The sequence below is a fragment of the Mesorhizobium sp. M0293 genome (assembly GCF_040321735.1).
In the GTDB taxonomy this organism is placed as follows: Bacteria; Pseudomonadota; Alphaproteobacteria; order Rhizobiales; family Rhizobiaceae; genus Mesorhizobium.
Window position 1 is genome coordinate 1 of the sequence record NZ_JAMYSA010000020.1, and the last position, 56,337, is coordinate 56,337.

A 56,337-nucleotide genomic window follows, 5' to 3' on the forward strand; every position below is an offset into this window, starting at 1 on the left:
CCGGGCGGCGTGACGCCTTGTCCGGCGCTGACGAGTTCATTCGCCGCCCATTCGGCCAGCAACGCATACTCGACACCGGACGAACCGACGACAAAAGAACCGCCGGGCTTGCGAACGCGCCACAGCTCCTTGCCGGCCAGAGCCTGCGTCTCCAGATTGTCGACATCGACAAGCACGATTGCGGTGCCGTCTCCGGCCAGGCGGTCGAATGCCGCCGACCGTGACGCGGACTGCAGCGTCGCAAGGTCGACCAGCCCGGAGTTCAGCGCCGTCTGTCGCGACAGATGGATCAGCAGATCGGACTCATCCATCGGCGTGGTCGGGTGGCGGCTCATCACAGGGTGGCGGTCGATGCGGAAATATTGATCGCGATAGGCGGCGAACAGATGGCCGAAGGCGGTGTAGCGCTTGAGCTGCGGCGCGCCGACCAGCAGCGGCACGCTGTCCTGTGCGAACACCGAGCGGCCGAGCTCGATGGCCCGGCCGATGCTGCCGATCGTCGGGCTGGAATCGAAGGTCGAGCAGACCTTGTAGTGGCAGATTGCGGCTTTCAACGTCTTCAGCCAGCCGAAGGCTTCGCGCAGATGCGTGTCCATCCACTGCGGCGTCTCGCTGCGGCTGGTGCCGGCCAGGCCGATCGCCCGGCACTGCGCAAATCGCGCAAGCAAGGCCTCGTCCGGCTGGCGCATGAACAGCACGGTCGGCACGCCGCCGAGCTCAAGCGCCTCCATGACATCGGTCGAGCCGGTCAGGTCGTCGCCATAATAGCTGAGAAGCAGGTCTTGCATGGCTTCAGGCCGCCTTGCCGTCGCCGAATTTTTCGATCGACCGCGCCAGTTCAGGGTGGTTCAAGGCGAAGTCGGCAAGCGCAATGCCGTCAACCGCCGCTTGCCAGGCTTGCTGCACGGCACGCACGCCGGCGCCAGGCCCGTCCGGATGGCTGATGATGCCACCGCCGCAGAGATAGAGAAGATCGACTGTCCGCCCGGTCCGTGCATATGTCTCGGGCGCCTGGCCGCCCCACTGGCCGGAGCCCGCCACCGGCAAGGCGCGGTCCTCGGGTGAAAAGATCGGTGTCGTCACCGCCTTGAACGACTCGACGAAAGAGTCATCCGGTTCCCAGTATTTCGAGGCGATGCCGTTGATCTGGAACTGGTCGACGCCGAGCAGCCGCCAGAACTGCTGCCAGACCTTGAAGTCCATGCCGAGGCCCGGGTGACGGGTGAGGATGTCCCAGCCATTGCGATGGGCGTGCAACACCAGGCTGGAGCGTTTTCTCAGGAACGACATGCCACCGAGCCCGATCGAATTGATGTTGACCACAGCGCAATTGCCGCCGGCCTTCGCCACCAGATCATGGTTGCGCATCATCTCGTCCGGGTCGGCATGCGAGATGCCGAAGGCATACATAACCTTCTTGCCGGTCTTTTGCTCATGGTCGAGGATGAGCGGCATGATTGCCTTCACCCGTTCCGACAGGGGCGAATAGGCCGGGCTCATCAGCTTTTCATCGTCCTTGATGAAATCGACGCCGGCGGCGATCAGTTCCGCCACCATTGCCGCCGTCTCGGGCGGCCGCAGCCCGAGCGCCGGCTTGACGATCGTGCCGATGATCGGGCGGTCCGTCACACCGGTCAGCCGGCGGCTGCCGGCGACACCGAACTGTGGACCGGGATGCGCGCCGCGAAAATCCTCCGGTAGTTTCATGTCGACGACGCGGATCCCGGTGAGACCCTTGATCGAATAGGTGCCGCCGATGGCGATCGTCATGAGCGCCGAAAGGTCGGTGCCGATGGCATCGAACGGAAAGGCGATATCGATATCCGCACGCTTGAACGGCCCGTTGCCGTCATCGGGAAGCGACGGCCGCTCGACATCGGGCAGGGGCCGTATCGCCAGCACGCGCGCCGCCACGCGGGCCTTCAGCTCCTCGGTCTCGCCGGGCAGCGCGACGAAGGTCCCGGTCGATTGGTCGCTGGCGATCTTGGCGGCCAGCGCTTCGATGCTGCCAGGCGTTTCGATGCGATAGGTGAGGGTGATCATGGTCTGCTGTCTCAGGCCGAGCGTTCGAAAAAGGTTCACCGGTGCTCGAAATCTGGTATAATGAGTACATAAGTATTGCAAGACATATCGGGCTGGGAGTTTTAGGCGGATCGACAGACGGCAATTTCCGGGAACTATGCCGGCAGTGTTAGATAGGGCCGGGTCAAGGGAGTGATTCGCGACGATGAACCGTTCGGAACCGATTGTCCGGCGCAAGCTTTCCGACGAGGTCTTCTTGCGGCTGAAGCGCCTGATCACCAGCGGCGAGCTGATGCCGGGCGACGACATGCCGTCGGAGCGCGAACTGATGGAGCGCTTCGAGGTCGGCAGGCCGGCGATCCGCGAGGCGATGCAGGCGTTGAGCAATATGGGCCTTGTCGCGATCTCGCATGGCGAGCGCGCCAAGGTGCTGCAGCTCACCGCCAAGTCGATCATCAAGCAGGTCGATGGCGCCGCCAAGATCATCCTGTCGTCATCGAAGGACACGCTTGAGCATTTGAAGACCGCGCGCATCTTCTTCGAGCGCGGCATGGTCAGGGAAGCCGCCGAAAAGGCCACCGCCGAGGATGTGCAGCGGCTGCGGGCCACCGTTGCCGAACAGCGCGGCTTTCGCGGTGATTCCGAAGCCTTCATTTCCGCTGACATGAAGTTCCATACCCAGATCGCCGCGATTTCCGGCAACCCGATCTATGTCGCCGTCAGCGAGGCGATGCTGGGCTGGTTGAAGGAATATCACACCGAAATGCTGATCTGGACCGGCAAGGAAAACTTCACGCTGACCGAGCACGAAGAGATCATTGGCCGCATCGAGAAGAAGGATGCCGACGGCGCCGAGAAGGCGATGATCAAGCATCTGGAGCGCTCGCGCGCGCTCTATGTGATGAATTCCGAAAAGTAACTTCAGCCGAGCCGGGTAACCGTATAAGGCGTCATCACGAGATGGCCTCGCCCGAGCGCCGAAAGATCGACCTGCACGTCGTCTGCCGTCAGATTCGCCAGCCATGCGACAATCTCGCCCGAGGCAGAACGACCGGCCAGCGCCAGCACCTTGGTCTCATCGCTCGTCCTTGCCGCCACCTGCGCAAGGCCGGCCATTTCGCAAAGCCCCTTGATAGCCCTGAAGATCGGGCGGGGTGATCCTTCCGCGACGGGTTCTCCGGATGACGCCAAGACGCCGAACGGGCCGGTGAAGCTGGAAAGAGTCAGCATCTCCAGTCCAGCCGGCGCGACGCGTGCGGCATAGCCGATCGTCCATGCTGCTGCGAACAGGCCGGCATGGCGCGGGTCGCTGTCGGCCATGGCGATGCGCTGTCCCCCGGGATTGGGCTTGGTCGCGCCGCCATAGGGGTTCTGGCGCATGGCAATCGTCGACGGTCCGATCCGGTATGGCTTCGCCCCGAAGATCGACCGCACCGATTGGGTGATGAAAGGCAGCGCCTCCAGCGATTGCATGATGCTGAGATCGTCGGCGGCATGCACGATCGGGCAGGTGCAATGGGTGACGAAATCGAGCTGGTCCGCCGGCACGCGCTTGCGGTTGAGCTCGGTGAAATAACTGAACATGCCGCCGCCGAGGCGAATATCGGGAAAGGCGCGTCGCGCCGCCGCATAGACCTCCTCGAGCGGTGGGCATTCAGGCCATGCGCTGCCCGGCGGCGTCGACTGCCGGTCGACCGAAGGCGACACGGCAATGGCCGAGAGGTTTAGCTCGGCCTGGCGCACCAGGGCGGCGACGCCTGACAGCTCGGCGTCGAGATCGCCTGTGAAGGCAACGACGCATTCGAGGGTTGTGTGCGCCGGATGGGCGGCGGCTAGCCTTGCAAAGGACCGCAAGGCATCGAGCCCGTGGCCGCGCGTCGGATCGTAGTGAAACAGCAACTGTTGCGGGCCGAGTGTCGACAGCGCGGAGAGGTTCGCCAACGTCGTCTCGACATCCTCGGGATAGATGACCACGCCGACATCGGGCAGTCTCGGCCCGGCTTCGCCGAGTTCAACGCGGACCGGTTCGCGGGCCATGGCGGCAGCCGGCGTTTTGCTTTCACCAGTGATGCGCAGGCTGATCGTCTGGCGCAGGGGTTGGCCGACAGGCAGCACATAGGGCCATGGCCGCGCAAGCGGCCGTACATAGGTCTTGTAGGAGGCGTCCGACCAGTTGCGCTGGTCTTCCATCTCGAAAGTATCGCCCTCCATCCGGCACTCGGCAGTGACGCCGGGCCGCACCTCATGAGTGATCGCTCGCAAATCTTTGAAAGGCTGCCAGGGGTCGATCAGCTCGGGAAGTTTCGTCGCGACGATGCTGCCGCCGGTATGCTCGACCGTGATCGGGCTGCCGGCGAGGCCGGCGATCGGGTGCAGGATGCAGAAGCCGCAGCGGTTGGTTTCGAAATCGCTTTCGGGGAGGGCGCTCACGTCGAAGATCAACTCGCCTTGAGCGGAGCCTTTGATCGTGGCACGGAAGCCGAGCCGGCTTTCGTCCGGCCCGGTGCAGCTTGCCGAATAGCTGACCGAGAAAGTGTCCGCGCCCTGGTCGATGACAAGGTCCGTCAACGTCGGCTCGTAAGTGCCCCAGTCGCGATCGCGCACGATATAGGCGATGGCGCGCAGCACTTCGGTGCCGCCATGGCGAATGGTGCGCAGATTGCCGTTGACGAAGTCCGCGCTGAGCGCGCCGGCGTTGAGCCTGACCGGCTCGGCCTCGACCGCTCGCGTGCCGTAGAGGAAGAAGGCGTCGGCGGTCATTTCAGCAAGGTGTCGAGCTGCACCGGTTGCCGGCTCGCGGCACCGGCATAGGCGGCCTCGACCAGCGCAAACGTTTTGAGATTGTCGGCGCCCGAGGTCGCCGGCTCGGTTCCCTTGGCCAGGCAGTCGACCCAGTGCTGCTGAATGGCGACGACGCTTTCCTGGATGTTGTGCCAGGGCCGCGATGCCCACGGCAGCAGCGGCGGCGAAACGTCGGTGACTGCCGTGCCGCTCTTGCCGGTGACGGTGAGCCGGTATCCCTGCGCCTGCCGGATCGTGCCGTCGCTGCCGTCGATCTCGATCAGCGTCTCGGGAAACGGCTCGGTGGCGAGCTTCGTCGCGTAGCTGCAATCGACCACCGAGGTCGCACCGCTATTGTGGTCCATCAGCATGGTCGCCACATCCTCGCCCGCGATCTCGGGGTTGATGCGGATGGTTCGTGTCGTGATGGTCGTGACGTCGCCGAGCAGGAAACGGGCGATGTCGAGGATATGGATGCCGAGGTCCTCGATGATGAAGCGTTTTCCCGTCGCCAGATAGGGCTGGCCGGAAAACACGTCGTAGGCGGAACGGAAGGAAATGCGCCCGAAGAAAGGTCTGCCGATCTCGCCACTGTCGAGCACGGCCCGCACCGCCTGGAGCGGCGACTGCCAGCGAAAATTCTCATGCACCATCAGCGGCACGCCGGCTTCCGCGCAGGCCCTGACCATCGCCTTGGCGTCGGCGAGCGTCGGCGCGAACGGCTTTTGGCAGATCACCGGAACGCGATGGGCGGCCGCCATCTCGACCAGCGGCCGATGGCTGGGCGCGGTGGTGGCGATATCGACGAAGTCGAGGCTTTCGCCGGCAAAAAGTTCCGCGGCGTCGGCATAGCGCTTCGCAATGCCGAACTGGTCGCCGACGATCTTGAGCCGTTCCGGATCGCGGTCGCAGATGGCGACGATCGAGGCGCCAACTATGTCGCGCCAGGCATGCATCTGGTTGACGGCAAAGAAGCCGCAGCCGATCAGCGCTCCCCGCAACTCCGCCATGATCAGCCCGCCTTCGCCATCTGCATCAGCGTTACCCGGCTCTGCAGCCGGCGCTGTGCCTGGTCGACGACGACGGCGACGATGATGACGAGGCCCTTGATCACCATTTGCCAGAACGAACTCACACCCATCATCACCAATCCGTCCGAAAGGATGCCGATGACGAAGGCGCCGACGATGGTGCCGCCGATCGTGCCGCGACCACCCGACATCGAGGTGCCGCCGAGCACCGCCGCTGCGATGGCGTTGAGCTCGAAACTTTCGCCTGTCGCCGGATGCGAGGCCATCAGCTCGGACGAGATGATCAGGCCGACGATCGCCGCGCAGAAACCCGAGAACATGTAGACGAACATCTTCACCATGTTGACACGGACGCCCGAAATCCGCGACGCCCGTTCATTGCCGCCGACGGCGAAGATGTGGCGGCCGAGCGGCGTGTATTTGGCGAGATAGGCGGCTCCCAGTGCAACGACGATCAGGATCCAGATCGCCACCGGCAGGCCGAGCAGCCGGCCGGCACCGAGGAAACCGAAGCCGGTGGTGCCGAGTTCCGGCTTGCCGACGAGGTTGGGGAAGGTGCGGCCATCCGACGACAAGAGCGCCAGGCCGCGTGCGACGTAGAGCACACCGAGCGTGGCGATGAACGGCGCGACGTTCAGCCTGGTGATCAGCAAGCCGTTGACCGCCCCGATCAATATACCGACCGCAAGCGTGATCAGCGCGATCTCGAAGACGTTGAAATAGATGGTGTAGCCGATCTGCAGGTCGATGCCGTTGAGCACGAGATAGCCGGCCACCATGCCGCACAGGCCGACGATCGAGCCGACCGAAAGGTCGATGCCGCCGGTGATGATGACGAAGGTCATGCCCATCGCCAGGAACGCGTTCAGCGCCACGTGCTTCGACATCAGGATCAGATTGGCGGTCGACAGGAAATTCGGCGCCGCGATCGAGAAGAAGATCAGGACGGCGATCAGCGCGATGAAGGTCCTGAGCTTCATCAATGTCAACAGCACCGAGCCGCTGGAAGCGGAGGGAGCGGCCGCCTTGGCTGGGATGTCAGTCATGCGCGGTGCTCTCCATCTGTCGAACCGGTCCGTGGCCAAGCGCCGAGGCAGCGACGAGTACCGCCTCCGTTGCCTCTGCGCGATCGAATATGCCGGTCAGTTTTCCGTTGCTCATCACCGCGATGCGGTCGGACAACGCCATGACCTCGTCGAGATCGGAGGTCGCAAAAAGAATCCCCAAGCCGTCGCGGGACAGTTTGCGCATGGTGCGGAACACATCCGCCTTGGCGCCGACATCGATGCCCCGGCTGGGCTCGTCCATCAACAGCACCTTGGGTCCGGTGAGCAGCGCCTTGCCGATCACCACCTTCTGCTGGTTGCCGCCCGACAGTGACGAAACCTCCTGCACCGGGTCGGCGACCTTGATCGCCAGTTCCCGCACCATCTGTGTCACCGCCTGCTTTTCGTCGGCGCCACGGATATGGAACAGGCGGGCAAATCGCGACAGGCTGGCCAGCGTCAGATTGCTGGCGACCGAGAGGATCGACACCAGCCCTTCGCGCTGGCGGTCCTCGGGGATCAGCGCCAGCCCGCGCCGGATGCGTCGCGTCGTGTCGCGCTCCCTGACCTGTTTGCCGCCAATGAAGATCTCGCCCGTCGAATGACTATGGCGGCCCATGATGCAGTCGAACAATTCGCTGCGCCCGGCGCCCATCAGGCCGTATATGCCGAGGATCTCGCCTGCACGCAGCGACAACGAGACATGGTCGACGGCAAGCCCGCCGGTGGCGAGCGGCAGGCAAATGTCCTCGGCGCGGAAGATTTCTTCGCCGGGAACATGACCGTCGGCCTTGGCGAAGTCCTTGGCGTCGGAGCCGATCATCTGCCGCACGATCCATCGCGTGTCGACGTTCTTCATCTCCTCCTGGCCGGTGATGTGCCCATCGCGCAGCACGGTGATGTAGTCGCCGATGCGGATCAGCTCTTCCAGCCGGTGCGAGATGTAGACGATGGCCACGCCGCGCGCCTTGAGGTCGGCGATCACCTTGAACAGGATCTCGACCTCCGCAGCACTCAGCGCCGAGGTCGGCTCGTCCATGATCAGGATGCGCGCGTCGAGCGAGACCGCCTTGGCGATCTCGACCAGCTGCTGCTGGCCGATGCGCAGATCCTCGACCAGCATGTCGGGCCGTATGCCGGCCTGCAGGCGTTTTAGAAATTCCGCCGCGCGGCGCTCCTGTTCCTTGCGGTCGATCTTGCAGAACCGGTTGGTGATTTCACGGGTGGCGAAAATGTTCTCGGCGACGCTCATATTGCCGAACAGGTTCAGCTCCTGGAACACCATGCCGATGCCACGGTTCACCGCATCGCCGGACGACGAGAAGGACACCTCTTCGCCCTGCAGCAATATGCGGCCGGCAGTCGGCCGTTCGACACCGGCGATGATCTTCATCAGCGTCGACTTGCCGGCGCCGTTTTCGCCGACCAGCACGTTGACCGCACCCTTGCGCACCTCGAAATTGGCGCGCTTGACCGCAACGGTTCCGGAATAAACCTTGGAGACGTCCTCCAGTTTCAGGATGATTTCGCGCTCCGCGGCCGCGCTCATGGCTTCGACCCGATTTCTGCCTCCGCCGGCGTCACCAGCGGCAGGTCCTGGCCGTTGCCCAGCGTATAGGCGCCCAGCACCTTGGCGGTGCGGCCTTCCAGCGCTTCGCGCGGCAGCTTGGACAGCACCGTCTTGTCGGCGTAGCTGTTGAACGCCTTGCCGAACTGGGCGAAGTCGATCTGGTTGGTGAAGTCGTTGAACTGGATGAAGTCCAGGCTGTCGCGCAGTGCGGTACCGCGCACCGCTGGTCCGATCTGCACTCGCGCATCGGCCTTGCCGTCGCCGTCGACATCGATGTCGACCGTCGCCGCGCGCGACTGCGTATTCGCCGCGACGATCTTGCCTTCCAGGCGAACCGCGAAAGTCCACGGCGCGTTCGCCTGCTTGTTCGGATTGCCGTATTTGGCGCCGGCCGCTGCGGCATCGGTTGTCGCCAGAGTGTGAACCTCCGCAAACGGTCCGGCTTTCTGCTGGAGATAAGGCACGACCTTTGCCGCCCATATCTCTTCGACCGTCTTGTCCGGATTGAAGGCGGGAGCATTGCCGCCGTCTGCCGATTTTGTCGGCAAGATCTTGCAGGCGGTCAGGCTGATGCCGACCATCAAGGCAAGGATCGGCCAGTTCGGCTTGTTGTTCAGCATGGCGGCCTGTTGTTCAGCATCGTGGTCGGCCCACGGAAAATGGCGGCGAGGGGCGAACCAAGATTCGCCCCTCGCTATTCAAATCACGCTGCCTCAGTTGGTCAGCGCGAAGGTTTCCAGCTTGGCGGCATTGTCGCCATTGACCAGAACGCAGTCCATCAGCTGCTTTTCCTTGGCCGGCGACTTCTTGTTCTTGATGAAGTCGTTGGCTTGCTCGACCGCCATCTGCGCCTGCGCGAAGGCGGGCTGCAGCACGGTTGCCTTGATGCCGCCGGAGGTGATGGAGTCACGCACGTCGTTCGATCCGTCGAAGCCGACGACGATGACATCCTTGCGGTTCGCCGCGGCAAGTGCCGCATAGGCGCCCATCGCCATCGTATCGTTGCCGGAGATGACACCCTTGATGTCGGGGTTGGCCTGCAGGATCGATTCCATCTTGGAATAGGCTTCCGTCTGGCTCCAGTTGGCCGACTGCTGGGCAACCATCTTCAAGTCCGGATAGTCGTCGATGACGTCGTGATAACCCTTGGAGCGGATGCCGGCATTGGTGTCGGATTCCTTGCCGACCAGCTCGACGAAGTTGCCCTTCTCGCCCATCAGCTTGACGAATTCCTGCGCGCCGAGTTGGGCGCCCTGGTAGTTGTTGGAAACGATCTGCGCCACGGCGACGCCGGTGGCGTTGATCTCGCGGTCGATCAGGAAGGACGGAATGCCTGCGTCCTTGGCCTTCTGCACGGCGGCGACGGTGGCGTCGGCGCCGGCATTGTCGAGGATGATCGCCTTGGCGCCGCGGCCGATCGCAGTGTCGATCAGCTCGGACTGCTTGTTGGCATCGTCGTCATGGACGAGCACCAGCGCCTCATAGCCGAGTTCCTTGGCCTTGGCTTCGGCACCGACGGCTTCCGCCTTGAAGAACGGATTGTCGTGCGAAGGCGTGATGATGGCGATGAGATCCGCCGCGTAGGCAGGAACTGCGGTGCCAAGCGCCAGCATGCCGGCGAAAGCCGCAAGCGTCATTCTGCGTGTGAGTTTCATGAAGTCCTCCCGTTTGAAAAATTACCTTGGTCAACCAAGGCCTCTATCGGCATCCGAATTCGTCAGGCAGCGCGGGCGGCGGATCGCTTTCGGGCTAAAGAGCCGTTTGCCGGCTCCCCTCAGCGGATCGTTGCTCCCCAGCCATCCTCCACTCGCCCAGGCTTCGTACTCCCTGCGAAACCTTGTCGATCCAAGCCATGAACAGCTAAGCCAACTGGTATGATGAGTCAATCACTAATTCAGGTGATATGTGCCTGAAAGGTAGCTTGCGCGCGCGTACCTTCTCCCTAACCGACGAGAAGATGGACCTGCGTCTCAGGTGATGCGCTGAATGCTGGCGGCGATCTCTTCCGGCTCGAACACGCGCTTCCAGTCGTCACGCATCAGAACCGGCTTGCCGAATTCGATCGCCTTGTTGCAGGCGTCCGAGAACACGCCCTTGGTCTCGCCGAAAATGACAGCGCCCAGTACGTTCATATGGCCGAGCAGGAAGTCGAGCGCGGCCTGCTTGTCGACGCCGCGTGCCACGACCTCGTCGACGGCTTCCTTCATGATAACCAGCAGCGAGGCGCACACCGTCTCCGAGAGGCCAGGCTCCAGCAACGCCATCTGTTCGACGGTGACGCGGTGCGAGCGCATGACCGGCGCCCAGATGATTTTTGCGATTGCCTCGCCCTTGGCATAGTCCTCTTCCGGTCCCTGCATCAGGGCACTGACCATATGCTGCTTGGCTTTGACGCCGCCGAAATAGTCCTTCTTGGCCGCCATGTCGGTCTCGTCATTGAAGATCGGCGGATGGCAGGGGTGGGTGACGAAATAGGTGAGGTCCGGCCGGTTCGGCAGATGGCCGGCGAAGGGTGCCGCCGCGTCGAGCACCACCACCATCGTGCCCGGTGCCAGCTTGCTCTCGATGCTGGTAGCCACCTTGCCGATATGCGTGTCCGGAACGGCCAGGATCACGACATCGGCGCCCTTGAGCGCCTCGTCGGCGCTGACCGCATCGAAACCCAGTCCGGTCTTCAGTCGCTCGCGGCCGGCCTCGCTGACCTCGACATGGCGTATCGTGTAGGGCGATCCGCGGAAATTGGTCGACAGGCGGTAGCCCATTTTTCCGCCGGCACCGAACAGCGCAATCGTTGTCATCTGGTCATTACTCCTGATCTCAGCCGACGGTGTCGCCCGTCGTTAACTTATCAACTGGTATAATCACACTACCAGATTTTGGCAATCCGATAATGGCGAATGCGGTGCAGGTCATGACTGCCGCTTTCCCGCCGGCACTGCCGCGTCGCCGTCGCTGCCTGTCGGCTCGGCCGGCGCTCGCCGCGTCATCGCCTGTCGTCCGGCAAGCGCAAGCACGAAGATGACGACGATGCCCTGCACGATGTCCTGGGCGCCCGGAGGCAGGCCGATGATCTGCATGGTGGTCACGATCAGAATAAGAAGAATGCTGGCGAACAGGGTGCCGACGGCGGTTGCCGAGCCGCCGAAGATCAGCGTTCCGCCGAGCACCACCGCGGCGATCGACTGCAAGAGGTAGGGCTGGCCCATTTCGAGGAAGGCGCCGCCAATATAGGCGCCGAGCAGCAGCCCGTTGAGGGACGCCAGCACCGACGAGATGATGAAGGCCGATGCGATCACCGGGCCGGTCCTGATGGCGGCGAGCCGCGCGGCGGTGCGGTTCTGGCCGACCGCCGACAACAGCTGGCCGAACACCGTATAGCGAAGCACGAAGGAGGTTGCCGCTACGCCTAATATTGCGATGATCGCCATGATCGGCACGCCGGAAATGCGGCCCGATGCCAAGTATTTCAGTGCCGGGCTGACACTGAAACCCGAGATCGCCCGGTTCGACAGCAGCGTCGCGGTGGCCAGCACATAGCCGGTAGCCAGCGTGGCGATGATGGCCGGGATGCCGAGCCCCACGACAAGCAGCGAATTGAGTGCGCCGACGGCAAGGCCGAGCAGGATCGCGGCGGCAACGCCGATGGCGAGATTGGCATCCTGGCCCTTGATGGTGAGCAGCGCGACGAAGGCGCTGAGCGTGATCACCGAGGCGACCGAGAGGTCGATGTTGCCGCGCCCAGTCGTCACCACGAACATCTGGCCGATGCCGACGATCGTCAGGAAGGACGCCGACAAGATAATGCCCGACAGGCTGGACAGGCTGAAGCGGTTGGTGACGATCGACAGCACAAGCCACAGAAGCAGCACGCCGATCGCCGCCCAGATCCAGCGGTTTCTCTGCGACCAGAGGCTGAAGGCGGTCAGAGCGCTCATTGTTCGCTCCTGCGGTCGGCGGTCAGGCTGCGAAGCGTCAAAAGGGCGATCAGGATCAGGCCTTGCGTCGCGGCGTTGAAATCGCTGCTGACGTTCAGCGTGCCGAGCAGTGCGCCGATCAAAGACAGCGTCACCGCCCCGGCAACGGCGCCGACCGGCGAGATGATGCCACCCAGCAGCGAGCAGCCGCCCATCACCACGGCGGCGACGCTGAGCAGCGTGAACGAATTGCCGGAGTTGATGTCGCTCGCCGTGTTGATCGCCGTCAGCGACAGGCCGGCCGCACCCGCAAACAACCCGGCGATAAGATAGCGCACCAGCGCATAGCGCGTCGGCGACCATCCCGAACGGATCATCGCCGTCGGGTTGTTGCCAAAGCCGCGCAGCACCACGCCAAGCGGCAGCCGGTCGATGACGAAGACGGTCAGCGCGACGGCCGCGATGAGAATGATGGAGGTGGGCACGAAGCCGAGCGACCAGCCGAAGAGCGCCGACAGCCATTCCGGACTGGCGCCGCCGGGCGTCGGCTGCAGCGCATAGCCCAGTCCAACCCAGATGAAGGAGGCGCCGAGCGTAACGACGATGGCCGGGATCTTGCGTGCCTGGATCACCCCGCCAAGCCCGGCATAGGCGGCGAGCGCCGCCGCCAGCGCCAGCGCGCCGAGCCATGGCTGGTCGTAGAGCAGCGTGGCGCTGAGCACGCTGACGAGGCCGGCAAAGGCGCCGACGCCGAGGTCGATCTCGCTGCCGCCCACGATAAACATCTGTGCCGCCGTAACCAGCGCCAGCGACAGCGCCGGCATCAGCAGCAGATCGAGGCCGAAGATCGAGGCGACGGCGGGATTGGCCGAGATCATCACGGCCAGTACGGCGGCAAGGCCGATGAAGGGCGCCGCATCCACCAGCCTGCGGCCAAGCTTCGTCGCCGGCGCATCTTTGTGTCGGAGAGCGGCGAGCCCGTCCGCCGGCTGGGTGAAGGACGCGCCGACAACAGCCGATTCCGTGATCGCGTCGCCGGTAAGTTCCCTGACGACGCGTCCGCCGGCAAAGACCAGCACGCGATCGCAGGCCAGCAGTTCGGCATCCTCGGTCGTATGCCAGACCAGTACGCGCCCGCTGCGCGCGATCTCGTTGCACAGCCGGTAGAAATCCTGCTTGGTGGCGATGTCGACGCCGCGCGTCGGGTCGTCAAGCAGGATGATCGGGGTATCGGCGACCAGCGCCCGGGCGACAAGCGCCTTTTGCTGATTGCCGCCGCTGAGCTCGGTGATGTTGGACTGGAAGCGGCTGTCGTCCAACCGCAGCTTGCCGGCGGCACCAGCGGCCATGTCGCGATTGGCGCGATCGGAAACCAGACCCAGCGCCGGGCGGCGGGCCAGTGCGCCGATACTGATGTTCGAGAGCACGCTCCACAGCGGGAACACGCCTTCCTTCTGCCGGTCTCCGGCGATGAAGCTGGCCTGCGCATGTCTTGTGACCGCCGAGCTTTGCTTGCGGCCGGGGCTGAAGATCCTATGCAACAGGTCCTTCTGGCCGCTGCCTTCGAGGCCGGCCAGCCCGACGATCTCGCCACGCACGATATCGATGTCGCGGCCGAGTTCTGATGTCAGCGGGCCGGAGAGCCGCACCAGCACGTCCTGGGCGGAGGCGATGGAGACGACGTGCTGATGGATCGGATTGGCATCGCCGCCCATCAACTGCACCAGCCTGCCGATCGAGGCGTCCGCGACCTGGCCCTGCCATGCCGTGCGGCCGTTGCGCAGCACCACGATCTCGGTGGCGATGTCGATGATCTCCTGCAGCTTGTGGCTGATGAAGATGAAGGCAAGGCCGGCCTTTGCCCGCTCGCGAATGAAGGCGCGCAGCTGTTTCGAGCGGTCGAGATCGAGCGACGAGGTCGGTTCGTCAAGCACGATCAGCCTGACGCCGGGCGTGGCCGCGGCACGCGCGATCTCCACCATCTGCCGTTCGGCGATGGAGAGGTGGCCGACCTCGGCGTCGGCATCGATGCCGTTGCCTGGAAAGACGGCGTCGAGCGCCGCTCGAGCCCGAGCCCTGTAAACCGTTCTCCACCCCGGTCGAGTCGCCGCATCCTGAGGTGTCTCCAGAAAGAAGTTTTCGGCGACTGACAGGTTGGCGCAGAGCGAAAGCTCCTGATGCACCATGCGGATGCCGCGCCGCTGCGCTTCGGCGGTGCCGTAGCCGGCGAAATTCACCTGTTCGTCGGCGAAGGAAATCGAGCCCAGTGTCGGCCACATCGCGCCGCACAGGATACGCATCAGTGTCGATTTGCCGGCGCCGTTGCCGCCGACCAGCCCGATCACGTCGCCGGCAGCGACGCAGAGGTCGATGCCTGCGTTGGCGAGCGTCGGTCCAAAGCTCTTGGTGATCCCGGTGAGCGAAACGACACTTTGCTGTATCGGAGCGGCAAGCGCCTTGGCGGCGGCGCTGTCCTGATCGGCAACAGCAGACTGGGACATTCGTCCTCCATTTCTTCGGCCGTGAGGATCGGGCGCGGCCGTTCGGCAGCGCCCGGTCGATAGGCCGCGTTACTTGCTCAGCAGGTTCTGCTTGACCCAGTCCAGCGAATAGCTGGGGCTGATGATCTGGCCGCCCGGCAGCTTGGCGTATTCCTTGAGGTTGCCGGCATCGACCGTCGCCACCGGCATGATCATCAGCTTGGGCGCTTGGGCGCCCTTCAGCAGCGACAGGCCGAGCCAGAAGGCAGCACCGCCGATGCCCGGCGTGGTGTTCATGGACACCGTCTGGTAGCCGTTCTTGGCGTTCTCCTCGGCCCACCATTTGACGAAGTCGGTGCCGCCGCCACCCTCGATGATCGGCATCTTGCCGGCGTAGTCGCCACCATACTGGACGAAGGCCTGCGCGATGCCGACATCGTCGCTGCCGCCCTGGCCGAGCACGGCGTCGACATGCGGCAGGCTGGGCAGCACATTGGCGATCGCCGCCTGCGCCACCGAGGCGGTCGCCTGGCCATAGACGGTCGCGACCACCTTGATGTCGGGATACTTCGCCAGCACCGACTGCTGCGCGTTGAACATGTCGTTGTCGGGCGCCGAGCCCTTCACGCCGCGCACCTGCAGGACGTTGCCCTTGCGGCCGAGCATCTTGAAGACAGCCTCGGCCTGGGTTGCCTTGTAGCCCTTGAAGTCGAAATTGAGCTGGTAGTTGCAGGGCGCCGAGGCCACCGAATCGAAAGAGATGACGATGATGCCGGCTTTGCAGGCTTTCTCGATGATGCCATTGACCGCTGTTTCCGAGGCGGCGTCGACGGCGAGCACGTCGACCTTCTTCAGGATCAGTTCGGCGATCTGGCTGTTTTGCTGCGCCACCGAACCATCGCCGTTCATGACGATATAGTCGGCGATCTGACCGGCGGCCTTGGCTTCCTTGGCAGAGGCTTCGAACGCTTCCACCATCTGGTGCCGCCAGGTGTTCCCGTAATAGGCGTTGGCGAGCGCGATGACCGGCGCATCCGCAGATGCCATTGCCGGCACCACGGCAACACCCACCATTGCGGCGCTGGCGAGCGCCGCCACAGTTACAAATCTCATGGTATTTCCTCCCAAAAACACGATCGGCTTGGCTTGCCACACAAGCACAGCGCAACCTCCCAGAGACACGCTATGTCAGGTACATATTATACCAGCATACCAAATAGGCAAGCGTCAGCAATGACGCCGCCGCGCATTTGTCCTGAAGAGATGTGATCGGTCGTCGGAGACCGGGGCCGAAAGCTACTTCAGAAGATCGACCAGCACGTCGAATGCCGCGTCGATATCGGCGCGGACTGCGGCCCTGACCGCCTCGGCATCCCGGTTGCGCAATGCCGCGAACATCTGCTGGTGGTGCTCGTTGGCGGCAGCCTGTTCGCCATCACCGGTCTTGGCATCAAGGGCGTCGCGGAGCCGCGCTTCGGCGGCTGACGCGAAAGATTGGAGCGAACTCTAGAAGCTGGTTGATCAGCGCAACGGGCTGATGGTCGAGCGTGAAGACGGGCGAGCCTAGTCCGGTTTCGCCAGGCCCGAATTGAACTTGCGGCGGGCGTTTTCCAGGTGCTCGCGCATTGCCCGCCCGGCCGCTTCCGGGTCGTGCCGCTCGATGGCCTCGAACACGGCTTTATGGCCGGCAAAGCTCCTGCGGTTTTCCACTTCGGTGTTGGCCATGTGGATGCGCTGGTTGATTAGCCATTCCACCAGCGCTTCGTGCGCGGCGAGGAAGATCGGGTTGCCGGGAATCGCGGTCAGCACCCGGTGAAACGCGACATCGGTGACAGCGAAGGCGCGGGCCCGCGGGATGGCGCGTTCGTTCTCGGCAAGTGCCGCCGCAAGGGTCTCGACCTGTTCGCGCGTTGCCACCTCGGCGGCATGGCGCGCGATCGAGACTTCGAGAAACAGCCGCAACTGCTCGAAATGACCGATGCCGTCGGGCTGGTCCATCAACAGATGCGCCGTGCCCGTCAGTTGCTCCAGCATGTTCTTTGACGTCGGCCGCGTCACCTTCGGCCGCTCGCCGCTGCTGATGCGCACCAACCCCATTTTCTCCAGCGCAAACAGCGCCTCGCGTACCGAGGGGCGCCCGACATCGAACATCGACATCAGGTCGCGCTCGGACGGCAGCGAGGCGCCGACCGGATAGACCTCGTCGCGGATCATCTCCTCCAGGCGGAGGCGGACTTCATCGGACAATTTTTTTCGAACCGGCATATTGTGCATGGTCTACCTTTTAAGCTATTAGACCAGTCGCCGCAAGCGAGGACTTGCGGAACCGAAGGGTTGGAGGAGACCGCCGCCGGCCAATGGCGCGGCGGTCGGCCCGACACGTGAGGGTCTGACGCGGGAGCAGGCCAGGAGCAGGGGGCATCGCCCCGATTTCGACCGGCGGAAAGCAATGGGAGGAGAATTCCATGAGACGATTTCTGATGAGTCTTGTACCGGCGCTGGCACTGATGTTTGCCGCAGTGATTGCCAAAGCCGAGGGCGCCGGCACGTTCCGTTCCGCCATGCGCACCGGCTGCATCGAGATGGGAACGCTGCACACCACCTGCGGCCACCGCCTCGATGAGACCGTGCTGCAGGGACTGGTCCACATCAAATGGACGGGCGATGGCGTGCAGCCGATGCTGGCCGAAAGCTGGAAGACGCCGGATGGCGGCAAGACCTATGTCTTCAGCCTGCGCCACGCCGTCAAATGGCATGACGGAACGCCCTTCACAGCCAAGGACGTGGTGTTCAGCCTCAACCTCTACGCCAACCCGAAAGTCAACTCGCCATGGGCGCAGAAGCTCTCGGCCGTGGCCGGGTACAAGGCGTTCCAAGATGGCTCGGCCTCCTCGCTTGCCGGGGTCAAGGCGCTTGACGACACGACCGTCCAGGTCGAACTCGACAGCGCCAAGCCGCTTTGGGTGGAGTTGCAGCTTATCGCCATCAGCATCTTCCCGGAACACATACTGGGCAAGGTCGCGCCGCAGGACGTCAAGGGCAACGCCTTCTGGATCAACCGCGTCGGCACTGGACCGTTCATCTGGAAGAAATACGAGAGCGACCAGTATGTCGAGGTCGACCGCAACCCCGACTATTTCCTGGGCGCGCCGAAACTCGAGCGCATCATCTACCAGATCTACAAGGACGTGCCGCCGATCATCGCCGCACTCGAGACGCAGGAGGTCGACGCCATGTCTTATGAGGGCGGCGGCGTGCCGATCTCCGAACTCGCCCGGCTGCAGAAGCTCGACTATCTGACGGTGCTGCCGAAATTCTCCGCCGGCCTGCCGACCTATCTGCAGTTCAACCTGGAGAACAAGCGCTTCGCCGACGTGCGGGTGCGCCAGGCGATGCTCTACGCCATCGACCGCAAGGCCATCATCGATACGGTCAAGCAGGGCGCTGGCGAACTGTCGAACACACTCTTTCCGCAAGACTGGGCGCGCGCTAAGAATCTCGAGCCCTACGACTACAATCCCGACAAGTCCAAGCAATTGCTCACCGAAGCGGGCTGGGACGGCAGCCAGCCGGTCGATTTCATCTACTACTATTCCGACCAGATGAATGTCGACACCGTCACCGCCATCCAGAGCTATCTGGCCGCCGTCGGCGTCAACATCCAGCCGCGCCTGCTCGATCCGGCGGCAATCAACCAGACCTATGCCGACGGCAGCTTCCAGATGGGCTTTTTCGCCAATGGCATGGGGCTCGATCCCTCGCTCGGCTCGCCGGTCGTCGTCTGCGGCGCAAAGCCACTCAGCATGGGCTATTGCAATCCCAAGGTCGATGAACTGTTCAACAAGGGGCTGGAATCGGCCGACCGCACGGTGCGTGCCGAGAGCTATCAGGAGGCGTCACGCATCCTCAACCAGGAGCTGCCTAAGGCCTGGCTGTGGAACGAGGTGCGGCCGCTGGCTTTCAACAACCGCATCGTTGGCCTGGCGCAGCACTTCAAGGAGCAGCCGCTCGTGATCTTCAACCACCCGGTCTACAACGAAGTCGAGAAGTGGGAAGTGGCCAAATAGGCCGCTGCGTAGACATCCTCATCGGTTTGTCATGAGGCTCTGGAAACCTCGTGACCCACCGCCTCAACAGCCGCCTTCAGCGATAGGAGAAGCCGGTGCTCAGCTATCTCTTGCGCAAGCTGCTGCTCAGCATCCCGGTGCTGTTCGGCGTCACCGTCATCGTCTTCGTGATCGCGCATGCCATGCCGGGCGATGCCGTGCTGGCGATGATCACGGCGGAGGCGCCGTCGAGCGAGGCGCTGATCGCGATGCGGCGCGGCGAGCTCGGCCTCGACCAGCCGCTCTACATCCAATACCTCAACTGGATCGGCCAGATCCTGCACGGCAATCTCGGCCGCTCCTTCGTCAATGGCCGCAGCGTCGGCGAGATCATCGCCGAGCGCCTGCCGATGACGCTGGAACTGATGGGGGTGGCACTGCTCGTCGCCTTCATCATCGGCACGACGCTGGGTGTGATCTCGGCGCTCAGGCAATACAAGTTGACCGATTATTCGCTGACGCTGGGCGGCTTTGTCGGCGTGTCGATCCCAGATTTCTTCATGGGGCTGCTGCTCGTCTACGTCTTTGCACTGGAATTGCGCTGGTTGCCGTCGTCCGGCATTTCCACTGCCGGTGACAGCTTCTCGTTCGTCGACAATCTCAGGCACCTGATCCTGCCTGCCGTAGCGCTCGCTTTGTTTCGCGCCGCGATCTTCATGCGCTACGCCCGCGCCGGCATGCTCGAAGTGCTAAACCAGGACTATATGCGCACCGCCAAGGCCAAGGGCCTGCGGCCAAGCACGATCACGCTGCGCCACGGCCTGCGCAACGCTTTGATCCCGCTGGTCACCGTCTTCGGCCTCACTTTGCCGACGCTGTTCGGCGGCTCGGTGGTGATCGAGACGATCTTCCAGTGGCCGGGCATCGGCCTGATGTTCATCGACGCGGTGGTCAACAGGGATAGCCCTGTGATCATGGGCTATGTGCTGATCACCGCCATCATCGTCATGCTGGCTAACCTTGCGACCGACCTTGCCTACAGCGTGCTCGACCCCAGGGTGAGCTATGACTGACGTCACCGCCGCCGACATGACGATTGCCGCCGGCGCCTCGCGCGGCCTGTGGGGAGAGGCGGCGCGCCGCTTCCTCAACCACCGTCTGGCGACGCTTGGACTGATCATGCTCGCCACCATCGTGCTCGCTTGCGTGCTGGCGCCGCTGATCGCGCATTACGGCCCCAACGACATCGACCTGCGCGGCCGCAACCAGCCGCCCGGCGGCATGCATTGGCTCGGTACCGACGGCACCGGCCGCGACATCTTTGCCCGCATACTCTATGGCGGCCGCATCTCGCTGACGGTCGGCTTCGTCGCCGTCGCGATCTCGGCGGCAATAGGCATCTTCATCGGCTGCGTTGCCGGCTATTTCGGCGGCAAGGTCGATCTCTTGCTGATGAGCCTGATCGACATGGTGCTGACCTTTCCCCGCCTGGTCATCATCATCGCTTTCGTCGCCGTGGTTGGCCCCAGCATCTTCAACACCATGGTGGTTATCGGCCTGCTCAGCTGGCCGTCCATCGCCCGGCTGACGCGCGGCGAGATCCTGGCGCTGCGCAACCAGGAATTCATCCTCGCCGCGCGCTCGCTCGGCACCCCGCCGTCGGTCATCATCCTCGAACACATATTGCCCAACGTGCTGAGTCCGATCCTGGTGGCGATCACGCTCGACGTCGCCACCGTCATCCTGCTCGAGGCCTCGCTGTCCTTCCTCGGCCTCGGCGCGCAGGCGCCGGCGGCCAGTTGGGGCAACATGCTGCGTGATGCCCGTACGCTGTCGATCCTGGAAAGCCAGCCCTGGATGTGGATCCCGCCCGGCGCGATGATCGCGATGGCCGTGCTCAGCATCAACTTCGTCGGCGACGGCCTGCGTGACGCGCTCGACCCGCAGCACATCATGGGCGGGGGCGCCAAATGACAGGCACCGACACACTTGCCGTTGGCAGGGCAGCAAAGGGGATCGGGCAGCAAGCTGTGCTTTCCGTGCAAGGGCTAAGCGTCGAATTCGGCCCCAAAGGCAGCTCCGTCTATGCCGTCAACGACGTCTCCTTCGATCTTGCCGAAGGCGAGTCGCTGGCCATCGTCGGCGAAAGCGGCTCCGGCAAGTCGGTCACCGTGCAGACGTTGATGGGCCTGATCCGCAAGCCTCCCGGCCGGGTCACCTCCGGCCGTGCGTTGTTTCGAGGCCGCGATCTCCTGGCCATATCAGACAGTGAATTGCGCCAGATCCGCGGCCGCGACATCGCCATGATCTTCCAGGATCCGATGTCGTCGCTGAACCCGGTGCTGACCATCGGCCTGCAGCTGACCGAGGCGCTGCGAGAGCACCAGGGCCTGAGTCAGCCGCAGGCCGAGCGCCAGGCGCTCGACATGCTAGCGCTGGTCGGCATCGCCAACGCGCCGCAGCGCATGCGTGCCTTTCCACACCAGTTCTCCGGCGGGCAATTGCAGCGCATCGGCATCGCCATGGCGCTGGTCTGCAAGCCGTCGATCCTGATCGCCGACGAGCCGACGACGGCCCTCGACGTCACCATCCAGGCGCAGATCGTCGAGCTGGTCGCCCGCCTGCAAAAACAGCTCGGCATGGCGATCATCTGGATCAGCCATGATCTCAGCCTGGTCGCGGGTTTCGTCGACCGCGTCGCGGTGATGTATGCGGGCTCGATCGTCGAATGCGCGCCGGTCGATGAACTGTTTTCGGCGACGACGCATCCCTACACGATCGGCCTATTGAACTCGATTCCATCGCTGACGGCGGCAAACACAAGGTTGGTGCCGATCAAGGGCGCGCCGCCCAACGTCACCCTGCCGCCGACCTTCTGCGCCTTCGCACCGCGCTGCGATTATGCCGAGGCGCGCTGCCGCGAGCAGAAACCGCCACTGGAAATGGTCGGCGCCGGCCACACCACCGCATGCTGGCGCTGGCGACAGGTAGAGCGATTACCACGTGCGCTGACGGCCGCATCTGGCGCGGCTCCGGCAGCGGCGGCGTCCAAGCAGGAACCACTGCTTGTCGTCTCCGACCTCAAGCTGCATTTCCCCATCCGCCGCGGCGTGCTCAGGCGGCAGGTCGGCGCGGTGCATGCGGTCGATGGCGTCAGCTTCGAGGTGCTGCGCGGCGAGACACTGGCGCTGGTCGGTGAAAGCGGCTGCGGCAAGTCGACGACCGGCCGTGCCGTGCTTGGCCTGGAGCGTCCGAGCGCCGGCAGTGTCGTCTTCGAAGGCAGGGACTATGCAGGCGCGACAGGCGAGCAGCTCAAGCAGCGCCGCCGCGACATGCAGATAGTTTTCCAGAACCCGTTCGGCTCGCTCAATCCGCGCATGACCGTCGGGCGCATCATCGGCGAGGGGCTGCGCGCCCAGAAGATCGGCACCCGCGCGACGCGCGACACCCGCGTCAGTGAATTGCTGGCGCTGGTCGGCCTGCGGGAAGCGCTGCGCGACCGCTACCCGTTCGAGCTCTCCGGTGGCCAGCGCCAGCGTGTCGGCATTGCCCGCGCTCTGGCGGCCAATCCAAAATTCATTATTGCCGACGAGCCGATCTCGGCGCTCGACGTCTCCATCCAGGCGCAGATCGTCAATCTGTTGGACGACCTCAAGGCGCGCCTCGGGCTGACTTATCTGTTCATCGGCCATGATTTGTCGATGATCCGCTATCTCAGCGACCGCGTTGCGGTGATGTATCTGGGCCGGATCGTCGAGATCGGCACCACGGCGATGGTGTTCGGCAGCCCGCTGCATCCCTATACACGCGCGCTGCTGTCGGCGATCCCGGTGCCCGACCCCAAGGCCGGCGGAACACGCAAGCGCATCGTGCTGGGCGGTGCGGTGCCCGATCCATCGAAGCCGCCGCCCGGTTGCCATTTTTATCCGCGCTGTCCCCTGGCGAGCGACATCTGCACGCGGGTGACGCCGGAGGTGCGCGATTTCGGCTTGCCCATCTCTGGCCAGCATCTTGTCGCCTGCCACCGTGCCGGCGATGGACCATGATCCCGAAAAGTGGAATCCGGTTTTCGGAAAAGACCATGGTCAAACAAAAAACCTCCATCCCGATCTGTCCGGGATGGAACCCAATGAAATCTCTGAATCTACTGAGGATCCCCAAATGACCAAGAAACTGGCGGGCATGTATGCCGCCTTGATGACCGGACTGAGCGATGCCGGCGAGTTCGATCCGCAGCGCCAGCGCAACATCAACGACTATGTCCTGCGCCAGGGTCTGGCCGGGCTCTATGTCGGCGGCAGCAGCGGCGAATCCGGCCTGCTTACGGTGGACGAATTGCTGGCTCAGCAAGAGGTGGTGTTCGCCAGTGCTGCAAGCAGCGGTACCAGGCTGATTGCCCATGTCGGCATGCCGAACCTGCGCGATTCCATCCGCCTGGCACGGCAGGCGCAAAAGCTCGGCTATCACGCGCTGTCGGCGCTGCCACCGCATTCCTATCCATTCTCCGATGAAGAGGTCTTTGGCTACTACCAGGGGCTGGCGGCGGCGACGGATCTGCCGCTGATCGTCTACGAAATCCCCCTGCGCACCGGCCGGCCATTGCCGCTCAACCTCCTGGTCCGGCTGCTCGATCTCGGCAATGTCGTCGGCATCAAATTCACCTCCACCGACCTGTTCAAATATTCATTGCTGCGCAAGCGGCAGCCGCAAAAACTGTTCTACTACGGCTTCGACGAGATCTATGCCGCCGCCGGCATGCTCGGCACCGATGGCGGCATCGGCACCACCTACAATCTGCTCGGCAGACTGTACGTGGCGATCGACCAGGCGATCCGCGCCGGCGATCTGGCACGGGCGAAAGTGCTGCAGATGGTGTCGCAGGATTTCGTCGAGGTGCTGCTGGAAACCGGCGTCCTGCCGGGCATGAAAGCGGCCTTCCGCGTCATCGGCGTCGATTGCGGCCCGACCCGCGCGCCGATGGCGCTGGCTGTTGCCGACGCCGAAGAGCGGATGCGCGCGGTTCTTTCTCGCCCGGGGGTGAGAGAATGGCTGGTGTGAGAGGAGTTGGCTGAAAGATCCGCAGCCGCCGAATGCGAAGAGACCATCAGGCAGTTCCCGCAAATTCGGAGGCATCTTGCCTCAAAAGGATTGCCTCACCGGATCGGTCGATTATCATAAACGGCGATAGCCGCATGGCTGAGGGTAGCACCACAGCGCTCTTGGCGGCGATAGCGGGAACGCGATGGTGTGGGTCAAGAAACTTTCGGCCGGCGAGAAGCTGGCCATCGCCGCCGACTGCGAGCGTTTCATCGCCGATGTTCTGAAGCCACGGTTCATCCACGGCCGGCCGAATCGGCTCGACTATCCGCTAGACATTTTCGGCAAGTGGCGAGGAAGCAAATACGGTTTCTCCGCGCGCTACCGTTCGGATGAAGGTGAAGAATTCAACGCTCCCTTCGCCCGGCTCGACCATGCGGAGGAGCATCTCGCCGAGACCCGGTTCGACCTCATGTGGCACAGGCACACCGGAACATGGTGGCGGCTGCACGCGACCGTTACGTTGGACGAGGCCCTGCGTCTCATCTCGGCTGACTCGAGGCTCCAGCCGCCACTATGAACCGCAAGAACAGTCGACCCCGTTTCGATGTCGATGCCCTGCGCGACCTTGTCGGCAGCAAGGTGTACTCGCGCGGCGAGGCCTACTGGCGTGACGGGCTGGTGCGACTGCTGACCGTCGGGTCGAAGCGCGTGCTGGCGCAGGTTGCCGGCACGGAGGACTATCGCGTTGAGCTGATGGGGCGTGCAGAGTCGGTCGACGGCACGTGTTCCTGCCGCGCCTTCGAGGATTGGGGCTATTGCAAGCATTTGGTGGCAACAGCGCTGGCGGCAAATGCGGTAGTCAGCGACGCTGAAGCGGAAAGCCTCGACGTCTTCGCGGGCATTCGCCAACATCTGGAGAGCAAGGACATCGCGACACTCGTCGAGATGATCATGGATTTTGCCGAGCGCGACCCGATCCTGTTGCGTAAGCTCGAAATGGCCGCGCTCGCTACACATGGTGACGAGAGGACTCTCGAGGCGCGTCTCGGCAAGATGATTGACGGCGCAACCGCCACGAATGGCTTCATAGACTACCGCGAGGTGCCTGACTGGGCCCAAGGCGTGGACGAGGCGCTCGACGTGATCGCCTCGGTCTCGAGCAAGCATGCGGGCATCGTCATGCGGCTCGCTATGCGAGCCGTCGATCGGATCGAGGCTGCCATCGAGGGCGTGGACGATTCCGATGGCCATTGCGCCCCACTTCTCGAACGGGCATGCGAAATTCACTGCAACGCTGCCTTGGAGGCGCCTCGCGAACCCTTGTCCCTGGCGCGTGACCTTTTCGCACGCGAGATGAACGGTGAATACGACACCTTTGCTGGCGCGGCCGGGGTCTATGGCGACATCCTCGGCGAGGAAGGATTGGCTGAATACCGTCGCCTTGCCACCGAGGCTTGGGATGAGTTGCCCGCGACCGCCAGCAGGAACCGGGCGGGTCACATACTGTCTGGGGACCATTTCAGGCTCCAGGAAATCCTCGACTTCTTTGCCGAACGCGATGGCGACGTGGAGGCGCGCATTGCGCTTCGCGCCAAGCATCTGTCCTCACAGCAAGCCTATCTGCAAATCGCCAAATTCTGCCTCTCGCAAGGTCGTGCGGAAGAGGCTTTGCGCTGGGCCGAGGATGGCCTGTGGATGTTCGAGGATGACCGACCTGACGAGCAGCTCGTTTTCTTTGCAGTCGACCTGCTGACCGCAGCCGGTCGCGATGCGGACGCTGAAGCGCATCTGTGGCGCGCATTCGAGAAGGCGCCGAGCCTCGGACTGTATCAACGGCTGTGCAAGTCGGGTGGCAAGGAGGCGCGCGATCGCGCGATCGAGCGTCTCCAATCCAGACTGGCGCGCGAGAAGCCGTCAACCTGGTATTATCCGGCCGATCTGCTTATCAGCATCCTGATTGAGGAGAAGCAGTTTGAGTTGGCGTGGGCACATACGCGCGAACACGGCGCTTCCGGGGGGCTAAAGGAGAAGCTTGCGCAGGCCAGCGAAGTCACGCATCCGCGTGAGGCCCTGAAGATTTACGCGGAACGCGTCAACCAGCTGGCCCAGTTTGGTGGCAACGATGCCTATGCGGAAGCGGCAGTCTTGATCGGCCGTATGGCCGGCCTGCGCATGGCATCCGAACATGCCGCGTATCTGGCGGATGTGAAGGACCGCTTCGGCCGCAAGCGCAATTTCATGAAATTGTTGGCCTGACATGCGGCGCGCGGCGATTGACGAGCAAAATCGCTACATGCTGGAACGCCAGCGGCAGTTCCGCGCGGCGGCTGATGTCGTCACCGATGCCTGGACGCGCTTCCGCGAGGTGGGGGCGGTGGCCGTTATCGGCTCCGTCGCGAAGCCGCTTTGGAAAGAGGTGCCGCGCTTCAGCGAATTCCGGCGCGAACGGATCGAGGTCTGGCATGAATGCAGCGATCTCGATCTGGCACTCTGGCTCGACTCGCAGGAACGCCTCGGCGAACTGCGCCGCGCCGCCGCGCTTGCCCTGCGCGAGGCCTTTGAGAAGGGAACAGGGATCAGCGTTGCCGATCACCAGTTGGATGTTTTTCTGATCGAACCCGGCAGCGACAATTACCTGGGCCGACTCTGCAAGTTCAGTTCATGTCCGAAAGGAAAACTCGACTGCCTGGCTCCCGGGTGCGGGGAGGTCGCCTTCAACAAGCGCATCGTGGACTTCACGCCGCATGACGATCTGCTCGCTCCTGCCCAAGGTGCGATGCTCTACAAGCGTGGTGTCGGCCGGGTGCGCTCCGCGCTTGACCTGCCGCAGACTGGCTGAAGGCTGGGCGACCCGGCTTGGCCGTACTTCGGACAACCGCTTCACATCACAGGCATCGGACTGTGCCTGTTGTGGAGACCGGCAGCTCTTGCGACACCGAGCGCTTTCCCGGCCATTCGGGCGAAAGCGATGAGTATACGGGCATACTTATATCCACAAAGCGGGTTTTCCGTTAGGCTCGCTGCTGCGTGAAACGGGAGCATCGATTGCGAGGATTTGCGGAAAGCTTGATGCAGGGGCCGCGGACCGTGGCCGAGCAAATCGCGAATGTCTTGCGCGAGGCCATTGCCAATGGAACCATAAAGGCGGGCACTCCGCTGCGCCAGGACGAACTGGCCGAGCAGTTCGGCTTCAGTCGCATGCCCATTCGTGATGCCCTTCGCCAGCTGGAGGCCGAGGGCATTGTTTCCATCCATCCGACAAAGGGCGCGCAGGTCGCGCGGATGGACAGCGCCGAGATCAGTGAAATCTACGCGCTGCGCGAGCTGCTCGAAAGCGAGGCGCTTCGGCTCTCAGTACCCAGCCTATCCGGCGTGAAGCTCGATGAGGCGGAACAGGTGCTCGACCAGATCGACGCGGAGCGCAATGTCGGCCGATGGGGCGCGCTGAACAGGGCCTTTCATCTGGCTCTCTACGATGCCTGCGGCAACAATCGATTGCTCGGCCTGATCGAGGCGCACCACAATGCGGCCGATCGTTACGTCCGCATCCTTTTGTCGAACCTGGACTATCGCAACCGCTCGCAGACGGAGCACCGCGATCTGCTGGCTGCCTGCCGGCGGCGCAAGGGCGACAAGGCCATAGTCATCCTGAGGCAGCATCTTCGCGAAGGAAGCGAGACGCTGGTCAGCGCGATCAGGGAAGATGGCCTGTCGCGAAAATCCTAGTTTGAGGCGTGGCTCGGGTCCTCATGCCGGTTGGGCCACCGTCTCATAGACGGTGGTGAGTCTCAGCCCTGCGCGGGCCTGCGTTCGACAATGTAGATGTGGTCGGCGGCCAGCACGACTTCGCCGCGCTGGTTGATCACTTCGCAGCGTTCGATCACTCGTCCAGAACCCGGCCGCTTGGGATCGTCTTCCTTGGCCGCGATGGTGGTGCGCGTGCGGATCGTGTCGCCGATGAACACCGGCTTGATGAAGCGCAGACGGTCATAGCCATAGGAAAAAGCGACCGGGTTGACGATGGTTGCCGTCAGGCCGATGCCGACGGAAAACACCAGCGTGCCATGCGCAATGCGCTGGCCGAACGGCGTCGTCTTCATGAACTCGGCATCCATGTGATGCGGAAAGAAATCGCCGGTATGGCCGGCGTGGACTATGAAGTCGGTCTCGGTGACGGTACGGCCGCTGGTGAGACGCGACGAGCCGATCTCATAGTCCTCGAAATACTGGATCTGTTCCATCAGGGCCTTTCCGCGATCGGCGTCGCCGGTGCCGCACTCGACCGATAGGCGGCCTCGACCAGCGCCATCGTGCTCCACGCATCCTCGACCGGACTGATCAGCGTAGCATCTTCTCCGGCCGCGAAACGTTGGACATTGGTCATGCGGCCGACGAAGGCATCGGGAAACCACTCGCCGGCCAAGGGCACGGCGATCCAGTCCGTTCCGCCCTTGGGGTAGATCTCCAGCACATCGGGCTCACCTGTGGGATAATCGAGGTTGAGACCGAGCTTGAGATAGGCAGCGCCCTCGGTGCCGCAGATGCGGAACTCGCAGGCCTGGTGCCGGCGTCCGAATTTGTGGTCGTGGTTGATCGACAGGGCGCAGCGCACGGTGTCGCCATAGTCGAGAATAGCGCTGGTGCGCGTCTGCGCCACCTTATGGTTGGGATGGCCAAGCGTCTTGGCATGGATGCCTTTGGGGTCGCCAAGCAACTGCCTGATCAGATCGAGATAGTGGATCGAATGCATGGCGATTTCGACCCGCGGCGCCTTGAGCAGGAACTCCCAAAGTTCCCACGGTGTCGCCAGCGCCAGCCAGGCGTCGAAGTCGACGACCTCGCCGAGCCAGCCCTTAGCGATGGCGTCCTTGAGCGCCAGCATCATGGGCGCGAAGCGTAGCTGGAAGTTCACTGCCGCATGGAGCTTTTTGGCGCGGCAGATCTCAAGGATTGCGGTTGCTTCAGTGAGGTTGCTGCCCATCGGCTTCTGGATCAGCGCCACCGCGCCATCGGGCAAGAATTTCAGCACATCGGCGTGACGTGAGGGCGGCGTGGCGAGGTCGAAGATCGCACCCTCGACAGCGGCCGCTTCCTCCGCCGAGCGAAAGGCTGTCACACCCCATTGGCTGGCCAGTTTTTCAGCTCTGGCGTGGTCGGGGTCGTAGAGGCCGGCGACAGGAAAGCCGGCCTTCCGATAGGCCGGGAAATGCGCATCGCCGACGATCGATCCGGCGCCGAAGGTGACGACCGGCCGGGGCGTCGAAGGTTTGGGCCAGGACTGGACGAGCAAGGCAGGGTCGAAACCGCCTTCAGTCATGATGGAAGACCTCGTCCATCGCTGCCCACCATTCGCCCTCCTTGCGTGTCGCCAGCGGTTCCTGGCAAGGCATGCAGACCGCCCACCATTCCTGTGTCTTCGGGTCGGCCGCCATCTTGGCCATGTCGGCTTCGTAGTCGGTGCCATGGTAATCGAACGTGCTGAACAGCAGGTTCTCCGGCCGCTTCAGGTAGATCGAATAGTTCTTGATGTTGCAGGCCGAGATCATGGTCAGCACGTCGGGCCAGACGGCGGCGTGCAGGCGGACATACTCCTCGACCTTTTCAGGCTTTAGCCCCAGAACCATCCCCATCCGCTGCATGTTCGTTCCTCTACTTCGTGATCGCCGTGGTGAATTCGGCGATGCTCATGGCCTTGACCGCGTCCCAGTCCCAATCGATCCCGATGCCTGGCTCGTCGGGTGCCAGCGCCTGGCCATCTTCGATGCGCATATGCTTGCCGGTCAACTGGTCGAGCTGCGGAATGTACTCGACATACCTGCCGTTCTGAACAGCGCATGTCAGGCTGACATGCAGTTCCATCAGGAAATGCGGGCAGACCGGGATGTCGAAGGCCTCCGCCGCATGGGCGATCTTGAGCCAGGGCGTGATGCCGCCGATGCGGCCGACATCGACCTGCACGATCGAACAGGCGCCTTTCTGCATGTATTCGCGGAAATGGCGGATGGAATACAGTGACTCGCCAATGGCGATCGGCGTCGGCGTCGAGTTCGACAATCGCACATGCCCGTCAATGTCGTCGGCTGGCAGCGGCTCCTCGATCCAGGCGAGGTCGAGTTCGCGCAGTCTCGCGGCGCGCCGGATCGCCTCGTCGACCGAAAACCCTTGATTGGCATCGGTCATGATCTCGTAGCCATCGCCGACCGCCTTGCGCACCGCCGACAGGCGGGCAAGATCCTCTGATCCATGCGGCCTGCCGATCTTCACCTTCGAACCGCGAAAACCCTTGGCCTTGGCGGCCAGCGCGTCATCGACCAGAGCCTGCGTCTCGATGTGCAGCCAGCCGCCTTCGGTGGTGTAGAGCGGACAACGATCCTTGGCGCCGCCGGCAAGTTTCCATAGCGGCAGGTTCTGCTTCTTGGCCCGCAGATCCCACAGCGCGGTATCGATCGCGGCGATCGCGATTGCGGTGATCGCGCCGATCGTCGTGGCATGCGTGGCGAATTCGAGGTCGTGCCAGATCGCCTCGATCATGTCGGGGTCGCGGCCGATCAGCCGCGGCGCCAGATGATCGGAGAGAAGCCGCATCACCGACGAGCCGCCGGTGCCGATCGTGTAGCTGTAACCGGTACCGACCGCGCCGTCGGAATCGGTGATCGTGACGATCGGCGTTTCCTGGCTGACGAAGCTCTGGATCGCGTCCGTGCGCTTGACCTTGGGCACAAGGTCCACCATTCGCAATTCGACTTTCTCGATTCTGGCCATGCCGATCAGCTCCGCAATGTCTTTCCGGTCTCAGTGGCAAACAGATGCGCCTGTGACATGTCGAGGCTCATGGCGACCCGCTCGCCCGGCCGCAGTGGTCTCGGGTTCAGCATCCGCGAAACCCAGTCTTCGCGATTGAATTCGACGAACACCAGTGTCTCGTTGCCGAGCGGTTCGGTGACCGTGATCGGCAGTTCGATCTGGTGGACGTCGGCAGCGCCACCGGAGCTGATCCCGTGGCCGGTCGGATAGATGTCGTCTGGCCGCAGCCCGAACACGACCTTGTCCCCGGTCGCGACATTGGCCTTGAACTGGCCGGGCAGCGGCAGCTTTTCGCCGCTGGCGAAAACCAGCTTGCCGTCATCGATCGTCGCCTCATGCAAATTCATCGGCGGCGAGCCGATGAAGCCGGCAACGAAACGCGTCGCCGGCCGCCGGAAGACCTCATCGGGGGTGCCGACCTGTTCGATATGACCGTCGCGCATGATGACGATGCGATCGGCAAGCGTCATCGCCTCGACCTGGTCATGTGTGACGTAGATCACCGTCGACTGCACCTTGGCATGCAGCTTCTTGATCTCGGTGCGCATCTGCGTGCGCAATTTGGCATCGAGATTGGAGAGGGGCTCGTCGAACAGGAACACATCGGGGTCGCGCACGATGGCCCGGCCCATGGCGACGCGCTGGCGCTGGCCGCCGGAGAGTTGCGAGGGGCGTCGGTCGAGCAGCGTGTCGAGGCCAAGAATGGCCGAGGCCTCGGCGACGCGACGATCCATATCTTCCTTGGCAGCACCTGCGATCTTCAGGGAGAAGCCGAGATTCTCGCGCACCGTCATGTGCGGGTAGAGCGCATAGGACTGGAATACCATCGAGATGTTGCGCGACCGCGGCGGCAGATCGTTGACGACGCGCCCGCCGATCTCGATCGAGCCGGCGCTGATCTCTTCCAGCCCGGCGATCATGCGCAGTGTCGTCGACTTGCCGCAGCCGGAGGGGCCGACCAGCGCGATGAATTCGCGGTCGGCGATCTCGAGATCGATGCCGTGCACGATGCCGATATTGCCGTAGCGCTTGGTCAGCTTGGTGAGGGTAACGGTTGCCATTGGATCAGCCTTTCACCGCACCGGAGGTCAGGCCGCCGACTAGGTGTTTCTGGACGATGTAGGTGAGGGTGAGCGCCGGAATGATCATAACCACGGCCAGCGCGCACATGCCGCGCCAGTCGATGGTGAACTCGGCCGTGTAGTCGAGCAGGCCGACCGGCAGCGTCTTGGCGCTCACCGAGCGGGTCAGTTGCGAGGCCAGCGCGAACTCGTTCCAGCAGGTCAGGAAGGCGAAGATCGCGGCCGACGCAATACCCGGCCCGGCGAGCGGAAACTCGACCTGCCAGAATGCCTGCCAGCGCGTGCAGCCGTCGATCTGTGCCGCCTCCGCGAGGTCCTTGGGCACCTGGCGGAAGAATCCGTCGATCAGCCAGATCGTGAACGGCACATTGAGCGCGACATAGGCAAGGATCAGCCCAAAATGCGTGTCGATGATGCCGAGCCGCACATAAAGGAAGAACAGCGGCAGCGACAGCGCGATGCCAGGCACCGTGCGCGTCAGCATCAGGCCGAGAAAGACGCTCGACTTGCCGCGGAAGCGGTAGCGCGCGAAGGCATAGCCGCCGGCCATGCCGATGGCCACTGCAATGACCGTCGAGGTCACCGAGATGATCAGCGAGTTGCGGAAATATTCGATGACAGGGATGCCGCCCTTGCCGATGCCGCTGAACATCGCGATATAGGCGTCGAACGAAATTTCCTGCGGAATCCACACCGGCGGCTTGGCCATGATCTCGACCGCCGGCCGCAGCGACGAGAGGACGATCCATAGGCCCGGCAAGCAGATGGTCAGCATCGCCAGGAACAGGCCGATGCGATAGACGACGCCCAGCAGCCGGCGCTTGAGGCGGGCGGAAGAGTTCTCGTCCATCTTCACCACTCAGCACCGATTTGCGTGCGCGCCGCGGCGAGCTTGTTGAAGAAATAGACGGTGAAGGCGATCGACAGCAGGATCGAGAAATAGGCCATGGCGTTGGCCATGCCCATGCGCCCGTCGCTGTATGCGGTGCGTGCCACCAGTGTCCACAACAGCTCGGTGCGGCCCGCCGGTCCGCCATCGGTCATGATTTTGACGATGTCATAGGCGCGCGCGACGTCGAGCGAGCGGATGGTCATGGCGATGTAGGCGAACGGCATGACGAACGGCCACGTCACATAGCGGAACGTCTGCCATGGCGTGCAACCGTCGACCCGCGCCGCCTCGATCGGCTCCTTGGGCATGGCGAGCAGTCCGGCGAGGATCAGGATGGCGAAGATCGCCGTCGACGACCAGATCTCGGCGATCGAAATGGCGATGAAGGCGAGATGGCCTTCGATCAGCCACGGTATGGCGTCCTGCGTGATGCCGAGCGACTGCAGGGCATTGTTCACCAGACCGATATTGTCGTTGAACATGAACTTGAACTGGAAGCCGACGAGGATCGGCGAGAACATCATCGGGAACATCATCAGCGTGCGCAGGATGCGCTGGCCGCGCGTTGCCTTCTCGACCAGCATGGCGAGGCCAAGGCCAAGCAGCATTTCGAGATTGAGCGCGATGGTCAGCAGCAGCACAGTGCGGCCGAAGGCCCACCAGAAATCGGTGTTGGACAGGATCGAAAGATAATTCCGGATGCCGATGAAGACGTAGAATGTCTCGGGCCGCGTCAGGCGGAACGGCGTGAAGCTCGAATAAAGCGACAGAAGCAGCGGCACCACGACCACTGCCGCCAGCACGATCATGGCCGGAAGCAGCAGCAGGAATGGCGCGGATGGCTTGAAGCCCTTCATCAGAATCCTTGAGGTGTTTGCATTGGACGGCAGTGCGCGGGCCCGGGGCGAAGGATCAGCGTAAACCGCTGGCGTCCAGCGAAACGCGATCGCCTCCCCCATTTTCTAATGGGGGAGGCAGCCCTGGGAACCGCTACTAGAGCTTGCCGGCGTCCTGGAGGATTTGCGTCGCCTTGGCGGCGGCGTCATCCAGTGCCTGCTTGGACGTCTTGTCGCCGAGGATCGCCGCCTGCAGTTCGGGATAGACGGCGTTCGAAATCTCGATCCATTCAGGCGTCTGCGGCACGGCAAAAGCGTGCTTGGCCTCTTCCTGGAAGGCGGTGAGAACCTCCTTCTTGTAAGGATCGTTTTCGGCCTGCTTCAGGTCCCAGTCCCACACGGCCGTGCGGGTCGGCAGCGGACCTGCGGCGGCTTCGAGCTTCTGGCTGTCCTCGTTGGTCAGCCACCACACTAGGGAAGCCGCGGCCTCCTTGTTCGGGCAGTTCTCGGTCACGGAGAAGCCATGAAAACCAGACCAGCCGGTGCGCTTGCCTGAAGAACCCTTCGGCGCAACCTTGACGCCGACATTGCCGGCGACTTTCGACGATTTCGGATCGTTGAAGAAGCCGGCCCAGCCCGGCCAGTCGAGATTGATGGCGACGGTGCCCGAAGCAAAGCCCTGGCCGAGATCGTCCCACAGGTAGTTGGTGGTTCCGGCAGGCACGGCCTTGGCCTTGTAGAGGTTGACGAACCAGTCGAGCGCCCGGATGCCGGCCTCGGAATTGAAGACCGGCTTGCCGTCCTTGTCGAGGTACTCGCCGCCCTCGGCGACGACCATCTCGTAGAAGCGGCCGTTGATCGCCTCTTCCTTGCCGGCGAATTGCGTGCCGTAGAAATTGGGCGGGTTGGCGAAGAATTCGGCCTGGTCGGTGACTTCCTTCCAGGTGTCCGGCGGCACCAGGTCATAGCCGTATTTCGCCTTGAACTTGGTCTTGTTGTCGGCGTTCCCGTACAGGCTCTTCTGGTAGTAGAGCGCCGAAACGTCGAACTGCGCGCGCGGCAGCATCTCCAGCTTGCCGTCGATGGTTGCGGATGTGATCGTCGACGGCACGAAGGCGTCGATCTCTGCCTTGGGCAGCAATTTGCTAAGGTCTGTGTACAGGCTCGTATATTGCGGCGCGAACGACGAATGGTTCCAGCCGACGCACCAGTTGGTGCTGCCCGAGGCGATGTCGGACTTGAGCTCCTTGTCGATGTCGAAGCCGTTCTTCTTGGTCAGGATGTTGACCTTGGCGCCGGTCGCCTTCTCCCATTCGGGAATGCGCTCGTAGAGCTTTTCATATTGCTGGCCACCGATCAGCTTCACGTCGACGGTCACGCCTTCGAACTTGCCGGGCAGGTCGCCGGCAAGCGCCGCGCCTGCACCTGACGCAAGCAACAATGCACCGGCGCACACGCCGGAAAGCAGTCTGTTCATTGGTATCCTCCCTTGGTGCCGCCTCCGCGGCGACCGCAACTCGTCTGATGACAAGAAGTGCTACATTCATATACAAACAAAACATTCACGGATACGTCAAGGCGAAATTTGTTTCCGTCGAGCACGTTCCTGCGTATATGAAGGGTGAAATTCACTGGAGGGATGAGCCATGGACGACAGCGAAGACGAGCGCTATCGCGCGCCGGCGCTCGACAAGGGGCTCGACATCCTCGAACTGCTGGCGGGCGTCGACGGTGGCCTGACGCAGGCCGAAATCGCCAAGAAACTCGACCGTAGTCCCAATGAATTCTATCGCATGCTCGACCGGCTGGTGCGGCGCGGCTACGTCACGCGCCTCGACGGCGACCGCTATTCGCTGACGCTCAAGCTGTTCGGCCTAGCGCAGTTGCACGCTCCGGTGCGGCGGTTGGTTTCCTACGCCACGCCGCTGATGCGCGAACTTGCCGAGACATCGCAGCAGGCCAACCAACTCGTTGTTTTCGATCGTGGTTCCGCCGTTGTCATCGGTCAGCAGGAGGCGCCGAACTACTGGGGGATTTCGATCCGGGTCGGTTCCCACATCAGCCTTTTCGACACCGGTTCGGGGCATGTGTTGCTCGCCTTCCGTTCACCGGAAGAGCGGCAGATGATGATATCGGAACACGTCCGCAGCACCGACAAGACGGCGCAATCGGCCGAGTTCTTCACCCGTCTCGACCAGATCCGCGACCGCGGATACGAGATGATGGCTTCGATGCAGACCGCCGGCGTCTTCAACCTGTCCGCTCCGGTGCGCAGTTCCGATGGCAAGGCGATCGCCGCGCTGTCGATTCCCTACATCACCGTAGTCAACGCGCCTTCCGCGCCCGACATCACTAGGACGATCGAACTGTTGCTGGCAACGTGTGAAAAGCTATCGCATCTCGCTGGATCAGCGGTCGGCTCATCGGCATGAATTCTTATTTGAATGAAGAATTCCTCCGTGAGATGATTTGAAACAGCCATGAGGAGGAGCCGCCATGATCATCGATACCCATCTGCATCTCATCGATCGCTCGGCCTTGCGCTATCCCTGGCTCTCAAGCGTGCCGGCGCTCAACCGCGATTTCTCCTATGAGGAATACGCCGTTGAGGCGCAGCGTGTCGGCGTCGAACGCGTGCTGCATATGGAGGTCGATGTCGATCCCGCAGAGATCGAGGCCGAGACCGCTCGTGTCGAAAGGCTGTCGCGACAACCCGGCAGCATGCTGGCCGGAGTGATCGCATCCTGCCGACCCGAAGAGGCGGATTTTCCGGCCTATCTCGAGCGCCAGCGGGCAACCCCTTTCGTCAAGGGCTTCCGCCGCGTACTGCATGTGATGCCCGACGAGCTTTCGGAGGGCGCGCTGTTTCGGAGCAACATCAAGCGGCTCGGCGGCACCGGCCTGACCTTCGATCTCGTCGTGCTGCCGCACCAGATCCCGAAAGCAATCGCGCTGGCCGACCTGGCGCCCGATGTGACGTTTGTCCTCGACCATTGCGGCGTGCCCGATATCAAGGGCGGAGCCGAGCATCCGTGGCGAGAACATATGAGCGAGATCGCGCGGCGCCCGAACGTCATGGCCAAGATTTCCGGTGTCGTCGCCTATGCCGATGCCGGCAGCTGGACGGTCGAGACGCTTAGGCCTTACGTCGAACACACAATCGGTGCGTTCGGCTGGGACCGCGTCGTCTGGGGCAGCGACTGGCCGGTCTGCACGCTTGGCGGCGGCCTGTCGACCTGGGTGGCGGCGACCCATGCGCTGCTTGCCGGTTGCAGCGTCGATGAACGCGACAGGCTGCTGTCCGCGAATGCCCGCAAGCTATGGCGGCTCGAATAACCGGATCTGCCACAAGTCTCCTCAGATCGTCGTCGAGACGTGCCGCTCGCGGCCATAGAGGGATACCAACAGCACGATGATGAGGCCAAGCGCTGCCTGCACCGCCGAGGGCTGGAAGCCGAGGCCGATCAGCAGCGTATTGATTTCGGTCAGCACCAACACGCCGGCGATCGTGCCGAGATAGCTGCCGCGGCCGCCGACCAGTGCGGCGCCCCCGACGACCACCGCTGCGATGGTCTGGAACAGATAGGGCTGGCCGACATCGCCATAGGCCGAGCCGGTGAAGCCGAGCAGCAGCACGCCCGCCACGGCGGCGAAGAAGGCGCTTGCCGCATAGGTGATCACCCACATGCGCACCGGATCGATCAGCGCCAGCGGTGCCGCACCTGGATTGCTGCCGAGCGCATAGAGCCGCCGCCCATAGGGCGTCCGCTCCAGCACCAGCACGACGAGCGCCGCCAGAACGACCAGGCTCGGCACCAGCCACGGCACCGGCAGCGGTCCGGCCGATCCGCCAATCGACACGAAGCTGGAAACCGCTTGCGGCGCGGAGCCGGACGGGAAGCCGGCCGTCCACAGCAGCACCAATCCCTGCACGATCATGCCGATGCCGAGGGTGACGATGAGTGGCTGGATGTCGAGACTGCGCGAGATCAGTCCGTTCAGCCCGCCGATGACGATCGCCAGCACTCCGACGAGGCCGCAAACCACGACAAAATTCCAGCCATCGCCGTAGAGCTGCGCCGCCACGACATTGGCAAAGCCAATGACGAAGGGGATCGACAGGTCGATGCCGCCCATGATGACCACCAGTGTCTGCCCGATCGAGGCGACGGCAAGCAGCGACGCGAGCACCAGCATGGCGCGTATCGCAAACGGCGCCGAGTAGCCGGGAATGAGAACCGTACCGGCAAGGTGCAGAAGGGCGGCGACACAGAAGGCGCCGACGACGCGGGCGTTGGTTGTCGCGAACAGGTTTCGTCGGAAAACCATGTCAGCGCCCCTTCATGGCAAGACGTTCCTGCGCTGCTGTCAGCATCACTGCCAGTACCAGTATGGCGCCGTAGGCAATCTGCAGCACGAAGGTCGAGACGTTGAATGTCGTCAGCACGCTTTGCAGCAGGAAGATATCGATGGCGCCGATGGCGGCCCCGGCAACGCCGCCGCGCCCGCCGGCTAGGCTGACGCCACCGAGCGCGATGGCGGCGATGGCGATCAGCGTGTAGGTCGGCCCGATATTCGGGTCCGCCGAGCCGATCAGTGCGGTCAGCATCAGCCCGGCGCATCCGCTGAAGATGCCGGTCATGACATAAGCGATGAAGCGCACGCGCGTGACATCGACGCCGGCTGTGTAGGCGGCACGGTCGTCGCTGCCGACCGCCATCAGCTGATCGTAGTAGGGGGTGCGCCGCACCAGCCACCAGGCAATGAACATCAACGCCAGCGGCAGCATCGACAGCGGACCGGACAGTGCCTTGAGCCAGGCTGGCGCGGGGCCGATCGGTGCGGGCAGGATGGTCAGCGTCACCCCGGTGAGGATCAGATAGGTGCCGAGCGTGGCGACGATCGGCTGGATGCGTACGATCGTCGCCAGGAAGCCGTTCGCAGCACCAACCAAGGCGCCGACGAGCAGCACCGCCGGTACAAGCACCAGGGGCGATGAGATGCCAGCGCCGAGGAACAGCACCTGGATCGCAAAAGCATTGACGAAGCCCATCAGCGGCCCGACCGAGATGTCGATGCCGCCACGACCAGCGAGGATGACAGGCGTGGACGCGATCGCGGCACCGATCAAGGGCGCCGCCAAGCCGATCAGCGCACCCCAGGATCCCGGCTGGAACCGCCCCGGACTGAGGATGAGATTGATGGCAAGCAGCACGATCAGCAGCACGACCGCGAAGCCGACGTTTCGCCCAAGAGACAGGAGGCGCGCAACAAGGCTCATGCCGCACGTCCGAACATGGCTGATATCACGCTGCCGGTGGTCAGCGCCTCGCCGGCGATTTCGGTCGCGACCTCGTTCTCGCGGAACACCAGCACGCGCTGGCACAGGAGAAGAATTTCCTCGATTTCGCTGGACAGGATAACGAGCCCCATGCCGTCGGCGGCCAGCCCGCGAAAGACGTCGTAGAGAACATGCCGCGTCGCCACGTCGACACCGCGCGTCGGGTCGTTGAGAAGCAGGATCGCGGGCTCCAGCGCAAGCGCTCGAGCCAGCAGCACTTTCTGCTGGTTGCCGCCCGACAGAGTGGTGATCGGCGCATCGGGTCGGGGCGCCATGATCGACAGTTTCTCACGATAGATGTCGTAGCGCGCCTTGCGCACCGCCGGGCTGATAAGGCCGAGACGCGTATCGCGCGACAGTGTCGAAACGGCGAAGTTGTCGAGCACCGATTGCGTCGGGAAAATGCCGTTCGCACGCCGGTCGCGCGGCAGATAGGCAATGCCGCTGGAGACGGCCTTGCGGTATCCGGTGATCTTGCGAGGTTCACCGGGCTGGGCCAGCACGATCGATCCGCCATGCGGCGGCTCCAGGCCTGCGAGCATCTTGAGGAACAACTCCTGGCCGTGGCCATCAAGACCGGCAAGGCCGACGATCTCACCTGGGGCAATCGCCTGCGTGATCGGACTGGCGCCGGGCGCGATGACGAGATCGCGAACTGTGAGGGCAGCGCGGTCAGCCATGTGCCAGCTCCGCCGCCGTGCGGGGCGCCATCGCCCTGAGAAGTTCCGCCGGCGTCGAGGCGCCGCGCTCTTCGGTGCGCACGACGCTGCCGCCGCGCAGGATCGAGATGCGATCCGAAAGCGACATCACCTCGTCCATGCGATGGGTGATGAACAAGATCAGGCACCCCTCGCCGGCAAGCGCGCGCATCAGCGAAAAAACGGACTCGCGGTCGGCGAAGTCGAGCGCGGCTGTGACCTCGTCGAGGATCAGGATCTTTGGATTGCGCACGATTGCGCGAGCAAGGACGACAAGTTGCTGCGCGGCTAACGGCAACACGCCGGCTGGTTTATCGAGGGAAACGTCGGTGATGGCAAAGCGCTTCAGCGCGGCTGCTGCCTTGTCGCGGCGCTCATTGCGCGGCACGACGCGCCGGACGAACCCGTCGAGGCCGAGCAGGATGTTGTCGGCTACGCTGCGATCCGGTGCGATCAGAACCTCCTGGAACACCGTGGCGAAACCCTGCGCCTGGAAAGCGGATGGGCTGGCGCCTGAAAACGGTTTGCCGTGCAGAAGGATCGTGCCGCTGTCTGGCTGGACGATGCCCGACAACAGCTTGACCATCGTGCTTTTGCCCGAACCGTTCTCGCCCAGAATGGTGTGGATGGTCCCAGCGCGGAACGTGATCGACGCGTCCGCAAGCGCGACCGTCTCGCCATAGCGTTTGGATATGTTTTTGACTTCAAGCATGTCGCGTTTCAATGCTGGCAGGCCGGCTCCCCGAAAGGAGTCGGCCTGTTGGGATACTAGCAGGCGCGTTCACTTCGCGCAGGCGTCACTTTGCACAGGCATCGGGCACCTTCGAATAATCCCAGCCCTTGGTCGGCGCCGGGTTCGAGAAATAGGCGTCGAGCCATTCTTCCGGCATCGGATCCGTCGGCGGGATCGGGAAGATCGAGACGGCATCCGTCGTCATGCAGTCCTTGTACCATTGGCCGAGATCGGCGCTGTGGACCGGCGGGATCGGGATCAGCAGCGTGTTCAGCTTCGGCTTCTGGCCGTCGAGCATGCGCTCGCCGACGCGGAACAGCGTCTCGGCGGTCCAGTGCGGCAGAACCGCATGGCCTTCGAAGCGGTATTTGTCGGGGTTGGCTTTCCAGTAGCCCAATGCATCGCCGGTGATCGAGCCGGTGATCAATGGCGCCGGCCGGCCGGCCTCTGCGAAGGCCTCGGCAACGACGCGACTTTCGCTGCCGGTCGTCCACACCGCATCGATCGGCGCCGGGTTGGTGGCGATCGCCTGCAACACCACGGTCTTGGTGACGTTGGCCGTCCAGTTGCCGTTGACGTTGCGCGAGATCTTCAGCTTCGGATTTTCGGCCAGCGCCTTGTCTGCGCCCTGGCGCTCCTGCACCACGATCGGGTGGCCGGCAATGCCTTCGACCAGCAGGATGCTGGCGCCGTCCGGCTGCGCCTTGCCGATCGCCGTCATCATGTCATACCCCCAGCGCGCATAGTTGGAATCGACATTGATCGCATTCGGGCTGGTCACCGAACCGGCTGCGGTGATGAATGGAATGCCGGCTTTGGCTCCGGCGTCGATGGCATCATCGAGCGCCGTCGCCGAGCCCGGGATCGAGGTGATGATCGAGCACTTCTTGTCGATGAAGGCGCGGATCTGGTTGATCTGCTGGCTGGCGTCGTTGTTGGAATCCGACACTTCGAAGCTGGATACGGTGCCGTCGGCGATCAGCCCGTCGACGAGGCGTTTCAGTTCCTTGGTCACCGTTACACGCCACGGGTTGCCCTGGTAGGATTCCGAATGGCACCACTTCCACGGCTTCGGTGGCGCGGTGAAATTGTCCCAGGCCGAAGGCAGCACCTTCTGCGGCGCGCCGTCATATTGCGCCTTGAGTTCGGTCGGCAGTGCGCCGACGACGCCTTGCACATCCTGGGCAAAGGCGGCGGTCGTCGCAAGCGAGGTAAGCGCGGTTGCGGCCAGCAGGCCGCGGATCATTGCTGTCATCTTGTTCTCCTCCGTTCGGTTTCGTTCAGGCTCCTCCACCGGCAGCGCCGGACACCTGCACCAGGGGACTTTCCCGAAACAGGCGGTTGAGATCGGCAACGACCTGGGCGGCCTTGTGCCCATGGGTCATGCCGGAAAGGATGCGTTCGGATGCCGCCTGCTGGAACGCCATGTAGCCGTCATGGCGCGGCCGTACCCACGCGCCTTCCAGCGTCACGCGCGTATCCCGATAGAAATTGCCGGTCGCTTCATTGACGGCCTGGTCCTCCCAGGCTGTGGCATGGCCAGGCTGGCCACCGGCGGCGGCATAGGGACCGCGCTGGACGTCGCCGCCGGCGACCCAGTAAGCGAAGTCGATCGCAGCGTCTCTGGCCTTGGAAAAGGCCGATACGGCTATGCCGGTGCCGCCGAGTGCCGAGCCGATCGGGCCATTCGAACCGATCACCGGAATGTCTGCAAAAGCCAGCCGGTTCTGACGAAAACCAGCCGCCGCATAGGAGACGTAGCCATAGATCAGCGGCGCGCAGACGATCCTGGAATCGGCCTCTGTCATGCGCTCCGAGACCGCAATCGGATCCATCTCGAAACAGGCCGGCTCGACCAGCGCCGCAATCTCGCGCATCGCCTCGAAAACTTGGCTGCCGGTCTCGATGTCGATCAGATCGTGGGACGGATCGGTTGTGCAGGCATGACCGAGATTGCCGGCAAGCGTGTAGAACGCCATCAGCACATGGGGCGGGCGCATCGGCAACAGCACACGGCCTTGCCGGGCTAGATCGAGCACCTCGCTCCAGCCGGCCGGCGGCGCATCGAGCGCATCCGGCCGCCATGCCTGGACTTGGGCCGCCGCATCGATCGGAAACGCCCATTGCCGCCCCTGCCAGTTGTAGCTCGGATAGGACTGGCCGACGCTGCCCGAGGCGAGGGCTGCAAGTTCCGCCTCGCGTCCAGGGACATCCAATGGCTCGAGGCAGCGCTCAGCCGTGATCTGGCCGACATGCGGATGATCGATGACGATGAGATCATAGGCCCGTGCCAATTCCTCGACGGGGAAGGATTCGAAATCCTGCAGCGAGCGCTTATCCCATTCGACGGCAACGCCGGTCTTCTGCTGCCACAGTGATGAGCAAGCGACCATCGGATCGTAGCCGCGCGGATGGCTCCAGGTCATGCCCTTGAGTGTAGGCACGCTCACAGGCCGAACTCCTCGCGGATTGCCGCGCTGTGTTCGCCGATGCGCGGTGCCGCCCGATCGACCTTGGCCCTAGTGCCATTGACCCGGAGGGGCGAACTGGTGGTGAGGATGGAGACATCGTCCTCGCGCGTCACCGTCTGCAGCATGTCGAGCGACTGGAAGCCCTCGTTTGCCAGCATCTCCGGCCAGGTTAGCACCTTGGCGCACCAGATGTCGGCGGGCTCGAGGATATCAAGCCATTCGTCGATGGTCTTGGTGGCGATCCTCTGCGCGATGATCGCCTTGATGTCGTCGCGCGCGGTGAACCATGATGCCGGCTTGTCGCGATAGGGCGCCAGTTCGTTGAGCGACAGCAGATCGGCAAGCTTGGGGATCGGCGTCATGGCGATGGCGAGATAACCGTCCTTGGCCGGGTAGACGCCATAAGGCGCCGACAGATAGGCGTGCGCGCTGCGGAAGCTGGAGCGCCTGGGCAAGCGGCGGCCATCATTGAGATGCGTAGTCAATACCTCGAACTGGAAATCGACCAGCGCTTCCAGCAGGCTGGTCTCGATATGGCTTCCCTGACCGGTGATGCCGCGCCGCACCAGTGCCGCCAGGATGCCTTGCGCACAGGCAGCACCGGCCAGCATGTCGCCAATGGCCAGCCCGAACGGCACCGGCCCCTGGTCCTCATCGCCGTTAAGCCACATCACTCCGGAACGCGCCTGCGCCAGCAGGTCCTGGCCGGGCCGCTTGACCCAAGGGCCGTCCTCACCATAGCCGCTGATCGAGGCGTAGACCAGCCGTGGATTGATCTTGCGGACCGCCTCGTAGTCCAAGCCGAGCCGTTCGATGACGCCCGGCCGGAAATTCTGGATCAGCACGTCGGCCTTGGCCAGTAGCCCGCGCAGCGCTTCGAGGTCGGCCCCGTTCTTGAGGTTGATGGCAAGACTTTCCTTGGCCCGGTTGATGGCATGGAAGATCGTGGAATCGCCGCCGATCTCGGTGTCGCTGAGATAGAGCCGGCGCGACAGATCGCCGCCATCCGGACGCTCGATCTTGATGACGCGCGCGCCGAGATCGAGCAGCCTGAGAGAGCAGTAGGGCCCGGACAGGAACTGGCTCATGTCGACGACGACGAGACCGGCGAGCGGCAATTCGGCTGCTGCCGGCATCGTTATTTCTCCGTCTTGCCGACGAAGTCGGCCGCGTTGCGGTACTTCACCGTCTGCAGATGCTCGCAATAGAGAACGAGTTCGCCTTCGCCCTTGAACACCTCGTAGCTGGCGCGGATCAGCCCCATCTCCTTGTAGCGGGGCTTCTTGTCGAGGTTGGAGCGGATCGAATAGATCGTGTCGCCGATGAAGACAGGCTTTATGAAACGCAGTCTGTCGTAGCCATAGGAAAAGGCGTTGACGCAATTGGTCGCGACCAGCCCCAGCCCAGCAGAGAAGACAAAGGCACCGGCGATCAGCCGCTTGCCGAAAATGCCTTCGCTCTCGGCAAACATCTGGTCCTGCACATAAGGGTGGATGTCGAGTACCAGTGTGTTGAACAGATGGCTGTCGCCTTCCGCCATGGTGCGGCGCAACGAGCGGATTTTCTGGCCGACCGGCCAGTCCTCATAGAACCAGTTTTCGGCGTTCCACACCGGCAGCGCGGCATGCTCTTCGGGCATGTTCTTGGGATGCGTCGAGGCGACGCCGACCGTATGCGCGAAATCGTTCATGGCTGGCTCCGCCAGTCCTGCCGGAGGTTCCGTGCAACCATTTGAACACGCGTCAAGGCGCCTGTATGCACGACGTCTCCTCCCGTCAATCTTCTTTTGTAAATAGTATTTTCACATATGGGGTTGCGTTGCAAGCGTGAACAGGCGAAATTTTGGCGGCTTCCGCGCGCCGAAGCGGCGGCGGGCAGGGGAGAAAAACATGCGCGAGGATTGTCTGGTCTTTGTCGGCAGCCTGAACCGTGAGGCGCCATATTTTCAGGGCGCGCGCGGCATTGGTCTCGGCGTCTACAGCTTCGACGAAGCGACGCTCGAAACGCGAAAACTGGCCGAGACCAACGACGTCGACAATCCGACATTCCTGTCGGTGACGCCGGACGGTTCACGCGTCTATGCCAATTCGGAAGTCTTCACCTGGCGCGAGGGGACCGTCTCCGCCTACAGATTCGATCGTGCTTCGAGCACGCTGAGTTACCTGAACAAGCAGCCATCCCTTGGCAGCATCACTGCCCACAACACCATCACCCGCGATGGGACGAAGCTGCTGGTTGCCAATTACGGCATGGGCGAGGGTGGTCCGGATCGCGCCGTGGCTGTCTATGGATTCGCCAAGGACGGCGCGCTGTCGGCGCCACTGGCCAGCGTCTCGCACAAGGGCACGGGCCCGAATCCGGCGCGGCAGGAACGCTCGCATGCCCACAGCGTCACCGAAACCATTGCCGGTGGCACGGCCATCGTCGCCGACCTTGGCATCGACCGTCTGGTGTCCTACCGAATCGAGCACGACGGCAATCTTGCCAAGCTCGCCGAGTCCGCCTTGCCGCAGGGCGCCGGCCCGCGCCATCTCGCACTGCACCCCAACGGGCGTTTCGTCTTCGTTATGAACGAACTGGATTCGACAATCGTGTCGATGTCATTGGACGAAGCCAACGGCAAGTTGTCGTTCATCGATGCCCAGCCGGCGGTGCCGGCCGAGGCGCGTGACAGCAATCATTGCGCCGATATCCAGATTTCGCCGGATGGCCGTTTTGTCTACGGCTCCAACCGCGGCCATGACAGCGTCGTCATCATGGCAGTCGACCAGCAGACCGGTTCGCTGAGCCTCGTCGGCTATGTCCCCTGCGGCGGTGCGACGCCGCGCAATCTGGCGTTGACGCCTTCAGGCGGCCATCTGTTCTCGGCCAACCAGAACGCCGACCGCATCTCGATTTTCGCCCGCGACGCCGACAGCGGCATGCTGACCGACACCGGGCGGGCCATCGAGATCGGCACGCCGATGTGCGTCAAGATCGTGTGCTGAACGACCGCAACCACATCCACATCGACGTCTCGGCCCAAACCGGCTGGATTTAGGCCTGTTGGATTGCCGAGAGCTTCCAGTTCGAGCCATTCTCACGCACGAATGTCCACAGCTCGGTCGTCTCTGTCGGATGATTATCGTCGCCCTCGACGACCTTGCCGCTGACCCGTTCCCGCGTCACGTCGCGAGACTCGTAGCGCAACGCAGCCGTGGCGTAGTCGCGGTCATCCTCGCGCCAGCTTTCCGCGATGTCGGCCTGCAGCAAAGTGATGTCCGTTACCTCGTTCCTGAGACCTTTCTGGGCATTGTCGGCCAACTCTTCGGACAGATAGGACACCATCTCGGGTGTCACCGCCCGGCGCAGGGCGGCATGATCTTCGCGCCCGAATGCTTCCTGGACATCGGTCAACAGCTGCTGGAATGCGTCGAGGTCGGTCTGGGCCAGCGTGATCTCCTCAGAGGCGGCGGCCGGAGAGCCTCCGCCCGACCCGCCGCCAAAGCCGGGGATTGTGAAGGAGCGCGCAGTGTCCGTCTGCGGCTCTGCCGTTGCGCGGTTTTCAAATCTCGACGCCTGGGCATTGCCGGCACCGGCGAGCGCCGGGGCAGGACCACGCGCCGATTGCGAGCGGAAGAAGCGGATGGCCAGCATGATCGCGCCACCGATGAGCAGGGCTTGAAGTAGGAAACCGAACATGCCGGCCAGGCCACCGAAGCCTTGGCCCACAAGCAGGCCGATCAGGCCGCCGAGCAGCAGGCCGCGCATCATTGTTCCACCGAAGCCGCTCATGAAGCCGGGCCTCTGCAGGCCGGCCTGCGGCTGCCGGGCCGCGTTGTTCACACCGGTGTTGGGCGTCATCGAACGCTCGACCGGAGCGGTCGGCGCTGGCGCGGTTCTGGTCGGCGGTGCCGATTGGAACGTACGCATGCCGCGACTGCCGAAACTGCCGCCGCGACGAGCCTCGGCATGATCCATCGCGACCATGGAGAATGCGAGGAACAGTCCTGCAAAGAGAGCTGCAAATCGGCTTGTGCGGGAAATCATCGGGATGGACCTTTTATCGATGCGGGTTTTGGAAGTTTTCAGCAGACGCCGGCCCGGGCCGGGCGTCATGCGGTCAATCGAACAACTCTTCGAAGAATGATTTCTTCCGCTTCGGATAGCGGTGGCCCTGCGAGCGGGAATAATCGTCATCGCGCCCTTGGCCATGTTGCGGTTGGGAGAAGGCTGCCGGCTGCGGCGCAGGCGCCGCTTCCCTGCCGGAACGCTCGATGATCTTGTCGAGTTCGCCTCGATCAAGCCAGACGCCGCGGCACTGCGGACAGTAATCGATCTCGATACCCTGGCGTTCGCTCATCACGAGCGCGACGCGGCAGGAGGGGCAAGTCATACCAAGGAGGGAAGATGTCATGTGGGGCTCCAAACCGAAAAAGATTGAGCCCGCTTGACCGAAAAGAATGGAAACGGGCCCGTTAAAGCGGTCCGACATCACAATCGCCAACAGCGAGAGTCAGAGGGGCCCGGCCCGCACGGGACAATTAGGAATGCAGAGCCGCGCCTTCAAGGGCGATCTTTCAGCAAAGGTGATTTGTTCGCCAACTCTGCTCAAACCGTCACCACAATCTCAGATCGTCACCACGATCTTGCCGAATTGCTCGTTCGACTCCAGGTAGCCGTGCGCCTCGACGATCTGGTCGAACGCGAAGGTCCGGTCGATAATCGGCTTTAGAGTCCCGGTTTCTAGTCCTTCAAGGATGAACGCCTTGGCGGCCTCCAGTTTGGCCGGGTTGCCGGTGATCTCATGGACAAGGTAACCGCGCAGCGTCAGCGTCTTGGCCAGCACCGCAGGCAGCGGGAACGGGGTCGGCTCGCGGCTCAGGCCACCACATTCGATGAGAATGCCGCCCTTTGACATCGCGGCCGTCAGTGGCTCGAAGATCGGACCACCGATTGCGTCCAACACCACACGCACACCTTGCGATCCGGTGATTTCATTCAGCCGTGTGGTGATATCTTCCTCAGCCAGGACCACGACATGCGCCGCACCGGCGTCGAGGAGAGCCTGCCTCTTGGCCAATGTTCGCGTCAGCGCGATCGCTGTCGCGCCGATCCTGTTGGCGATCTGGGTCGCGGCAAGCCCGACACTGCTCGACGCCGCGGTGATGACTACGTGGTCTCCGCTGTGCAGCCTGGCGATATCGATCAGCGCGCCATAGGCGGTGAGATACTGCATCCAGACCGCCGCTGCCGTCTGCCAGTCGAGCGATGGCGGGTGCTTGACGACGAGACTGGCGGGATAGGTGGTCAACTCGCCATAGGCCGGCCAGCGGATCATCGATTGCGGCGGGATGACACTGACCGCGTCCCCCGACGCGAAGTCGTTCACGCCTTCGCCCACGGCCTCGATAATACCCGCCGCTTCGAGGCCAAGCCCGGAAGGCAGCGTCGGCATCTCGATATAGGCACCCGCGCGCAGCAGCGCCTCGGCGCGATTGAGGCCGAGCGCCTTGACGCGGATTTGGACTTCGTCCGGACCCGGTCGGGGCAATTCGACATCCTCGATGCGCAGAACCTCGGGACCACCATGCTGGTGAAAGCGAACCACACGTACCATTCGGGAGACTCCAAATTATCTGAACCGAATGAGCTATGCAGCCGAGCTTGCCGAGGATAAATGGCTGTAAAGGGGAACAGTAGAAACCAGGAGTTTCGAATATGGATCGGCTTGAGAGCATGGCCGTGTTCGTCAAGGCGGTCGACCTCGGTTCGTTCGCGGCCGCGTCGGTCGCACTCGACCTGTCCGGACCGATGGTTGGGAAACATGTCCGGTTTCTCGAGGAACGGCTGGGCGTGCGCCTGCTCAACCGGACCACGCGCCGGCAGAGCCTGACCGACTTCGGGCGCGCCTACTATGAACGCTGCCGGGTGGTACTGGCCGAGGCCGACGCCGCTGATGCGCTCGCCGCCGCCCAGTTTTCGGAGCCACGTGGAAAACTGCGTGTCACTATGCCGGCGCATTTCGGCCGCCACTGCGTGACGCCCGTGCTGCTAGGGTTGGCGCGGCAATATCCGATGCTGGAACTCGACCTGTCGCTCGGCGACCGCTTCGCCGATCTTGCCGAGGATGGCTACGACCTTGCCATCCGAACTGGTACCCTTGACGACAAGGCTGGCGTGATCGCGCGCCGCGTCGCGCGCCAGGGCATGGTCGTCTGCGCAGCGCCGTCTTATCTCCAATGCCACGGCGAACCGCGGCACATCGACGATCTCGCCGACCATCAGGCGATTGTCTACCGTCGGCTTGGCCAGATCGTTCAGCCGTGGCTGTTTGCGGGCGAGAGGCAACCCACGCAAGAGATCATGCCAACAGGCCGGCTGCGGCTCGACGATCTCGATGCCATCGCCGACGCGGCTGTCGAGGGCATGGGCCTCGCCTGGCTGCCCTCCTGGCTGGTCCGCGAGCGCATTCAGGCCGGCGCGCTGATTGCGCTGCTGCCGGACCAGCCGCGATATCTCTACGACTGCCACGCCCTTTGGCTGCAGACGCCGCATCTGCCGCTGAAGGTGCGGCTTGCCGTCGATGCGCTGGCGGCCGCCTTGCCGAAAATGATGGCGTGATCGCCATCGCTGCCACTCTCAGTTGAGGTCGCGCGGATACTCCTTGACCCCGGCGCGGTCGACGACAGTTCGTCGCCGTCACCACCCGTCGACAACAAGGACACAATTCGGGTTTCTTCTGCAAAGCCGGTAAAAGAGTGCACGCATCGGGCCTTTGAGGCATCGTGTTCCAGTGCCATATGAAAGTGGCTGACTGAATGAGCGCATTGCGGGAGGGACGGTTTATGACCAAAGGTTCGGATCTGTTCGTCGCGGCCCTCGAGAACGAAGGGGTCGAACGGATTTTCGGCATTCCGGGCGAAGAAAATCTCGATATCGTCGAATCCATCCGCCGCTCCTCGATCCAGCTGATCCTGACCCGCCACGAGCAGGCGGCCGCTTTCATGGCCGCCACCTATGGCAGACTCACCGGCAAGCCAGGTGTGTGCATCACCACGCTTGGCCCGGGCGCGCTCAATCTTTCGACCGGTTCGGCCTATGCGCTGCTCGGCGCGATGCCGATGATCATGATCACCGGCCAGAAGGGCATCCTGTCATCCCGGCAGGCGCGCTTTCAGATCGTCGACATAGTCGCGGCGATGAAGCCGCTGACCAAGCTGTCGCGCCAGATCGTCTCGCCGAAGATGATCCCGTCGCTGGTGCGCGAAGCCTTTCGCGTTGCCCAGGAAGAGCGTCCAGGCCCAGTGCATCTGGAACTGCCGGAAGACATTGCTGCGGCAGAGTGCGAGCCGATCGCACTGGTGCCGACGCACCCGGTCGAACTGCCGCTGGCCAGCCCGGGCGCGCTTGATCGCGCCGCCCGTATGATCATGGAAGCCAAGCGTCCGCTGTTGATGTTCGGCGCGGCGGCGTCGCGGCCGCGCTTGACCTCCGATCTCGCGCAGTTCGTGCTGCGCACGCAAATTCCCTATTTCACCACGCAGATGGGCAAGGGCACCGTGCCCGGCGGCACCGAGCTCTATATGGGAACAGCAGCCCTTTCGGAACGCGACTATGTGCACGAGGCCATCGAACAGGCCGATCTGATCATCACCATCGGTCACGACACGGTCGAGAAGCCGCCCTTCATCATGGGGGCGAAGGGGCCGAAGGTGATTCATGTCGGCTATCAAACGGCCGATGTCGAGCAGGTCTATTTCCCACAGGCAGAAATCGTCGGCGACCTCGGGCCTTCGCTGGCGCTGCTGGCCGACCGCATCGAAGGCAACATCCCCAATGCGCAGGCCCTGCTGCCGCTGCGGGAAGGCGTTTTGAGCCGGATCGCAGCGCGCGCCACCGAAGACCGCTTCACACCGCAGCGCATCGTGCATGACGTGCGCGCCGTGATGCCGGCGGACGGTATCCTCTCCCTCGACAATGGCATGTACAAGATCTGGTTCGCGCGCAACTACCGGACGCGCATGGCAAACACGCTGCTGCTCGACAATGCGCTGGCCACAATGGGCGCGGGCTTGCCGTCGGCAATGATGGCGGCACTGCTCTATCCACAGCGCCGTATCATGGCCATCTGCGGCGACGGCGGCTTCATGATGAACAGCCAGGAAATGGAGACCGCCGTCAGGCTCAGGCTCAACCTCGTCGTCCTGCTGCTCGAGGATCACGCCTACGGCATGATCCGCTGGAAACAGGCGGTCGACGAGTTTCCGGATTTTGGCATGACCTTCGGCAATCCCGACTTCGTGAGATACGCCGAGGCCTATGGCGCCAAGGGGACCAGGGTTGGCGCGATCGCCGAATTGCGGCCAACGCTGGAACAGGCCTTCGCCGGCGGCGGCGTGCATCTCGTCGTCGTGCCCATCGACTATTCCGAAAACATAAGGGTGCTTGTCGACGAGTTGCGCGAGCGGCTGCCAGCGACCCAGGTACCCTGACGGCAGCGGCAACGCCGCGGTCAGGATTGCCTGGATGTAATAGACCTATCCAGATCGGCCGCGGCCGGATGGCTGCGCGGCAACGACAAGATCCGATGTGCCGCGCAGCCGAAGTTCCTAGACCTTGCAGTAAGGCGTCACCGGCGCGATGGTGCCGAAATCCCTAGCGATCTCGTAGCCGATGCCGTCGGCCGCCGCCTTGCCGACATAGGAATGGCAGAGTGTGTGGTTGTTGGTGGCGTCGACGCGGATCTTGCCTTGCGGCGCGTCGAATTCGATCGCCGGCAGCGCCGCCAGCACATCGTCGTCCTTCAGCGACCCCGCCTTCTCGGCGGCCAGAGCGTAGAGATGCAGGCCGTTGTAGCCGGCCTCACCGATGCCGTTGACCATCTTCTCCTGGCCGAACTTTTCGCGGAAGCTGGAGATGAACTTCTTGTTGACCGGGTTGTCGAGCGCCATCCAGTAGGGCTGCGGCGCGTAGGTGCCGGCAGCGACGCCCGGCGGCAGCGCGTCCTTGTTGAAGACCTCGTCGAGCGGCGCGATCAGCGGCTGCTTGATGTCGAAGCTGCGATACTGCTTGAGCTGGGTGACGGCGTCGTTGCCGACCACCATCGACCAGACGACATCGGGCTTCAGCGACTTGATCTTCTGGAACGCCGGGCCGAAATCCGTGGTGCCGAACGGATAGTAGTCGGCGCCGATAATCTTGCCGCCGGCCTTCTCATAGGCCGCCGTGATCGCCTCGGTCATCTTCTGCGGCCAGGCATAGTCGGAGGCCATGACATAGATCGTCTTGCCGAGGTTCTCGGCCACCCATGGCATCATCGGGTCGACCTGCTGCATCGGGATCGGGCCGGTGGCGACGAAGTAGCGGTTGCACTCGCCGCCTTCGAAATTGGTCGGATAGAAGAACAGCTTCTTGGCCTTCGAGGTCACGGATAGCGTCGCAGAGCGCTCGGGCGAAATGATCGTGCCCATGATCACGTCGACCTTGTCTTCGTTGATGAGCTTGCGCGCCTTGTCGATGGAGCCCTTGGTCGTGGTCTGGTTGTCTTCGATGATCAGCTCCACCTGGCGGCCGCCAATGCCGTTGGCGGCGTTGAGTTCGGCGGCGGCAAGCTTGTAGCAATTGAGCAGCGTCTCGCCGAGGATCGCCTGCAGCCCGGTGATCGGGATCGACAGGCCGACCTTGACGGTGTCGGCGGCGCGCAGGATCGATGGCGCGCCGACCATGGCGAAGGCAGCGGCAGCGCCGCCGGATTTCAAAACAGTTCGTCTGCTTATCATTGTTGTGTTCCCTTCCAGTCCAGGCGCGCCCCATGCACGCCCTACAAAGCCAACAGGTCCGAGGCGCGCTTCAGGCGTGCCTTACAAAGCCAACAAATCCTTGAGCAGGGTCTCGTCGGCGAACGCCTCCGGCGCGCCTTCATGGACGATCCTGCCCTTCTCCATCACCAGGCAGCGATCCGCCGCCTTGAGAACGAGATCGAGATTCTGCTCGACAAGAACGATCGCGATGCCGCGCTCGCGGGCAATGCGCGGCACCAGCTCGGCGATCGACTGCACGATGTTCGGTTGGATACCTTCCGAGGGCTCGTCGAGCAGCAGCGCCGACGGCAGGCCGCATAGCGCGCGGCCGATCGCCAGCATCTGCTGCTGGCCACCCGAGAGTGTGCCCGCGATCTGCGCTTCGCGTTCGCGCAGGATCGGAAAATAGCCGAAAATATCGGCCGGAATGCCGCCGTCGCCACGGTCCCTGGCGGCGCGGGTGCCGACCTCCAGGTTTTGCCGCACTGTCAGTTGGTTGAAGATCCCGCGCCCCTGCGGCACATGCGCGATGCCCGCCCGCGCGCGGCGGAAGGCCGGCGCGTTGGGGAGATCCTTGTCACCGAGAACCACCGCGCCGCCGCTCGCCCGCAAGCCGCCGGCGATGACGCGCAGCAGCGTCGTCTTGCCGGCGCCGTTGCGGCCAAGCAGACCGACGACTTCGCCGGGCGCGACGCTGAGGTCGATGCCGTTCAGCACCGGGAGCAGGCCGTAGCCGGCCGACACGGCAAGTGTCCGCAGCATGGTCAGCGCCTCCCCAGATAGACATCGCGGACCACCTCGTCGGTCTCGATGTCATGGAAAGGACCGCTGCGCAGCCGGCGTCCCTGATGCAGCACCAGCGTTTCGCAATTCAACGCCCGCACGAAGCGGATGTCGTGCTCGACCGCGACGATCGAGAACTCGCCCTTGAGCCGTAGCAGCATCTCGGCGGTTGCCAGCGTCTCCTGCGGTGTCATGCCGGCGGTCGGCTCGTCGAGCAGCAGCAGCCTCGGCTCAATTGCCAGCGCCATGCCGATCTCCAGCCATTGCTTCTGGCCGTGTGCGAGTTGACCGGCAAGCGTCGAGGTACGGTTGCCGAGCGCGACCAACTCCAAGAGTTCGCCAACCGGGCGCGCAGGCGAGGGTGCGCCCCACCGAGCGACCTTCAAATTGTCTTCCACCGAGAGGCTTGGGAAGACTGAGGGGATCTGGAACTTGCGGGCGATGCCGAGCCGGGCGATGCGATGCAGTGGCAAGCCGGCTATGTCGTGGCCGAGGAAGCGCACGCTGCCGCTGGTTGGGCGAAGCGTGCCGGTCAGCACGTTGAGGAAGGTGCTCTTGCCGGCGCCGTTCGGTCCGATGATGCAGCAGAGCTCCTTGTCGCGCACGGTGAGGTTCAGTGCCTCGAGCGCCTGCAGCCCGCCGAAGCGGATGCCGACATTTTCAGCCTGGAGCAGGATGTCGCTCATTGTGCCCGCCTCCGCCCTTTGAACAGGCTCTTCAGCCGCGCGTAGATCGACAGGATGCCGTCCGGCAGGACGAAGACGATGATGACGAAGACGCAGCCGAGCAGCAGCGGCCAAAGGCTCGGGTTGAAGCTGCTGATGGTCTGCTGCGCCCGCTGGATGAAGATGGCGCCGAGCACCGGCCCAAGCAGCGTGCCGCGCCCGCCGACCGCCACCCAGACGATGACTTCCGTCGACAGAAGCAACCCGGCCAGATCGGGCGCCACCAGCCCGGCCATGCAGACATAGAGCGCGCCGGCAAGCCCGGCGATCGCCGCCGACAGAACAAAGGTCACGAGCAGCCGCAACGGCGCGTTATGGCCAAGCGCCGCCGCCCGGACTTCATTGTCCTGAATGGCGGTCAGCACCGTGCCCCAGCGCCCACGACTGATCGACCACAGCGCCAGCACGGCCACCGCCACGACGGCCGAGACGAAGATGTAGGAGGGCAGATCCTGGCTGAGATCGACATGCAGCCCGCCAACATCGAACTCGATCGGCGGGATGCCGATCAGGCCGCTGTCGCCGCCCGTGACCGAGCTCCAGGAAACAGCGGCCTGCTGGCAGATGACACCCATGGCCAGCGTGACGATGGTGAAGTAGCTGCCGCGGATGCCGCCGAAGAACAGAAAGTAGCCGATGATGGCGGCGACGAAGGCAGCACCGGCCACCGCGCCCATGATACCGAGCAAGCTTGCGAAGGGGATGGCATCGTTGAGCGTGACCAGCGCCATGGTGTAGCCGCCAATGCCGAAAAAGGCGGCGTGGCCGAAACACAGGATTCCGGTGCGACCCCAGAAGAAGTCGAGACTTGCCGCGAACAGGCCGAAGATCAGCGCGTCGCGGATCACCGTCAGCTGATAACCGCCGGCGAAGAGGGGATAGACGACCGCGAGCGCCACGCAGACGGCGAAGATCAGCAGCCAGTTGCGGTCACGGGCGATCATCGCGATGCCCCGTTGAACAGGCCGTTGGGCCGCAGCCTGACGGCGACGATGGCTGCCAGCAGCACGATCGCCTGCGCCAGCGATGGCGAGATCTGGTAGTTGAGGACGCTGGTCAGCCCGCCGACGAAAACGCTGCCGGCGACAAGGCCGCCGATCGAGCCGACACCGCCAACGATGACGACGAAGAAGGCGTTGGCGAGATAGTTGACCCCCATCTGCGGCAGCACGATCGCCAGCGGCGCGCCCAGTCCGCCGGCGAGCCCGGCGATGGCCGCGCCGAAGGTGAAGGCGATGGCGTAGGTGCGCCGCGTGTTGATGCCGACGCCCTCGGCCATCTCGCGGTTCTGGATGACGGTGCGGATGTCGAGACCGAAGGACGTCCGGCTGATCAGCAGGACGACGCCGAGCAGGATCAGCATGGCGATGCCGATCAGGATCAGCCGGTAGGCTGGATAGACGGTGAAGAAGAGATCGAGCGTGCCCTCGATCGGCGGCGCCACCGGCTTGGCGCCGAGCCCGAAGGTCAGTTCCAGCCCTTGCTGCAGGATCAGGCTGACGCCCCAGGTGGCGAGCACGGTCGAGACCGGCCTTGAGTAGAGATGGCGGATGATGGCGAATTCGAGGATGCAGCCGACCATCGCGCCGGCAATGGGCGCTGCGGCCAGGCCCAGCCAGAACGAGCCGCCCATGCTCTGGACGAAATAGACCGCGAAGGCGCCGACGGTGACGAACTCGCCATGTGCAAGATTGGTGACGTTCATCAGGCCGAAGCTGATCGCTAGCCCAAGCCCGACCAGCATCAGAATGCTGATCAGCGTCAGCGCATTGAGAAGCGTGGCGAAGACAAAATCCATCGCGTCAGGCCGCACTGTCTAGGCGTTGGCGCAGACTGGCGAGCAGGCCCTCTGCGGCATCGATCACCGCGGCCTGATGCGGCTGCAGATCCTGCCCGGCCCATTCGTCGATATGCTCCGAGAGCGGGTCGACCACCTCGGTGCGGTGATTGGCCAGGGTCTCGATGACGGCGTGGCCGCAGAACGGCACATAGCCCTCGGAGTAGCCGCCCTCATGGGTCATGATCAGGCGTCCTTGCGAGGTCTCGGCGGCCAGCGCCACCATGCGCGCGGCCAGGCGCCGGAAGCATTCGCTGTTGAGCATCATGCGGCCGAGCGGGTCGAAGCCCGAGGCGTCGAAGCCGGAAGCGACGATGACGAGGTCCGGTTTGAAGGCGCGCAGCGCCGGGGCGATGACGCGGTCGAAGGTCGCTTCATAGGCGCCGGTCCCGCTACCGGCCGGCAGCGGGACGTTGATGTTGT

Annotated in this window: 53 protein-coding genes and 1 pseudogene (1 of these 54 only partly in view); 15 read left to right on the forward strand and 39 right to left on the reverse strand. The window is 63.5% G+C overall.

The window, feature by feature from the left end:
* Window positions 1-788: four-carbon acid sugar kinase family protein (locus NKJ06_RS10315; RefSeq protein WP_352809744.1), on the reverse strand; the 788-nt coding region annotated here is incomplete at its 3' end.
* A gap of 4 nt (window positions 789-792) precedes the next feature.
* Window positions 793-2,043, reverse strand: coding sequence for a 3-oxo-isoapionate-4-phosphate decarboxylase OiaX (gene oiaX, locus NKJ06_RS10320; RefSeq protein ID WP_352630438.1), 1,251 nt, complete (start codon window positions 2,041-2,043; stop codon window positions 793-795).
* A gap of 184 nt (window positions 2,044-2,227) precedes the next feature.
* On the opposite strand from oiaX, the gene NKJ06_RS10325 reads away from it, so the two are divergent.
* Window positions 2,228-2,941 carry a transcriptional regulator NanR gene (locus NKJ06_RS10325; protein ID WP_352630314.1) on the forward strand — a complete coding sequence of 238 codons (714 nt, stop codon included), beginning with the start codon at window positions 2,228-2,230 and terminating at the stop codon, window positions 2,939-2,941.
* Window positions 2,942-2,943: 2 nt separating this feature from the next.
* Here the strand turns inward: NKJ06_RS10325 and apnL are convergent, their stop codons facing one another.
* The 12 genes and pseudogenes from apnL to nanR all read right to left on the reverse strand — a co-directional run bounded on the left by apnL (window position 2,944) and on the right by nanR (window position 17,118).
* Window positions 2,944-4,782, reverse strand: coding sequence for a D-apionate lactonase (apnL, locus tag NKJ06_RS10330; protein ID WP_352630316.1), 1,839 nt, complete (start codon window positions 4,780-4,782; stop codon window positions 2,944-2,946).
* Entirely contained in the window at window positions 4,779-5,813 is a 1,035-nt protein-coding gene (locus tag NKJ06_RS10335; RefSeq protein WP_352630318.1) for a Gfo/Idh/MocA family protein, read from the reverse strand. Before NKJ06_RS10335 ends, apnL begins: the two co-directional genes overlap by 4 nt.
* A 2-nt stretch (window positions 5,814-5,815) precedes the next feature.
* Window positions 5,816-6,880, reverse strand: coding sequence for an ABC transporter permease (locus NKJ06_RS10340; RefSeq protein ID WP_127412150.1), 1,065 nt, complete (start codon window positions 6,878-6,880; stop codon window positions 5,816-5,818).
* A complete protein-coding gene (locus tag NKJ06_RS10345; RefSeq protein ID WP_352630320.1) occupies window positions 6,873-8,429 on the reverse strand; it encodes a sugar ABC transporter ATP-binding protein in 1,557 nt (518 codons plus the stop codon). Before NKJ06_RS10345 ends, NKJ06_RS10340 begins: the two co-directional genes overlap by 8 nt.
* Window positions 8,426-9,070: a DUF2291 family protein gene (locus NKJ06_RS10350; RefSeq protein ID WP_352630322.1), complete on the reverse strand. Its 645-nt coding sequence runs from the start codon at window positions 9,068-9,070 to the stop codon at window positions 8,426-8,428. Before NKJ06_RS10350 ends, NKJ06_RS10345 begins: the two co-directional genes overlap by 4 nt.
* 93 nt (window positions 9,071-9,163) lie before the next feature.
* A complete protein-coding gene (locus tag NKJ06_RS10355; RefSeq protein ID WP_024502459.1) occupies window positions 9,164-10,105 on the reverse strand; it encodes a D-ribose ABC transporter substrate-binding protein in 942 nt (313 codons plus the stop codon).
* A gap of 315 nt (window positions 10,106-10,420) precedes the next feature.
* Entirely contained in the window at window positions 10,421-11,248 is an 828-nt protein-coding gene (locus NKJ06_RS10360; protein WP_352630324.1) for a phosphogluconate dehydrogenase C-terminal domain-containing protein, read from the reverse strand.
* Window positions 11,249-11,359: 111 nt separating this feature from the next.
* Window positions 11,360-12,385, reverse strand: coding sequence for an ABC transporter permease (locus tag NKJ06_RS10365; protein ID WP_352630326.1), 1,026 nt, complete (start codon window positions 12,383-12,385; stop codon window positions 11,360-11,362).
* Entirely contained in the window at window positions 12,382-14,865 is a 2,484-nt protein-coding gene (locus NKJ06_RS10370) for an ATP-binding cassette domain-containing protein (protein WP_352809747.1), read from the reverse strand. The genes NKJ06_RS10365 and NKJ06_RS10370 overlap by 4 nt, the downstream gene beginning before the upstream one ends.
* A 69-nt stretch (window positions 14,866-14,934) precedes the next feature.
* The gene (locus tag NKJ06_RS10375; protein WP_352630329.1) at window positions 14,935-15,957 is read right to left on the reverse strand and encodes an ABC transporter substrate-binding protein; all 1,023 of its coding nucleotides are present in this window, start codon (window positions 15,955-15,957) and stop codon (window positions 14,935-14,937) included.
* Window positions 15,958-16,140: 183 nt separating this feature from the next.
* Window positions 16,141-16,329: pseudogene (locus tag NKJ06_RS10380) on the reverse strand (FCD domain-containing protein); the annotation flags it as partial.
* A gap of 78 nt (window positions 16,330-16,407) precedes the next feature.
* Window positions 16,408-17,118, reverse strand: a complete 711-nt coding sequence (gene nanR, locus NKJ06_RS10385) for a transcriptional regulator NanR (RefSeq protein ID WP_352630331.1) — start codon at window positions 17,116-17,118, stop codon at window positions 16,408-16,410.
* Between the two features lie 191 nt (window positions 17,119-17,309).
* Between nanR and NKJ06_RS10390 the strand changes: the two genes are divergently transcribed.
* The 9 genes from NKJ06_RS10390 (at window position 17,310) to NKJ06_RS10430 (ending at window position 27,656) form a co-directional block, all read left to right on the forward strand.
* On the forward strand, window positions 17,310-18,911 hold the full coding sequence (locus NKJ06_RS10390) for an ABC transporter substrate-binding protein (protein WP_352630333.1): 1,602 nt from the start codon (window positions 17,310-17,312) through the stop codon (window positions 18,909-18,911).
* Window positions 18,912-19,006: 95 nt separating this feature from the next.
* On the forward strand, window positions 19,007-19,963 hold the full coding sequence (locus tag NKJ06_RS10395) for an ABC transporter permease (protein WP_352809748.1): 957 nt from the start codon (window positions 19,007-19,009) through the stop codon (window positions 19,961-19,963).
* Window positions 19,956-20,864 carry an oligopeptide ABC transporter permease gene (gene opp4C, locus NKJ06_RS10400; protein ID WP_352630338.1) on the forward strand — a complete coding sequence of 303 codons (909 nt, stop codon included), beginning with the start codon at window positions 19,956-19,958 and terminating at the stop codon, window positions 20,862-20,864. Before NKJ06_RS10395 ends, opp4C begins: the two co-directional genes overlap by 8 nt.
* The gene (locus NKJ06_RS10405) at window positions 20,861-22,936 is read left to right on the forward strand and encodes an ABC transporter ATP-binding protein (RefSeq protein ID WP_352630340.1); all 2,076 of its coding nucleotides are present in this window, start codon (window positions 20,861-20,863) and stop codon (window positions 22,934-22,936) included. The genes opp4C and NKJ06_RS10405 overlap by 4 nt, the downstream gene beginning before the upstream one ends.
* Before the next feature lie 115 nt (window positions 22,937-23,051).
* Complete coding sequence (locus NKJ06_RS10410) at window positions 23,052-23,948, forward strand: dihydrodipicolinate synthase family protein (RefSeq protein WP_352630342.1); 897 nt, start codon at window positions 23,052-23,054, stop codon at window positions 23,946-23,948.
* Between the two features lie 184 nt (window positions 23,949-24,132).
* The gene (locus tag NKJ06_RS10415) at window positions 24,133-24,507 is read left to right on the forward strand and encodes a DUF3024 domain-containing protein (protein WP_352630344.1); all 375 of its coding nucleotides are present in this window, start codon (window positions 24,133-24,135) and stop codon (window positions 24,505-24,507) included.
* The gene (locus NKJ06_RS10420) at window positions 24,504-26,186 is read left to right on the forward strand and encodes an SWIM zinc finger family protein (protein ID WP_352630346.1); all 1,683 of its coding nucleotides are present in this window, start codon (window positions 24,504-24,506) and stop codon (window positions 26,184-26,186) included. The genes NKJ06_RS10415 and NKJ06_RS10420 overlap by 4 nt, the downstream gene beginning before the upstream one ends.
* 1 nt (window position 26,187) lies before the next feature.
* Window positions 26,188-26,769 (forward strand): hypothetical protein, encoded by a 582-nt coding sequence (locus NKJ06_RS10425; protein ID WP_352630348.1) that lies wholly within the window; start codon window positions 26,188-26,190, stop codon window positions 26,767-26,769.
* Window positions 26,770-27,017: 248 nt separating this feature from the next.
* Window positions 27,018-27,656, forward strand: coding sequence for a GntR family transcriptional regulator (locus tag NKJ06_RS10430; RefSeq protein ID WP_352809750.1), 639 nt, complete (start codon window positions 27,018-27,020; stop codon window positions 27,654-27,656).
* Between the two features lie 62 nt (window positions 27,657-27,718).
* On the opposite strand, the gene NKJ06_RS10435 is transcribed toward NKJ06_RS10430, so the two are convergent.
* The 8 genes from NKJ06_RS10435 to NKJ06_RS10470 all read right to left on the reverse strand — a co-directional run bounded on the left by NKJ06_RS10435 (window position 27,719) and on the right by NKJ06_RS10470 (window position 35,021).
* Window positions 27,719-28,174, reverse strand: coding sequence for a MaoC/PaaZ C-terminal domain-containing protein (locus NKJ06_RS10435; protein ID WP_352630441.1), 456 nt, complete (start codon window positions 28,172-28,174; stop codon window positions 27,719-27,721).
* On the reverse strand, window positions 28,171-29,247 hold the full coding sequence (locus NKJ06_RS10440; RefSeq protein ID WP_352630352.1) for a Gfo/Idh/MocA family protein: 1,077 nt from the start codon (window positions 29,245-29,247) through the stop codon (window positions 28,171-28,173). The genes NKJ06_RS10435 and NKJ06_RS10440 overlap by 4 nt, the downstream gene beginning before the upstream one ends.
* Window positions 29,240-29,569, reverse strand: coding sequence for an L-rhamnose mutarotase (locus NKJ06_RS10445; RefSeq protein WP_352630354.1), 330 nt, complete (start codon window positions 29,567-29,569; stop codon window positions 29,240-29,242). The genes NKJ06_RS10440 and NKJ06_RS10445 overlap by 8 nt, the downstream gene beginning before the upstream one ends.
* A 10-nt stretch (window positions 29,570-29,579) precedes the next feature.
* On the reverse strand, window positions 29,580-30,692 hold the full coding sequence (locus NKJ06_RS10450; RefSeq protein ID WP_352630356.1) for a mandelate racemase/muconate lactonizing enzyme family protein: 1,113 nt from the start codon (window positions 30,690-30,692) through the stop codon (window positions 29,580-29,582).
* 5 nt (window positions 30,693-30,697) lie between these two features.
* Entirely contained in the window at window positions 30,698-31,795 is a 1,098-nt protein-coding gene (locus tag NKJ06_RS10455; protein WP_352630357.1) for an ABC transporter ATP-binding protein, read from the reverse strand.
* A 4-nt stretch (window positions 31,796-31,799) separates the two neighbouring features.
* On the reverse strand, window positions 31,800-32,666 hold the full coding sequence (locus NKJ06_RS10460; protein WP_352630359.1) for a carbohydrate ABC transporter permease: 867 nt from the start codon (window positions 32,664-32,666) through the stop codon (window positions 31,800-31,802).
* A gap of 2 nt (window positions 32,667-32,668) precedes the next feature.
* A complete protein-coding gene (locus NKJ06_RS10465) occupies window positions 32,669-33,565 on the reverse strand; it encodes a carbohydrate ABC transporter permease (protein WP_023808865.1) in 897 nt (298 codons plus the stop codon).
* Between the two features lie 136 nt (window positions 33,566-33,701).
* The gene (locus NKJ06_RS10470; protein ID WP_352630361.1) at window positions 33,702-35,021 is read right to left on the reverse strand and encodes an ABC transporter substrate-binding protein; all 1,320 of its coding nucleotides are present in this window, start codon (window positions 35,019-35,021) and stop codon (window positions 33,702-33,704) included.
* Window positions 35,022-35,190: 169 nt separating this feature from the next.
* Here NKJ06_RS10470 and NKJ06_RS10475 point away from each other — a divergent pair, with 169 nt between their 5' ends.
* Window positions 35,191-35,976: an IclR family transcriptional regulator gene (locus NKJ06_RS10475; protein ID WP_352630363.1), complete on the forward strand. Its 786-nt coding sequence runs from the start codon at window positions 35,191-35,193 to the stop codon at window positions 35,974-35,976.
* A 64-nt stretch (window positions 35,977-36,040) separates the two neighbouring features.
* Window positions 36,041-36,880, forward strand: a complete 840-nt coding sequence (locus tag NKJ06_RS10480; RefSeq protein ID WP_352630365.1) for an amidohydrolase family protein — start codon at window positions 36,041-36,043, stop codon at window positions 36,878-36,880.
* A gap of 21 nt (window positions 36,881-36,901) precedes the next feature.
* Here the strand turns inward: NKJ06_RS10480 and NKJ06_RS10485 are convergent, their stop codons facing one another.
* From NKJ06_RS10485 to NKJ06_RS10520, 8 genes are all read right to left on the reverse strand, one after another.
* On the reverse strand, window positions 36,902-37,873 hold the full coding sequence (locus NKJ06_RS10485; RefSeq protein ID WP_352630366.1) for an ABC transporter permease: 972 nt from the start codon (window positions 37,871-37,873) through the stop codon (window positions 36,902-36,904).
* A 1-nt stretch (window position 37,874) separates the two neighbouring features.
* Window positions 37,875-38,825 (reverse strand): ABC transporter permease, encoded by a 951-nt coding sequence (locus NKJ06_RS10490; protein ID WP_352630368.1) that lies wholly within the window; start codon window positions 38,823-38,825, stop codon window positions 37,875-37,877.
* The gene (locus tag NKJ06_RS10495; RefSeq protein WP_352630370.1) at window positions 38,822-39,565 is read right to left on the reverse strand and encodes an ATP-binding cassette domain-containing protein; all 744 of its coding nucleotides are present in this window, start codon (window positions 39,563-39,565) and stop codon (window positions 38,822-38,824) included. The genes NKJ06_RS10490 and NKJ06_RS10495 overlap by 4 nt, the downstream gene beginning before the upstream one ends.
* On the reverse strand, window positions 39,558-40,295 hold the full coding sequence (locus NKJ06_RS10500) for an ATP-binding cassette domain-containing protein (protein ID WP_352630372.1): 738 nt from the start codon (window positions 40,293-40,295) through the stop codon (window positions 39,558-39,560). Before NKJ06_RS10500 ends, NKJ06_RS10495 begins: the two co-directional genes overlap by 8 nt.
* 85 nt (window positions 40,296-40,380) lie before the next feature.
* Complete coding sequence (locus tag NKJ06_RS10505) at window positions 40,381-41,571, reverse strand: ABC transporter substrate-binding protein (RefSeq protein WP_352630374.1); 1,191 nt, start codon at window positions 41,569-41,571, stop codon at window positions 40,381-40,383.
* 25 nt (window positions 41,572-41,596) lie between these two features.
* Complete coding sequence (locus NKJ06_RS10510; RefSeq protein WP_352630376.1) at window positions 41,597-42,766, reverse strand: extracellular solute-binding protein; 1,170 nt, start codon at window positions 42,764-42,766, stop codon at window positions 41,597-41,599.
* Window positions 42,763-43,923, reverse strand: a complete 1,161-nt coding sequence (locus NKJ06_RS10515) for a CaiB/BaiF CoA transferase family protein (protein ID WP_352630378.1) — start codon at window positions 43,921-43,923, stop codon at window positions 42,763-42,765. Before NKJ06_RS10515 ends, NKJ06_RS10510 begins: the two co-directional genes overlap by 4 nt.
* Window positions 43,924-43,925: 2 nt before the next feature.
* Window positions 43,926-44,477: a MaoC family dehydratase gene (locus NKJ06_RS10520; RefSeq protein WP_352630380.1), complete on the reverse strand. Its 552-nt coding sequence runs from the start codon at window positions 44,475-44,477 to the stop codon at window positions 43,926-43,928.
* A gap of 199 nt (window positions 44,478-44,676) precedes the next feature.
* On the opposite strand from NKJ06_RS10520, the gene NKJ06_RS10525 reads away from it, so the two are divergent.
* The gene (locus NKJ06_RS10525) at window positions 44,677-45,774 is read left to right on the forward strand and encodes a lactonase family protein (protein WP_352630382.1); all 1,098 of its coding nucleotides are present in this window, start codon (window positions 44,677-44,679) and stop codon (window positions 45,772-45,774) included.
* Between the two features lie 49 nt (window positions 45,775-45,823).
* On the opposite strand, the gene NKJ06_RS10530 is transcribed toward NKJ06_RS10525, so the two are convergent.
* The 3 genes from NKJ06_RS10530 to NKJ06_RS10540 all read right to left on the reverse strand — a co-directional run bounded on the left by NKJ06_RS10530 (window position 45,824) and on the right by NKJ06_RS10540 (window position 48,386).
* The gene (locus NKJ06_RS10530) at window positions 45,824-46,816 is read right to left on the reverse strand and encodes a Tim44 domain-containing protein (protein ID WP_352630444.1); all 993 of its coding nucleotides are present in this window, start codon (window positions 46,814-46,816) and stop codon (window positions 45,824-45,826) included.
* A gap of 73 nt (window positions 46,817-46,889) precedes the next feature.
* Window positions 46,890-47,183: a TFIIB-type zinc ribbon-containing protein gene (locus tag NKJ06_RS10535; protein WP_352630445.1), complete on the reverse strand. Its 294-nt coding sequence runs from the start codon at window positions 47,181-47,183 to the stop codon at window positions 46,890-46,892.
* A 213-nt stretch (window positions 47,184-47,396) separates the two neighbouring features.
* The gene (locus tag NKJ06_RS10540; RefSeq protein WP_352630384.1) at window positions 47,397-48,386 is read right to left on the reverse strand and encodes a zinc-dependent alcohol dehydrogenase family protein; all 990 of its coding nucleotides are present in this window, start codon (window positions 48,384-48,386) and stop codon (window positions 47,397-47,399) included.
* Between the two features lie 101 nt (window positions 48,387-48,487).
* On the opposite strand from NKJ06_RS10540, the gene NKJ06_RS10545 reads away from it, so the two are divergent.
* Window positions 48,488-49,390, forward strand: coding sequence for a LysR family transcriptional regulator (locus NKJ06_RS10545; protein ID WP_352630386.1), 903 nt, complete (start codon window positions 48,488-48,490; stop codon window positions 49,388-49,390).
* A gap of 224 nt (window positions 49,391-49,614) precedes the next feature.
* Entirely contained in the window at window positions 49,615-51,261 is a 1,647-nt protein-coding gene (locus tag NKJ06_RS10550) for an acetolactate synthase large subunit (protein ID WP_352630388.1), read from the forward strand.
* 117 nt (window positions 51,262-51,378) lie between these two features.
* Here NKJ06_RS10550 and NKJ06_RS10555 read toward each other — a convergent pair whose 3' ends face one another.
* The 6 genes from NKJ06_RS10555 to NKJ06_RS10580 all read right to left on the reverse strand — a co-directional run.
* Window positions 51,379-52,548, reverse strand: a complete 1,170-nt coding sequence (locus NKJ06_RS10555) for a substrate-binding protein (protein WP_352630389.1) — start codon at window positions 52,546-52,548, stop codon at window positions 51,379-51,381.
* 81 nt (window positions 52,549-52,629) lie between these two features.
* Window positions 52,630-53,331, reverse strand: coding sequence for an ABC transporter ATP-binding protein (locus tag NKJ06_RS10560; RefSeq protein ID WP_352809752.1), 702 nt, complete (start codon window positions 53,329-53,331; stop codon window positions 52,630-52,632).
* Between the two features lie 2 nt (window positions 53,332-53,333).
* Window positions 53,334-54,038 (reverse strand): ATP-binding cassette domain-containing protein, encoded by a 705-nt coding sequence (locus NKJ06_RS10565; RefSeq protein WP_352630393.1) that lies wholly within the window; start codon window positions 54,036-54,038, stop codon window positions 53,334-53,336.
* Window positions 54,035-55,021 carry a branched-chain amino acid ABC transporter permease gene (locus NKJ06_RS10570; protein WP_352630395.1) on the reverse strand — a complete coding sequence of 329 codons (987 nt, stop codon included), beginning with the start codon at window positions 55,019-55,021 and terminating at the stop codon, window positions 54,035-54,037. The genes NKJ06_RS10565 and NKJ06_RS10570 overlap by 4 nt, the downstream gene beginning before the upstream one ends.
* The gene (locus NKJ06_RS10575) at window positions 55,018-55,875 is read right to left on the reverse strand and encodes an ABC transporter permease subunit (protein ID WP_352809753.1); all 858 of its coding nucleotides are present in this window, start codon (window positions 55,873-55,875) and stop codon (window positions 55,018-55,020) included. The genes NKJ06_RS10570 and NKJ06_RS10575 overlap by 4 nt, the downstream gene beginning before the upstream one ends.
* 4 nt (window positions 55,876-55,879) lie before the next feature.
* Window positions 55,880-56,337 carry the 3' end of a histone deacetylase-like amidohydrolase gene (locus NKJ06_RS10580; RefSeq protein WP_352630399.1) on the reverse strand. 664 nt of this gene lie beyond the right edge of the window, so only the last 458 of its 1,122 coding nucleotides appear in the window; its start codon lies beyond the right edge, outside the window — the gene reads right to left on this strand; its stop codon occupies window positions 55,880-55,882.

Excerpts from the sequence above, each read along its gene's own strand:
- oiaX (WP_352630438.1), bottom strand. The coding sequence starts at position 2,043 with ATGATCACCCTCACCTATCGCATCGAAACGCCTGGCAGCATCGAAGCG.
- NKJ06_RS10325 (WP_352630314.1), top strand. The coding sequence starts at position 2,228 with ATGAACCGTTCGGAACCGATTGTCCGGCGCAAGCTTTCCGACGAGGTC.
- apnL (WP_352630316.1), bottom strand. The coding sequence starts at position 4,782 with ATGACCGCCGACGCCTTCTTCCTCTACGGCACGCGAGCGGTCGAGGCC.
- NKJ06_RS10335 (WP_352630318.1), bottom strand. The coding sequence starts at position 5,813 with ATGGCGGAGTTGCGGGGAGCGCTGATCGGCTGCGGCTTCTTTGCCGTC.
- NKJ06_RS10340 (WP_127412150.1), bottom strand. The coding sequence starts at position 6,880 with ATGACTGACATCCCAGCCAAGGCGGCCGCTCCCTCCGCTTCCAGCGGC.
- NKJ06_RS10345 (WP_352630320.1), bottom strand. The coding sequence starts at position 8,429 with ATGAGCGCGGCCGCGGAGCGCGAAATCATCCTGAAACTGGAGGACGTC.
- NKJ06_RS10350 (WP_352630322.1), bottom strand. The coding sequence starts at position 9,070 with ATGCTGAACAACAAGCCGAACTGGCCGATCCTTGCCTTGATGGTCGGC.
- NKJ06_RS10355 (WP_024502459.1), bottom strand. The coding sequence starts at position 10,105 with ATGAAACTCACACGCAGAATGACGCTTGCGGCTTTCGCCGGCATGCTG.
- NKJ06_RS10360 (WP_352630324.1), bottom strand. The coding sequence starts at position 11,248 with ATGACAACGATTGCGCTGTTCGGTGCCGGCGGAAAAATGGGCTACCGC.
- NKJ06_RS10365 (WP_352630326.1), bottom strand. The coding sequence starts at position 12,385 with ATGAGCGCTCTGACCGCCTTCAGCCTCTGGTCGCAGAGAAACCGCTGG.
- NKJ06_RS10370 (WP_352809747.1), bottom strand. The coding sequence starts at position 14,865 with ATGTCCCAGTCTGCTGTTGCCGATCAGGACAGCGCCGCCGCCAAGGCG.
- NKJ06_RS10375 (WP_352630329.1), bottom strand. The coding sequence starts at position 15,957 with ATGAGATTTGTAACTGTGGCGGCGCTCGCCAGCGCCGCAATGGTGGGT.
- nanR (WP_352630331.1), bottom strand. The coding sequence starts at position 17,118 with ATGCACAATATGCCGGTTCGAAAAAAATTGTCCGATGAAGTCCGCCTC.
- NKJ06_RS10390 (WP_352630333.1), top strand. The coding sequence starts at position 17,310 with ATGAGACGATTTCTGATGAGTCTTGTACCGGCGCTGGCACTGATGTTT.
- opp4C (WP_352630338.1), top strand. The coding sequence starts at position 19,956 with ATGACTGACGTCACCGCCGCCGACATGACGATTGCCGCCGGCGCCTCG.
- NKJ06_RS10405 (WP_352630340.1), top strand. The coding sequence starts at position 20,861 with ATGACAGGCACCGACACACTTGCCGTTGGCAGGGCAGCAAAGGGGATC.
- NKJ06_RS10410 (WP_352630342.1), top strand. The coding sequence starts at position 23,052 with ATGACCAAGAAACTGGCGGGCATGTATGCCGCCTTGATGACCGGACTG.
- NKJ06_RS10415 (WP_352630344.1), top strand. The coding sequence starts at position 24,133 with ATGGTGTGGGTCAAGAAACTTTCGGCCGGCGAGAAGCTGGCCATCGCC.
- NKJ06_RS10420 (WP_352630346.1), top strand. The coding sequence starts at position 24,504 with ATGAACCGCAAGAACAGTCGACCCCGTTTCGATGTCGATGCCCTGCGC.
- NKJ06_RS10425 (WP_352630348.1), top strand. The coding sequence starts at position 26,188 with ATGCGGCGCGCGGCGATTGACGAGCAAAATCGCTACATGCTGGAACGC.
- NKJ06_RS10440 (WP_352630352.1), bottom strand. The coding sequence starts at position 29,247 with ATGACTGAAGGCGGTTTCGACCCTGCCTTGCTCGTCCAGTCCTGGCCC.
- NKJ06_RS10445 (WP_352630354.1), bottom strand. The coding sequence starts at position 29,569 with ATGCAGCGGATGGGGATGGTTCTGGGGCTAAAGCCTGAAAAGGTCGAG.
- NKJ06_RS10450 (WP_352630356.1), bottom strand. The coding sequence starts at position 30,692 with ATGGCCAGAATCGAGAAAGTCGAATTGCGAATGGTGGACCTTGTGCCC.
- NKJ06_RS10455 (WP_352630357.1), bottom strand. The coding sequence starts at position 31,795 with ATGGCAACCGTTACCCTCACCAAGCTGACCAAGCGCTACGGCAATATC.
- NKJ06_RS10460 (WP_352630359.1), bottom strand. The coding sequence starts at position 32,666 with ATGGACGAGAACTCTTCCGCCCGCCTCAAGCGCCGGCTGCTGGGCGTC.
- NKJ06_RS10465 (WP_023808865.1), bottom strand. The coding sequence starts at position 33,565 with ATGAAGGGCTTCAAGCCATCCGCGCCATTCCTGCTGCTGCTTCCGGCC.
- NKJ06_RS10470 (WP_352630361.1), bottom strand. The coding sequence starts at position 35,021 with ATGAACAGACTGCTTTCCGGCGTGTGCGCCGGTGCATTGTTGCTTGCG.
- NKJ06_RS10475 (WP_352630363.1), top strand. The coding sequence starts at position 35,191 with ATGGACGACAGCGAAGACGAGCGCTATCGCGCGCCGGCGCTCGACAAG.
- NKJ06_RS10480 (WP_352630365.1), top strand. The coding sequence starts at position 36,041 with ATGATCATCGATACCCATCTGCATCTCATCGATCGCTCGGCCTTGCGC.
- NKJ06_RS10485 (WP_352630366.1), bottom strand. The coding sequence starts at position 37,873 with ATGGTTTTCCGACGAAACCTGTTCGCGACAACCAACGCCCGCGTCGTC.
- NKJ06_RS10490 (WP_352630368.1), bottom strand. The coding sequence starts at position 38,825 with ATGAGCCTTGTTGCGCGCCTCCTGTCTCTTGGGCGAAACGTCGGCTTC.
- NKJ06_RS10495 (WP_352630370.1), bottom strand. The coding sequence starts at position 39,565 with ATGGCTGACCGCGCTGCCCTCACAGTTCGCGATCTCGTCATCGCGCCC.
- NKJ06_RS10500 (WP_352630372.1), bottom strand. The coding sequence starts at position 40,295 with ATGCTTGAAGTCAAAAACATATCCAAACGCTATGGCGAGACGGTCGCG.
- NKJ06_RS10505 (WP_352630374.1), bottom strand. The coding sequence starts at position 41,571 with ATGACAGCAATGATCCGCGGCCTGCTGGCCGCAACCGCGCTTACCTCG.
- NKJ06_RS10515 (WP_352630378.1), bottom strand. The coding sequence starts at position 43,923 with ATGCCGGCAGCAGCCGAATTGCCGCTCGCCGGTCTCGTCGTCGTCGAC.
- NKJ06_RS10520 (WP_352630380.1), bottom strand. The coding sequence starts at position 44,477 with ATGAACGATTTCGCGCATACGGTCGGCGTCGCCTCGACGCATCCCAAG.
- NKJ06_RS10525 (WP_352630382.1), top strand. The coding sequence starts at position 44,677 with ATGCGCGAGGATTGTCTGGTCTTTGTCGGCAGCCTGAACCGTGAGGCG.
- NKJ06_RS10530 (WP_352630444.1), bottom strand. The coding sequence starts at position 46,816 with ATGATTTCCCGCACAAGCCGATTTGCAGCTCTCTTTGCAGGACTGTTC.
- NKJ06_RS10535 (WP_352630445.1), bottom strand. The coding sequence starts at position 47,183 with ATGACATCTTCCCTCCTTGGTATGACTTGCCCCTCCTGCCGCGTCGCG.
- NKJ06_RS10540 (WP_352630384.1), bottom strand. The coding sequence starts at position 48,386 with ATGGTACGTGTGGTTCGCTTTCACCAGCATGGTGGTCCCGAGGTTCTG.
- NKJ06_RS10545 (WP_352630386.1), top strand. The coding sequence starts at position 48,488 with ATGGATCGGCTTGAGAGCATGGCCGTGTTCGTCAAGGCGGTCGACCTC.
- NKJ06_RS10550 (WP_352630388.1), top strand. The coding sequence starts at position 49,615 with ATGACCAAAGGTTCGGATCTGTTCGTCGCGGCCCTCGAGAACGAAGGG.
- NKJ06_RS10555 (WP_352630389.1), bottom strand. The coding sequence starts at position 52,548 with ATGATAAGCAGACGAACTGTTTTGAAATCCGGCGGCGCTGCCGCTGCC.
- NKJ06_RS10560 (WP_352809752.1), bottom strand. The coding sequence starts at position 53,331 with ATGCTGCGGACACTTGCCGTGTCGGCCGGCTACGGCCTGCTCCCGGTG.
- NKJ06_RS10565 (WP_352630393.1), bottom strand. The coding sequence starts at position 54,038 with ATGAGCGACATCCTGCTCCAGGCTGAAAATGTCGGCATCCGCTTCGGC.
- NKJ06_RS10570 (WP_352630395.1), bottom strand. The coding sequence starts at position 55,021 with ATGATCGCCCGTGACCGCAACTGGCTGCTGATCTTCGCCGTCTGCGTG.
- NKJ06_RS10575 (WP_352809753.1), bottom strand. The coding sequence starts at position 55,875 with ATGGATTTTGTCTTCGCCACGCTTCTCAATGCGCTGACGCTGATCAGC.